The organism is Amycolatopsis sp. NPDC114484, from assembly GCF_055633755.1.
Map to the genome: position 1 here is coordinate 57,054 of NZ_JBVKDQ010000022.1, position 57,671 is coordinate 114,724.

45 protein-coding genes (2 of these 45 cut by a window edge) are annotated in these 57,671 nt (G+C 67.8%); 22 read left to right on the top strand and 23 right to left on the bottom strand.

The window, feature by feature from the left end:
• Positions 1-715: the start of a thioredoxin domain-containing protein gene (locus ACZ7SW_RS37015; RefSeq protein WP_470235016.1), read on the bottom strand. Its footprint begins 1,274 nt before the window's first position; only the first 715 of its 1,989 coding nucleotides appear in the window; the start codon lies at positions 713-715; the stop codon falls past the left edge of the window.
• Positions 716-883: 168 nt separating this feature from the next.
• Here ACZ7SW_RS37015 and ACZ7SW_RS37020 point away from each other — a divergent pair, with 168 nt between their 5' ends.
• Positions 884-2,194: a DNA cytosine methyltransferase gene (locus tag ACZ7SW_RS37020; RefSeq protein WP_470235017.1), complete on the top strand. Its 1,311-nt coding sequence runs from the start codon at positions 884-886 to the stop codon at positions 2,192-2,194.
• Here ACZ7SW_RS37020 and ACZ7SW_RS37025 read toward each other — a convergent pair.
• From ACZ7SW_RS37025 to ACZ7SW_RS37035, 3 genes are all read right to left on the bottom strand, one after another.
• Entirely contained in the window at positions 2,172-3,050 is an 879-nt protein-coding gene (locus tag ACZ7SW_RS37025; RefSeq protein ID WP_470235018.1) for a DUF6339 family protein, read from the bottom strand. The genes ACZ7SW_RS37020 and ACZ7SW_RS37025 overlap by 23 nt on opposite strands.
• Complete coding sequence (locus ACZ7SW_RS37030) at positions 3,047-3,898, bottom strand: hypothetical protein (protein ID WP_470235019.1); 852 nt, start codon at positions 3,896-3,898, stop codon at positions 3,047-3,049. Before ACZ7SW_RS37030 ends, ACZ7SW_RS37025 begins: the two co-directional genes overlap by 4 nt.
• 137 nt (positions 3,899-4,035) lie before the next feature.
• Positions 4,036-7,308: a sigma-70 family RNA polymerase sigma factor gene (locus tag ACZ7SW_RS37035; RefSeq protein ID WP_470235020.1), complete on the bottom strand. Its 3,273-nt coding sequence runs from the start codon at positions 7,306-7,308 to the stop codon at positions 4,036-4,038.
• 259 nt (positions 7,309-7,567) lie between these two features.
• On the opposite strand from ACZ7SW_RS37035, the gene ACZ7SW_RS37040 reads away from it, so the two are divergent.
• Genes ACZ7SW_RS37040 through ACZ7SW_RS37055 form a run of 4 tightly spaced genes read left to right on the top strand, consistent with a single transcriptional unit; the run spans position 7,568 to position 15,325 of the window.
• Positions 7,568-9,184: an NERD domain-containing protein gene (locus tag ACZ7SW_RS37040; RefSeq protein WP_470235021.1), complete on the top strand. Its 1,617-nt coding sequence runs from the start codon at positions 7,568-7,570 to the stop codon at positions 9,182-9,184.
• Positions 9,181-12,339, top strand: a complete 3,159-nt coding sequence (locus ACZ7SW_RS37045; RefSeq protein WP_470235022.1) for a helicase-related protein — start codon at positions 9,181-9,183, stop codon at positions 12,337-12,339. The genes ACZ7SW_RS37040 and ACZ7SW_RS37045 overlap by 4 nt, the downstream gene beginning before the upstream one ends.
• A 5-nt stretch (positions 12,340-12,344) precedes the next feature.
• Positions 12,345-14,228 (top strand): DrmB family protein, encoded by a 1,884-nt coding sequence (gene drmB, locus ACZ7SW_RS37050; RefSeq protein WP_470235023.1) that lies wholly within the window; start codon positions 12,345-12,347, stop codon positions 14,226-14,228.
• Entirely contained in the window at positions 14,225-15,325 is a 1,101-nt protein-coding gene (locus ACZ7SW_RS37055; RefSeq protein ID WP_470235024.1) for a DEAD/DEAH box helicase, read from the top strand. Before drmB ends, ACZ7SW_RS37055 begins: the two co-directional genes overlap by 4 nt.
• A 1,047-nt stretch (positions 15,326-16,372) precedes the next feature.
• On the opposite strand, the gene ACZ7SW_RS37060 is transcribed toward ACZ7SW_RS37055, so the two are convergent.
• The gene (locus ACZ7SW_RS37060) at positions 16,373-16,714 is read right to left on the bottom strand and encodes a hypothetical protein (RefSeq protein ID WP_470235025.1); all 342 of its coding nucleotides are present in this window, start codon (positions 16,712-16,714) and stop codon (positions 16,373-16,375) included.
• Positions 16,711-17,625, bottom strand: a complete 915-nt coding sequence (gene mca / locus ACZ7SW_RS37065) for a mycothiol conjugate amidase Mca (protein ID WP_470235026.1) — start codon at positions 17,623-17,625, stop codon at positions 16,711-16,713. The genes ACZ7SW_RS37060 and mca overlap by 4 nt, the downstream gene beginning before the upstream one ends.
• Positions 17,626-17,820: 195 nt before the next feature.
• Here mca and ACZ7SW_RS37070 point away from each other — a divergent pair, with 195 nt between their 5' ends.
• From ACZ7SW_RS37070 to ACZ7SW_RS37080, 3 genes are all read left to right on the top strand, one after another.
• Positions 17,821-18,261, top strand: coding sequence for a DUF4307 domain-containing protein (locus ACZ7SW_RS37070; RefSeq protein ID WP_470235027.1), 441 nt, complete (start codon positions 17,821-17,823; stop codon positions 18,259-18,261).
• 187 nt (positions 18,262-18,448) lie between these two features.
• Entirely contained in the window at positions 18,449-18,949 is a 501-nt protein-coding gene (gene greA / locus ACZ7SW_RS37075) for a transcription elongation factor GreA (RefSeq protein WP_037816721.1), read from the top strand.
• A gap of 98 nt (positions 18,950-19,047) precedes the next feature.
• Positions 19,048-19,851, top strand: coding sequence for an MBL fold metallo-hydrolase (locus ACZ7SW_RS37080; protein WP_470235028.1), 804 nt, complete (start codon positions 19,048-19,050; stop codon positions 19,849-19,851).
• On the opposite strand, the gene ACZ7SW_RS37085 is transcribed toward ACZ7SW_RS37080, so the two are convergent.
• A complete protein-coding gene (locus tag ACZ7SW_RS37085; protein ID WP_009083170.1) occupies positions 19,835-20,305 on the bottom strand; it encodes an Lrp/AsnC family transcriptional regulator in 471 nt (156 codons plus the stop codon). The two genes, ACZ7SW_RS37080 and ACZ7SW_RS37085, sit on opposite strands and share 17 nt — an antisense overlap.
• Positions 20,306-20,426: 121 nt before the next feature.
• Between ACZ7SW_RS37085 and hppD the strand changes: the two genes are divergently transcribed.
• From hppD to ACZ7SW_RS37115, 6 genes are all read left to right on the top strand, one after another.
• Positions 20,427-21,626, top strand: coding sequence for a 4-hydroxyphenylpyruvate dioxygenase (gene hppD, locus ACZ7SW_RS37090; protein ID WP_470235029.1), 1,200 nt, complete (start codon positions 20,427-20,429; stop codon positions 21,624-21,626).
• Between the two features lie 200 nt (positions 21,627-21,826).
• Positions 21,827-22,393, top strand: a complete 567-nt coding sequence (locus ACZ7SW_RS37095) for a YbaB/EbfC family nucleoid-associated protein (protein ID WP_470235030.1) — start codon at positions 21,827-21,829, stop codon at positions 22,391-22,393.
• A 30-nt stretch (positions 22,394-22,423) separates the two neighbouring features.
• Positions 22,424-22,729, top strand: coding sequence for a type VII secretion target (locus tag ACZ7SW_RS37100; protein ID WP_116206174.1), 306 nt, complete (start codon positions 22,424-22,426; stop codon positions 22,727-22,729).
• Positions 22,729-27,009: a hypothetical protein gene (locus tag ACZ7SW_RS37105; protein WP_470235031.1), complete on the top strand. Its 4,281-nt coding sequence runs from the start codon at positions 22,729-22,731 to the stop codon at positions 27,007-27,009. Before ACZ7SW_RS37100 ends, ACZ7SW_RS37105 begins: the two co-directional genes overlap by 1 nt.
• 5 nt (positions 27,010-27,014) lie before the next feature.
• On the top strand, positions 27,015-27,866 hold the full coding sequence (locus ACZ7SW_RS37110; protein ID WP_470235032.1) for an immunity 49 family protein: 852 nt from the start codon (positions 27,015-27,017) through the stop codon (positions 27,864-27,866).
• A 49-nt stretch (positions 27,867-27,915) separates the two neighbouring features.
• The gene (locus tag ACZ7SW_RS37115) at positions 27,916-29,850 is read left to right on the top strand and encodes a hypothetical protein (RefSeq protein WP_470235033.1); all 1,935 of its coding nucleotides are present in this window, start codon (positions 27,916-27,918) and stop codon (positions 29,848-29,850) included.
• A 4-nt stretch (positions 29,851-29,854) separates the two neighbouring features.
• Here ACZ7SW_RS37115 and ilvA read toward each other — a convergent pair whose 3' ends face one another.
• Complete coding sequence (gene ilvA, locus ACZ7SW_RS37120) at positions 29,855-31,060, bottom strand: threonine ammonia-lyase (protein WP_470235034.1); 1,206 nt, start codon at positions 31,058-31,060, stop codon at positions 29,855-29,857.
• Positions 31,061-31,156: 96 nt separating this feature from the next.
• Here ilvA and ACZ7SW_RS37125 point away from each other — a divergent pair, with 96 nt between their 5' ends.
• Positions 31,157-31,420, top strand: coding sequence for a hypothetical protein (locus tag ACZ7SW_RS37125; protein WP_470235035.1), 264 nt, complete (start codon positions 31,157-31,159; stop codon positions 31,418-31,420).
• A gap of 921 nt (positions 31,421-32,341) precedes the next feature.
• Here ACZ7SW_RS37125 and ACZ7SW_RS37130 read toward each other — a convergent pair.
• The 6 genes from ACZ7SW_RS37130 to ACZ7SW_RS37155 form a co-directional block, all read right to left on the bottom strand.
• Positions 32,342-33,499 carry a cystathionine gamma-synthase gene (locus ACZ7SW_RS37130; RefSeq protein WP_470235036.1) on the bottom strand — a complete coding sequence of 386 codons (1,158 nt, stop codon included), beginning with the start codon at positions 33,497-33,499 and terminating at the stop codon, positions 32,342-32,344.
• Between the two features lie 103 nt (positions 33,500-33,602).
• Positions 33,603-34,268 (bottom strand): hypothetical protein, encoded by a 666-nt coding sequence (locus ACZ7SW_RS37135; protein WP_470235037.1) that lies wholly within the window; start codon positions 34,266-34,268, stop codon positions 33,603-33,605.
• A gap of 85 nt (positions 34,269-34,353) precedes the next feature.
• Positions 34,354-34,899 (bottom strand): hypothetical protein, encoded by a 546-nt coding sequence (locus ACZ7SW_RS37140; RefSeq protein WP_470235038.1) that lies wholly within the window; start codon positions 34,897-34,899, stop codon positions 34,354-34,356.
• A 227-nt stretch (positions 34,900-35,126) separates the two neighbouring features.
• Complete coding sequence (locus ACZ7SW_RS37145; protein WP_470235075.1) at positions 35,127-36,449, bottom strand: hypothetical protein; 1,323 nt, start codon at positions 36,447-36,449, stop codon at positions 35,127-35,129.
• Between the two features lie 235 nt (positions 36,450-36,684).
• The gene (locus ACZ7SW_RS37150; protein WP_470235039.1) at positions 36,685-38,055 is read right to left on the bottom strand and encodes a cystathionine beta-synthase; all 1,371 of its coding nucleotides are present in this window, start codon (positions 38,053-38,055) and stop codon (positions 36,685-36,687) included.
• A gap of 33 nt (positions 38,056-38,088) precedes the next feature.
• Complete coding sequence (locus ACZ7SW_RS37155; protein WP_470235040.1) at positions 38,089-38,991, bottom strand: pentapeptide repeat-containing protein; 903 nt, start codon at positions 38,989-38,991, stop codon at positions 38,089-38,091.
• A gap of 120 nt (positions 38,992-39,111) precedes the next feature.
• Here ACZ7SW_RS37155 and ACZ7SW_RS37160 point away from each other — a divergent pair, with 120 nt between their 5' ends.
• Entirely contained in the window at positions 39,112-40,332 is a 1,221-nt protein-coding gene (locus ACZ7SW_RS37160; protein ID WP_043828073.1) for an acetyl-CoA C-acetyltransferase, read from the top strand.
• A 58-nt stretch (positions 40,333-40,390) separates the two neighbouring features.
• On the opposite strand, the gene ACZ7SW_RS37165 is transcribed toward ACZ7SW_RS37160, so the two are convergent.
• Positions 40,391-40,864: a MarR family winged helix-turn-helix transcriptional regulator gene (locus ACZ7SW_RS37165; protein WP_470235041.1), complete on the bottom strand. Its 474-nt coding sequence runs from the start codon at positions 40,862-40,864 to the stop codon at positions 40,391-40,393.
• Positions 40,865-40,915: 51 nt separating this feature from the next.
• On the opposite strand from ACZ7SW_RS37165, the gene ACZ7SW_RS37170 reads away from it, so the two are divergent.
• Positions 40,916-42,289 carry an MFS transporter gene (locus ACZ7SW_RS37170; RefSeq protein WP_470235042.1) on the top strand — a complete coding sequence of 458 codons (1,374 nt, stop codon included), beginning with the start codon at positions 40,916-40,918 and terminating at the stop codon, positions 42,287-42,289.
• Positions 42,290-42,340: 51 nt separating this feature from the next.
• Here the strand turns inward: ACZ7SW_RS37170 and ACZ7SW_RS37175 are convergent, their stop codons facing one another.
• The 4 genes from ACZ7SW_RS37175 to ACZ7SW_RS37190 all read right to left on the bottom strand — a co-directional run bounded on the left by ACZ7SW_RS37175 (position 42,341) and on the right by ACZ7SW_RS37190 (position 47,112).
• Complete coding sequence (locus ACZ7SW_RS37175) at positions 42,341-43,873, bottom strand: DHA2 family efflux MFS transporter permease subunit (protein ID WP_470235043.1); 1,533 nt, start codon at positions 43,871-43,873, stop codon at positions 42,341-42,343.
• Positions 43,874-44,057: 184 nt separating this feature from the next.
• Positions 44,058-45,335, bottom strand: a complete 1,278-nt coding sequence (locus ACZ7SW_RS37180; protein WP_470235044.1) for a YeeE/YedE family protein — start codon at positions 45,333-45,335, stop codon at positions 44,058-44,060.
• Between the two features lie 151 nt (positions 45,336-45,486).
• Positions 45,487-46,104 carry an LppU/SCO3897 family protein gene (locus tag ACZ7SW_RS37185; protein WP_470235045.1) on the bottom strand — a complete coding sequence of 206 codons (618 nt, stop codon included), beginning with the start codon at positions 46,102-46,104 and terminating at the stop codon, positions 45,487-45,489.
• A 147-nt stretch (positions 46,105-46,251) separates the two neighbouring features.
• Positions 46,252-47,112 (bottom strand): Bax inhibitor-1/YccA family protein, encoded by an 861-nt coding sequence (locus ACZ7SW_RS37190; RefSeq protein WP_182889914.1) that lies wholly within the window; start codon positions 47,110-47,112, stop codon positions 46,252-46,254.
• Positions 47,113-47,432: 320 nt separating this feature from the next.
• On the opposite strand from ACZ7SW_RS37190, the gene ACZ7SW_RS37195 reads away from it, so the two are divergent.
• The 4 genes from ACZ7SW_RS37195 (at position 47,433) to ACZ7SW_RS37210 (ending at position 53,167) form a co-directional block, all read left to right on the top strand.
• A complete protein-coding gene (locus ACZ7SW_RS37195) occupies positions 47,433-48,932 on the top strand; it encodes a SpaA isopeptide-forming pilin-related protein (protein ID WP_470235046.1) in 1,500 nt (499 codons plus the stop codon).
• Positions 48,933-48,950: 18 nt separating this feature from the next.
• On the top strand, positions 48,951-49,670 hold the full coding sequence (locus ACZ7SW_RS37200; RefSeq protein WP_470235047.1) for a class F sortase: 720 nt from the start codon (positions 48,951-48,953) through the stop codon (positions 49,668-49,670).
• Positions 49,671-49,909: 239 nt separating this feature from the next.
• The gene (locus ACZ7SW_RS37205; protein WP_470235048.1) at positions 49,910-51,901 is read left to right on the top strand and encodes an SDR family oxidoreductase; all 1,992 of its coding nucleotides are present in this window, start codon (positions 49,910-49,912) and stop codon (positions 51,899-51,901) included.
• A 120-nt stretch (positions 51,902-52,021) separates the two neighbouring features.
• Positions 52,022-53,167 carry a cell division protein DivIVA gene (locus ACZ7SW_RS37210; RefSeq protein WP_470235049.1) on the top strand — a complete coding sequence of 382 codons (1,146 nt, stop codon included), beginning with the start codon at positions 52,022-52,024 and terminating at the stop codon, positions 53,165-53,167.
• A 415-nt stretch (positions 53,168-53,582) separates the two neighbouring features.
• On the opposite strand, the gene ACZ7SW_RS37215 is transcribed toward ACZ7SW_RS37210, so the two are convergent.
• The 4 genes from ACZ7SW_RS37215 to ACZ7SW_RS37230 form a co-directional block, all read right to left on the bottom strand.
• Positions 53,583-54,842, bottom strand: a complete 1,260-nt coding sequence (locus ACZ7SW_RS37215) for an amidase family protein (RefSeq protein ID WP_470235050.1) — start codon at positions 54,840-54,842, stop codon at positions 53,583-53,585.
• Positions 54,843-54,914: 72 nt separating this feature from the next.
• On the bottom strand, positions 54,915-55,550 hold the full coding sequence (locus ACZ7SW_RS37220; RefSeq protein WP_470235051.1) for a response regulator transcription factor: 636 nt from the start codon (positions 55,548-55,550) through the stop codon (positions 54,915-54,917).
• Between the two features lie 102 nt (positions 55,551-55,652).
• Entirely contained in the window at positions 55,653-55,916 is a 264-nt protein-coding gene (locus ACZ7SW_RS37225; RefSeq protein ID WP_470235052.1) for a hypothetical protein, read from the bottom strand.
• Entirely contained in the window at positions 55,913-56,200 is a 288-nt protein-coding gene (locus ACZ7SW_RS37230; protein WP_470235053.1) for a WXG100 family type VII secretion target, read from the bottom strand. The genes ACZ7SW_RS37225 and ACZ7SW_RS37230 overlap by 4 nt, the downstream gene beginning before the upstream one ends.
• A gap of 319 nt (positions 56,201-56,519) precedes the next feature.
• Between ACZ7SW_RS37230 and ACZ7SW_RS37235 the strand changes: the two genes are divergently transcribed.
• Positions 56,520-57,671: the 5' end (the start) of a BTAD domain-containing putative transcriptional regulator gene (locus ACZ7SW_RS37235; RefSeq protein WP_470235054.1), read on the top strand. Its footprint extends 2,088 nt past the window's final position; 1,152 of the gene's 3,240 nt are visible here — the first part of the coding sequence; it begins with the start codon at positions 56,520-56,522; its stop codon lies off the right edge, out of view.

The window sequence follows — 57,671 nt, forward strand, 5'->3', positions numbered from 1 at the left end:
CGCCGCGAGCCATCGCGTCCGCCGCGGACTCGGCGAGTTCGCGAGCCTGCTCCGAACCCGTGCGCTCGTGGTGGCGCACTAGGAACTCCAGCACCATCGACGGCGGAAACTTCGGCGCGCCACCGAAACCGCCGTGCACGGAGTCTGCCTCCTGCGCAAGTTTCGCCACCGCCTGAGCCAACGCGTCGGCGTCGACAGCCGATTCCTTCAACGGACCGCTCTGCTCGGCGAGATGCCCGACGATCTGTTTCGCGCCCTCGCGCAGGTCGTCCGGCCGTTCCTCCCACGCCTCCGCGACCGCGACCAGCAGCTGCGTGAACGACGGAATCCCGGGCCGCGGTGCAGGCGGATAGTAAGTGCCGCAATGGAATGGCTCGCCCTCGGGCGTGAGGAAGCAGGTCATCGGCCAGCCGCCCTGCCCAGTCATGGCCTGCGTGGCGGCCATGTAGACGGCGTCGATGTCCGGCCGCTCCTCGCGGTCGACCTTGATGTTGACGAAATGCGCGTTCATCAGCGTCGCGGTGCCTTCGTGTTCGAAGGATTCGTGCGCCATGACGTGACACCAGTGGCAGGCGGCGTACCCGACGGACAACAGAATCGGCACTCCGCGACGGCGCGCCTCGGCCAGCGCTTCCGGACCCCATTCCCACCAATCGACCGGGTTACCGGCGTGTTGCAGGAGGTAGGGGGACGTCGCGTCGGCGAGGCGGTTCACTCCGTCAGCGTCTCACATCCTGCGCCGGTGCACCGGCACCAAATAAGCCGGCTGACACTCAACCAGGGTGCCTATCGCACAGTCCTATGCCATGCTGCGGCAGACTCGGACACTACGATTCGGTCCGTACTGACAACGCCCTTAGATGGCCGGCTAGACTTCCGCTCCATGAGCAGCCTGGGAGCACCGAGACACCCCTTCGACGGGGTTCGCATCCTGGACCTCTTCGCAGGCCCTGGCGGGCTTGATGTCGCCGCGCACTTCCTAGGTTTCAAGAGCATCGGCATCGAGTGGGACCAGAGCGCGTGCGAAACGCGCTACTCGGCTGGCCTGCCGACCTTCCATGCCGATGTCAGTGTCATGCGCGAGACTCGTTTCGACGAGATCCCCACCTCGGTCGACGTGCTGGCAGGCGGGCCTCCTTGCCAATCCTTTTCCGTCGCGGGGCGCGGCGCGGGCCGAGCAGCGCTCGACACCGTGAAAGAGTTCATGCACCGCCTGGTGCATGAGGAGGACGAAACCGAGGTCGACAAAGACCTGCATGCACGTGGAGTGGACCCGCGAACAGCCTTGGTGCTCGAACCTCTCCGCTGGCTTCTCAAGGCGATCGAGACGGAAGGTCGCGAACCGTACAAAGCCATCATTCTGGAGCAGGTTCCTACTGTCCTGCCTCTGTGGGACGTTTACGCACACCTTCTGCGCGGCGGTGAGGGACGTCTCAAGGGCATCAAGTACGAGGCGGATTGCTGGGCACTGAAGACTGAGCAGTTCGGGGTTCCCCAGACGCGCACCCGCGCCGTACTCGTCGCGAGGCTCGTAGGCTCCGGAGCCGTCGAGCGACCCGCTGCGACTCACCTGCCCTTCAGGGTGCATCGCCAAGCAAACAGCCCTGGACAGGCTCAATTGCTCCCGACCGGCGTCGAGCATGAGATCCGTTGGCAGTCGATGGCGGAAGCACTCGACGCGGCAAGCACACTGAAGGGGTCGTCGATCGACATCTCTCGGCTTCGCAGCAGGGGCAAAACGAAGTTCTTCGTCATCTCGAACTACGGATCGAACGGCGACCCTAAGCGGCGAGGCGAACGTCAGTCCGACGAGCCTGCTTTTACGGTCACCGGCAAAGTCTCCAGGAACAAGGTGTACAAGACCAAAGCAGACTACGAGGCGGGGAAGTCAGATCGCTTCACCATCGCCGAATCCGGAGTGCTCCAAACATTCCCCCACAACTTCCCCTGGTCCGGCAAGGACCAGGCTCAGCAAGTGGGCAATGCAGTGCCGCCCCGCCTCGGAATGCACGTGCTCAGCAGGGCGCTACGCGACAAGGCCCCCACGAAAAAAGAACTGGCCCGCTCAGCGACCTGGCCCGCGGTCCCCGCAACGACAGTCGAGGAGCTGCGAAAGATCGGATGCGGTGATCAGAGCCAGTGCCCTCCGGCCGAGTCCAAGACTGCTCACTCTACTCGGAAGCCCTCCCCCTGACCGGCGCGTCGGCGAACAACTCCTCGAAGTGTGCTGCCAAAACCCGCACTGCGTCCTCCGGAACCCGTTCTTCCTCCGGCCCTTCCGGAAGCTCGTTCCGCGACGAGGGAAGCGCCGATGCGGCACCTGCGATCCAGTCGCGCAAGGCATCGCCGTCACGCTCCACATCCGGGGCGACGAGGTCGTACATCAGAGTCGCTGCGGCCGCGTTGACTGCGGGCGTCAAGGCATTGATCTCCCTGCCGGTGCGCACGGTCCCTCGCTCTAGCAATCGAACGAGTGCCTGAGCAGTCGGCCGATGATCGATGACGTCCAGTCGAAGCGCGGAGTTGAGCATGTCCTGATTGCCACAGGCCACGACGACGGGGCCGTAGTCGGAACCGTCCCGAAAGAGTTCCGCCGCCCACCAGAGCCGGGCGAACGACTGCTTGTAATGCGGACCGACGAACCTGTCACGAGCCACGCGCACGCGCGAACCATCCTCTTTCGGCTCAGGTAGATGCCGCCAAACGACATAGTCCGGCGCAACTCCGAGAGCCAAGTACGTCCACAACCCCTTTTCAGCGGCTTCCCGGCGCGTCAACCGGAGGGTTTCGTGCAGTCGCGGCGCCAACCAGGCGTCCGCGGCGGTAGGGCGGTCCGCTCGGAACTTGCTCAGCGCGTCGTCGATCAGATCCCGTACTCGAACCAGATCCAGTCGCGCGTCGTCACCCGTCAGCGGCTCGGCCACCTTGTTCAGCGCGATGGACGGAACGTCCTCGCGCCCTTCGAGCACTCCCGCCGAGAGGAAGTCGGCGGCTTGCACATCGGAGAGCAGCACCAGCCGCTCCGGCAGATGCTCGGGTCGGGAAGTCACGCGTGAGCCTCCTGCTCGAATCGTTCGATCTCGCGGACGGTGGAGGCCAATGTTTTGGGAATCCCGGCACGTCGCGCGGCAGCGTACTGGATGCGCGGTTGCAGATCCATCCAGCTCCCCTCGCCGGTGCGTCGCGTGTGCACTTCGAGGAGAGCTTCTTCCTCTGATCGTCCGGGGATGACGTCCGGGAGCATTTCCCGAAGGACCGCACCCCGCCAATCCGGTGGGAAGAGCGGCACTCCGTCCTCCTCGATCTCCAGGCTGCCGATCGCCGTGTGAAACACCGCTGTCCAGACATCGGCACACATCTGGACCAGCAGCATCTCGCCCACCATGTTCTCCATTTTCGATCCAGGGTCCTGCACCAACGCTGCGAAGCCCTCGAAGTCCGAGTTCAGGCGCACAGCGGGCATTCGTCCCGAGGTATCCACTGCCCAAGGCGCGTCCCGGAAGCTCCGCAGCCACTCCGCTCCGCGGGCGAAGCTCACTGTGGTCACGTCCAGCTGGCGATCCCTCAGCGGGACGTCGGACGTCACATCGATCAACCACTCCTGGTCGGTGGAACCGATGACCCGCCCCGCCACGCCCCCCACTGTTGCCACCACGTGCACGACGAGGGACGCTCGATCCACATGGTTGTCCCGGTCTATCTCGATCTCCCCGGTCCATTCCCGATCGCCATCCGAGCAGGGCTCCAGCCGAGACACCGTGCGGGTGTTGGTCGCCCCTTCGGTCAGGACAGCGACGACCGCGACATCTGACCAGCTGCCCTTCGCCTCGATCTCTCGAGCCGGCACGGTCGCGGTCACCGCAAGCTTGGCCGTCTGCCAGTCGTCGCGTTCCGCCATTCCGAGTGCTGCCACCTGCTCGACTACCGAGCAGCTTCGCGAGTCCAGCTGCTCGCGGCTTTCCCCCGGGCCGCGCAGCCGGACGGCCGTGATCCGGGCCGTCACCGCACCGGTCAGCCGAGGATACGAGTAGACCTTCACGCGACGGCCCCCTTGTTCTCCTGAAGCTCGACGATGAGGCCGGTCAGCGTTGCCCGTACCGGGTGGGTCGACACATCGGTGACGCCTCGGAAGACAGCACGACGCGTTCCAGAAGCAAAATGCAACACACCGTCGACTGCTTCGCAGCCGCTGACGGCGATCAGCTCTGCCCATTTGACTAGCGGGCGCGGGCCCGAGCGCACTTCCAGCTTGGCAACAGGGTTCATTGCCCAGGCCTCGCTCCCAGGCACCATCTTTACGACTGCGGTGATCTGCCACGCACCGGAAGCGTCGACCTCGGCGTCCAGCTCATCCAGTTTCGGAGGCGTAGCAGTTCCCCTTGTCTTGGCGGCTGGTTTGCCCGAGATCTTGAGTCGTTTGCTTACCTTGCTCGTACCGCTGGTCTTCTCTTTCTTGGAAATCGCCACCAATCGGTGCACCGCCTGATTTGTCTCCCAGGTCATCTCCGCGATCCGACGATGGGCCGACGGCGAGTAGCGCATTCTCAGCTCTTCGGTCTGGGCCCACTTGTTGTGCTCTGGCGGCTCGGAAGCACGAAGGAACTCCTCGGCTTCAGCTGAAAAGGGCGCGTCCGCGCCTGCTGCCAGACCAGCCAGCAGGACGGCTTGGAAAGGGTTGGTACCCACGGGTAGACCCGGTACCCGGCTGGTCTTGACAGTCATGCGATTGCCACGCATCGCCGTCACGTGATTGATCCGGCCGTCGGCGTCGGTGGCTTCGGTGACGAGGAGGATGGCCTTATGGTCGCCTGCCGTACCGGCGGCCCCCCGCGCGGGGAGTTTCAGGCGCACGGTGGCAAGAGCTACTTGGCCGGCCTCGGTGAGACGATCCACCGTGGTCCCTGCCAGGAAGGCTTGAAGAGCCCGCGAACGAGCAGGCTGATGCACCTGCGGGTCGACCCGTTCCTCCTCGATGTGTTCCACACCGTTGCGAAGCGTTCGCACGGACGCCTCCAGCAATGGCCGATGCTCACCCCCAGATGTCATCGCTGCCCAAAAGTTGCGTCCCAGTGCGCGGACCAGTCGCTGGTGCATCCGCTCGAGAGTGTCCTCGTCCTCGCTCGCGCTGCCGTCGTAGTCCTGCCCAGTTTCAGCGAGGCTGGCCACATCATGGGCTCCCACGATCAGGAAGGAGGTGCCTGGCTCATCGTCCTCTCTGGCTAGATGCAAGCGCTCGACCACGCCTTCGTCCGCCCACCAGGAGCGGACGACTTCGGTGTTCTCTGCTCTGGGATCAGGTTGCCCTAGCCAAGCAGGACCGGCGAATCTCCTGCCGTCCACTTCCCGCCACGGCAAGTCGAGCCGACCGATCACCCGACGCCGGGTGCGCCCCTCGTGCGGTTCGGAAAGCGTCGAATTCATGAGAACGAGACCCAGCCTGCTGGTAGCCCACAACGTGGCCTTGCCCAGTCCGTACGACCCGCCGGCCGACACATCGGACTTATGGCTGTCCAGTTGGCGTCGGACCACCGCCGCGAACCGACCGTCCTCGTAGTCGTCGCCAGTGAGGCCGTTGGCGTTGTAATCATCGATCCGGAGAAGGACCAGCCGGTCCCGCTCGATCATCTCGCGCAGTCCGGAGCTGATGACGCGTCCGACTTTCTGGTCCTGCGCCGCGGCGGCCGTATAGTGCGGCCGGAGGTCGTTCCAGCGGATCGCGTCGCAGAACCGGGCAACGGTCTCGCCAGTCAGTTCATGCAGGGTGTAACGAACCCGGACCGGACGGCCGTTCCGCCGGTCGCGCTCGTCCAGGCTGTTCTGGGTCGCCTCGCGCGCCAGTACTTCCAAGTCGGCTTCGAACGCGAAGGCCGCCGCGTTCCCGAACTCTCGCCCGCCGTCATCGTGCCCGGGACGGTGGTACCACCTGACCGATGCCTCCAGCTCAGTCGTTCCTCGGCCGAATTCGGGCTCCGTCGAGGTCACCGATTCCTCCCCTCTATCGAAACTGCTCTCCGCCTCCTGCATGTCTGCCCCGGACGTGGGCGCGACAGCAGCGGAACCTGATTCCACTCGTTTCGCAGGAGTTCCGCGGCGCGTCGTTCTCTCAACCGTATCCCGCTCAACGCTTCGGGCCGCCCTCGCACGCCGGCGTTCGGCAGCGGCATTATCCGGCTCAAGGCCCAGGCCTATCCTGATGCTCACCAGCGCCTGACCTTCGATTTGCCGAATGCGCTCGCGCGTGACGCCGAACTTTTTACCGATTTCCTCCAGATTCCAGGTCTGCCCGTCAACTAATCCGTTTCGCAGTAACAGAATCTCACGCTCCCTCGAGGAGAGGCCGCATGCGTCGAACCACTGGAAGATCTCCTGACGCTCGAATGTCGACCGCAATACCTCCTCCGGGCCCGGAATTAGCGCCAGGTTGTCGACGCACAGCTCGCCAAGCGTCACGTTCCCGCCCGCAGGCTGATCGAGCGACACAACTCGGCGGGCCAGACGGAGATAATCGACCACCTTCTCCGGACGCAAGCAACACGCCAGAGCAAGATCTTCCACATTGGGCTTCTTGCCGAATTTGAGAAAGTACTCTCGCTCCCGCTTCCGAATTTTCTCGACATCCTCCCAGACGTGCACTGGAAGACGAATAATCAGCCCCTCGTCGGCGATCGCGCGAGACACGCTCTGGCGAACCCACCAGGTGGCGTAGGTTGAAAACTTGTACCCCCGGGAGGTGTCGAACTTCTCGACCGCGCGGATCAGGCCGAGCACGCCGTGCTGCACGAGGTCGTCCTGACCGGGATAGTCTCGATGCCCCCATGCCTTCACTGTCTTGTAGACCAGCCCCTGGTTGTGGGCGATCATTGCCGAAAATGCCTGATACGCCTCGCCTTCTCGCGCCAGATCTGCCACGTACCTGTCGGGCAAATCCTCCGTCGAAGTATGTTTTCCACGGAACAACAGGACTAGTCCCACTTCTTCCTCTGCGCTTAGCACCTTCTTGCCCGGATTTCGTAGCCGTCGATCGACTCTGAGCACCCGGCGCGCCGCGACGCGTGCGACCTCCAGATCACCGATCCGCACCGGGCCGCGGACCTCGGCCAGGACTGGACCGGCCGAGTTGTCTTCGCCCTCAGAGAAGTCCAGAGCGTCGAAGTCTTCGCCGGAGGGAGCCTCGCGGTCGACTGTCGCCTCCGGACCGGAGAGCGGTTCCGCAGCAACGTAAACCTGCCTAGCGGCTACCTCCTCCCACAGGGTCTGAGCCCTGCCGTCGTCAAGTCGCGCGGCCTGCACCACCTGCGCATGCGCCAACCCGCGGTCGACTCCTTCGGCCGCGAATCGGCTGACCAAACGAACGAGCAAGCCCCAGCCGGCGTCGTCGATCCGTTCACCGGATCCACTGGCCCGCCCCATAGTCCCTCCCCCGCACAGTCCCATCCCGACTGCGCCCGCTCATAGTTCATCATCCATCATCCCGACCAGACCAGCGGCACTTTTATCCAGCCGCGTGAGGACAAGCCCGAGGACTCGGTATGTTGAAGGCGTTTCGACGCGACGACGGGGAGAGTTGATGCGGATCATCCCGAGCGAGGTCTCGAGCATTACCAAGAGCCAGGGCGAGCGCAGCGTGTTCGCCGCGCTCAAGGAAATCCCCAACCAGGAAAGCGTCGCGTTGCACTCTGTCCATCTCGGCCGGCATCGTTGGAAGCGCGTCGGCGAGATCGACTTCGTCGTCATCACTCCCGACATCCTTCTCTTCATCGAAGTCAAGGGCGGCCGTATCGTACAGAAGAACGGGCAGTGGTACTACGGACCAGTCGGCCGGGAGGCGGGACCAAAAGAAAGCCCGTTCTCCCAGGCCAGCGGCGGAATGCACGAGCTCGAACGGAAACTCGGCACCATGGTCGGCGACCTCAGGGACCTGGGGGTCCCCAGCGGGTATCTCGTGATCACCACCGACATCGATCTGGACCGCACAACCGAATTCGAGCCGGAACAGTATCTGGGCAGCACCGCCTACGCCGGCGGCCGTGGTCTTGAACAGGCCATCAAACGAGCCGCCCGCTTCTGGCAGGGCCGCAACAGCTGGGCGCGAACCCCGGTCCCGGGCGGCGTTCGTCGAAAGATACTGGACGCGATCCGCCCGGAATTCGATCTTGTACCCAATCTGCAGTCCCGGCTGGCGGATCTCGACGTCGTGTTCGAACGGCTGACGAACGAACAGATGGACCGGCTCGACGAGCTGGAGTCCAATCCACGCCTGATCTGGACAGGAGGTGCGGGCACCGGCAAAACGTTCCTCGCCGCAGAAGCGGCTCGTCGGAAGTCCGCCGTCGGCAGTGTCCTGTTCACCTGTGCGAGCAGCACACTGGCTGCATACCTGACTCGAATCCTCGCCGACGACGCGATCACCGTACTGCCTTTCGACCGGCTGGACGAGGTCAAGCACCGCACCTTCGACCACCTGATCCTGGACGAGGCACAGGATCTGATGACTTTTGACAGCCTCGAAGTTCTAGAAGAGCTCGTTGCGGATGGCCTCGAAAAAGGCCACTGGATCTTCATGCTGGATCAGAACAACCAAGTGTTGGCTCCGGACTCCTACGACCCCGATGCCTGGGCCTACTTGCGTACGTTGGGCTCTGTATACGGGCCGATGAAGCGCAACTGTCGCAACACCGTGCAGATTGTCAAGCAGGTACAGCAATTCACCGGAGCCGACTTGGGCATCGCCTCTGCCGGTGAGGGAAGCCCAGCCCAGTTCGTCGACTCAAGAGACCCTCAACACGAAGCCGAGCTTTTGGACAACTATGTGAACGAACTCGTCCAGCAGGATGTCTCGTTACAGGACGTCACCCTGCTGTCCGCGTCGGGCAACTGGGAGACGAGCTCAGCCCGGCTTTCTCGACGCGCGTCCAAGATCCAGCGCTTCATCGACATCGTCGGCTCCGAAACCGCCAAGCATCGGCTCACCTGGTCGTCAATCGCCGACTTCAAAGGCCACGAGAGTCATATCATCTGCCTGATCGACCTCGAGCCCGAGCACTTGGACGGCAGGCTCGATGCCATTTACGTCGCCTGGACCAGGGCACGCGCACAGCTCTGGATCTCTTGCCGCCCGAACGTCCGGAAGAAGCTGGCGACTCTGGGCGCGACCGTACTGGAGCGAAACGGCGGACTGAAATGAACGAATTTGCCGCGCGCATCACCAGCCATCGCGACGAGTACGTGGCCTATCTGCACCGGCAGCTGGTCGGCCCCCAACCGAACGAGACGGAGACGCTCGTCGACCCGCCCGACCGGCGTTACCTGATGGGCACGTTGTACCCGCGCGGAGCTTCCATGCTGGAACACACCCAGGAAGAAGGGGAAGAGGGGTTCCACGAGGCCGCGGCGGGCAGCAGTGAGGAGGACAGCTTCGCTGAAGATCCGGTGGCTGAAGCGAACGCTTGGCTTCCGTCTTCGCTCGGCTTCTCCTTCTTCACCGACGCCCGTCGGATCGAGGTGTCTTGCGCGGCCTCCCGCTATCTGACGCTCCGCGATGGCGGACGCCGCAGTTGGCAGCGGCAACCGCGCCTGTCGACGACGAAGTCCATCGACCTCGACACGTTGAGCCCGGTTCCTTGTCTGGACGGGCATGGTCGTCTCCATGTGCGGTGGCGGCCCTTCGGCAATGGCCATCTGGTTACCTGCGTGCTGGCCAACGAACATCAGGAGGACGAGAGCCGCCACAAAGACCGGGATCTGATGCTCTTTCAGGTCGAGCTTCAGGCGACGACGGAAGACGGCACCGTCCTGGAGTACCCGAGCACGCGTCTGAACAGTCGCGACGAGGAAGAGCAGGAACTTCGCGTCCAGTATCGGCACATCGTCACCAGGGCTGTGGGGCACGGTTGCGCTGTCGAGTGGAACGACCGTTCCGACCAGGTGACCACCGTACAGGCGCAGGTCATGCCTCAGCAGGTGGTCGAGCACATCAAGCCCGACGGACCTCGCGATCTGCCCGTACTCAACCTGGCCCACCTCTCACAGGCCGAGCTGACGCCGGATGACCTGCGCGCCGAGCTGAAATCCTTCGTCCTCGGATACCGCACCTGGTTCGAGGGCCAGCAATCAAAGGCGAAGACTCTGCGACCGTGGGCCGCCGAGCCAGCCAGGCGACTCCTCGATCGAATCGGCACTGCGCTCGACCGCATGACCTCCGGTGTGGAAGCACTTACCGCATCGACACCCGCGGCGGGCAAAGCGCGCGAGGCGTTCCGCTTGGCAAACCGAGCGATGGCACTTCAAATGCTGCACAGCCGCCCGGAACTGGCGGGAAGCCGTCGTCGCAGGGATAGCGAGGTGCTCGAGCTTAACGAGCCTCCCACCGACTACGCATGGCATCCGTTCCAGCTCGCTTATTTCTTGCTCGTCGTCGAGAGCCTGATGAACCCTGGACACGAGGACCGACGCACGGTCGACCTCATCTGGTTCCCGACAGGCGGTGGAAAGACCGAGGCTTACCTGCTCACCGCCTGTTTCGAGATCCTCTTGCGCCGGCTCCGATTCGGCGCGAAGGGGGGCGGCACCGCGGTGCTGAGCCGATACACCCTCAGCCTGCTGACTACTCAGCAGTTCCAACGTACCGCGACCGCAATCTGCGCCCTCGAGTACATCAGGGCAGGAAAGGACGGTCCGCTGCCGGACGATCTAGGAGAGGAGCCCATTTCCATCGGGCTCTGGGTCGGTCAAGAGACGACGCCGAACAAGATCTCCGCCGCGGAGGTGGAACTTGACGAATTGAAGCAGATGAGCACCCCGGATGATCGGTTCCTGCTGGAACGATGCCCGTGGTGCGGCACTGAGATCGTTCCAGCGCGAGGCGGCCGGGCGAAGGACTTCGGCATCCGGGCCGATGGGATCAACACCTCGTTCTTCTGCCCGCGCAACACCTGCGATTTCCACGAGCAGCTCCCGGTGGCGGTTGTGGACCAGCAGATTTACCGTGACCCGCCGACCTTCGTGCTCGGCACCGTCGACAAATTCGCGAGATTGGCGTGGGAGCCGGAGGCGGGTCGCCTCTTCGGCGCTGACGGCAGACACGCACCCTCGCTAGTCATCCAGGATGAGCTGCACCTGTTGGCAGGGCCGCTGGGGACTACAGTCGGCCTCTACGAATCGGCCGTCCTCGAACTGTGCGCCTGGGGAGGCACACCTCCGAAGGTAATCGCTTCGACAGCGACGATCCGACGCTCACAGGAGCAGATCCGAGGTCTTTACGGCCGTCCCGCACAGCTCTTTCCTCCGGCAGGGCTGACAGCTGGGCGCTCGTACTTTGCTTCGCCTGACGAGGACAAGCCCGGACGACTCTACGTCGGTGTCATGGCACAGGGACACACCGCTTCGACAGCAACTGTCCACGTGGGAGCAGCCGGACTGCAGGCACCTGTGGCGCTCAGCGACGACGAAGCTCTGCGCGATGCTTACTGGACCATAGTTGCCTATCACAACAGTCTGCGGGAGCTCGGTCGAACCGTCACCATCGCGCGGGACGATATTCCGGCGCGGCTAGAACACTTGACGAAGGACAGTTCCGAGCAACGCAAGCTGGAGGACAGCGACGTCGTCGAACTGACCAGCAACGTTCCACGAGCCGAACAACCACGGCTTCTCGAACGCTTGGGGAAGCCCTTCAAGGAACGAGACAGTGTCTCTTTCCTCGCCACGACCAACATGCTCTCGGTGGGCGTCGACGTCCCGCGGCTCGGCCTCATGATCATGAACGGACAGCCCAAGACGACGTCTGAGTACATCCAGGCCACCAGTCGCGTCGGCCGACGCAAAGTCCCTGGGTTGATCATCACGTTGTTCCGCTCGTCCAAACCGCGTGACCGCTCCCATTACGAGTCGTTCGGCGTCTATCACCGTTCGCTCTACCGGCATGTTGAGCCCACCAGCGTCACGCCATGGTCCCTGCCGTCTCGAGACCGGGCGCTCCACGCAGTACTCACTATCCTCATGCGGCACGGCGCGGGCCTCAACGCGGAGAACAAGGCAGGAGACATCTTGCAGCACGCGGACGACCTCGCGCGTGTGCGCGAGCTCGTAGTTTCCCATGTGCAGCGCGCCGATCCGAACGAAGCCGACGCCGCGGCCGCGCAGCTGGATTCCCTGATCGAGGAATGGAAGCAAGAGGCGGAAAATGCCCGGGGCGAAGGCAGGCGCCTCTACTACAAGCCGCAGGGAAGAACACAGACCGCGCTGCTCACCGACTTTGGCAAGCAGGAAGGAATGTGGGAGACGCCGCAGTCCATGCGAAACGTCGACCGTGAATGCCTCATCGCCGTCAGGGGAGCGTGAAACTAATGAAAGATATTCGCCGAAAGGTTCGCAGGACGCAGACCATTGCCCCCTTCGGAGTCGGCGGGATCATTGATCTGCGCGGCGAGTCGTTCGTGGCTGCCGACATCCGCAGCTGGGCCAGTAGCGGAGACCCAGTGGATTCACCTCGACTCGCGAAAAAACTCCAGGTGGAAAGATTTCGCTCCGCCCCCGTCATCCCGTCCGGAAAAGCTGCCTACGTATCTCGAAATGGACCTTCGTACATCCGATTCCCCACCTGGTTGTTCTGTCCTCGGTGCAGGGTCATGAAAAAATGGCACGCCGGGCTCGAAATCAAAGACAAACATCCCGCATGCGACCGCTGCCCAGGGAAGCCACAGTTGGCACCCATGCGTTTTATCCAGGTATGCCGCGCCGGCCACCTAGCGGACATCGACTGGCGACGGTGGGCGCATTCACAAAGCGAGACCCCCGATCAACGCCAATGCCAAGTCTACCAGCTTCGATTTATCGCCACCTCCGAATCATCCGGCCTCGACGCCCTACTAGTCGAATGCAGCTCCTGCAGGGCCAGCCGCAGTCTGGCCGGAATCAGCCAGAAAAACGTCCTCAAACAATTGCAAAGCAGATGCCGCGGAACTCATCCATGGAATAACGAAGACGACGAAGAAGACAACTGCGAGGAAACACCTCAAGCAGTACAGCGCGGTGCCTCAAATGCGTACTTCCCAGTCACTCACTCAGCCATTGACATTCCCGAAACATCAAGGCTTCCGGACGGCGAAGAGCTCACTCAAAAGGTCGTTGACCACAAATTCTGGCCAGATTTTACCAGCACGCTCGACGGCCCCCTCGCCGACAATTTTAAAAGCATTATAGCCATCCAGTGCAGCGTTTCAGAAGAATTTGTCGAATCAGTGCGACGACACACGGCTAACAATTCATCACTGAAGCCTTCGACAAATTCGGATGACGACCTCAGCATTGCCGAATGGGAAGCTTTCTCCACTCCGGAATCGGTCACCAATTCAAAAACTTTCTCTGTGCGCCGAACTCTTCTCGGTGTCAACCACGCCGACCCCCGCTCAATGCATGAGCTCGACGCGGCAATCTCCACCGTGGTGGTAGCGGATCGAGTACGCGAAGTCCGCGCTCTGGAGGGTTTCTCGCGGTACGAACCAACCCCGGGCGAGGATGAAGAGGGCGGCCGTCTCGTTTCGGTCAACACCGCGCGTCGAACCAGGTGGCTGCCTGCCGTGGAAACTTACGGCGAGGGGATTTTTATCTCAGTAGACGAAGATCGCCTCGCCTTCTGGGAGAAAATCCCGTCGGTCCGAAATTGGACGCGAAGGATCGAGCGCGACCTGGACGCCTCTTTTAAGGTCGACCGGTTGCGGGCAAAGTCAGGACCAGTGTTGCTCCCGAGGTTTGCAATGCTGCACACCCTGGCCCACCATTTTATCCGCCAGCTCTCCTACGACAGCGGATACAACGCGGCTTCGCTACGGGAGCGCGTCTACGCCAGGAGCCATTCGCCGGGCAGCGGGCATCCACCGCAAGCAGGCGTGTTCGTCTACACCGCTGCAGGCGACGCGGAAGGAACGCTCGGCGGCCTCGTCCGACAGGGCCAACCCCCCTATCTTGCCGAGACCTTGATCCGCCTGCTCGAATCAGCGCAGTGGTGTTCACAGGACCCGCTATGCGCCGATTCGACCGGTCGCTCGCTTGCCAACCTCAACCGAGCCGCGTGCCATGCCTGTACGCTCCTTCCGGAGACCTGTTGCGAGATCGACAATTCCATCCTGGACAGGACGCTGTTAGTCGGTGGCAACGACGTTCCAGGATTTTTCCAGGAAACTCTCCGCGCTGCACTGGAAGAGTCGGCGGAGACCGTGAATCGGTCATGAGAATCCCCTCTCTCTTGGAACTCGGGATCGAGCAGCAGAAAGTCATTGACCTTCCGTTCCAAGGTTGTCACGTCATCACGGGTTCGCCCGGCGGCGGAAAGACCGTTACAGCCGTATACCGCGCCTGGACCCTGGCAGTCACCGGCCGCGACGTCGTCCTCATCACTCGGTTCGATCTGCTCCGTCAGTATCTTGCCCAGCTGGCTCCCGATCTCACCGAGGCAGTCGACATCACCACCTACGAATGGTGGGTCAGGGACTTTTGGCGGGAACGCTTCGAGACAGATCCGCCACGAGACGACCAGGACGAGCTGGGCTACGACTGGATCGAGATGCAGCGCAGTTGCATCCTCCGGAACGTGGCGACAACCACACACCTGGTGATTGACGAAGGGCAGAACCTTCCACTCGGATTCTACCAATTGTGCCAAGTCCTCGGCGTCGACGTCACGGCATTCGCAGACGAGAACCAGTGCATCAGCGCTGAGCACAGCACGTTATCTGAGATTCGACGAGCGCTCGCCGCAGAGATCGAACCCCTTGTGCTGCCGAACAACCACCGGAATAGCCGAGAGATCGCACTGCTGGCGAGCGAGTTCCGCGCAGAGCCTCACACCGAGACCGCATTGCCAGCGCGGGGCGGGCCGACCCCGGTCGTCATCAAAGTTCCCTCTCTCGACGCTCTCGCCACCGGCGTTTTCCAATACTTCAATGCCTATCAGTGTCGGACCATCGGGATCATTTGCAGAACGACATTTCTGGTGCGGAGCATCCAGAGCAAGCTGACCAAAGTGGGTCTAGCGGCTCAGACCCAGGCCTACGTTCACGATGATCATTTGCGGCACGCCGTCGATTTCTCGAAGGGTCGCATCAAGATCGTCAGCGCAGCCAGCATCAAGGGCTTAGAATTCGATAGCGTCTTCGTGCCGGACTTGGATTCATACGACGAAGACCCCACCAGCATCGATGCCCGCCTGCGATTCTTAACGATCTGCACTCGCGCCCGCGAGGATCTTTACTTGGCCCATCGCGCTCCGCGGGAACCTGCAATCTTGTCAACTGTTCCAGCTTCTTTGTTGACCCGAAGAGAAGCATGACTCGGCCACTCAAACAAGTAGTCCAGGACCGCTTCGTGCGGCGAGAAGAAGGTCATTGTGCTGGCCAGGCCGTAGCCGCACAGGGCGTTGAGCTGCCTCAATCATGCCGTCCACGATGCTAGGCAAGCCACTGACTACCGCAGAGAGCCAGTGGCGCTGTCATTGGCCGCGCCTGCTGCCAGCCGGCTGCCTCGGCGGCGCGAGTCGCGCTGCCCGCGCCAGAGCTTGGCAAGACTTTCTTATTCATCGCATGCAGAGCCGCGCATCCGCGGGCCCAGCCGTCGCAGCTCCTGCGCCATCCGCTCGTCGGCGCGAACCATACCGACCGCATTTCGCAGGCAAACCGGTCGAGCGAACCTGCGCCAGGACTGGTCGCCACGGATAAAATGCCATTCGACGCTGCACGTCGGCGGCCACGTCGTGCCGAGTCCGAGGGAAGCCGTGAATGCGCACCATCGGCATCGACAAGATCCCCGCCGATGGGTGCGCTCCAGCGGGCAGCAGACGCCGAGTTGCGGACTGCAAGTCGGCCGGACGATCACCGCGATCAGCGGGAAGAGTCCTGTTCACATGCCACTTACAACGTGTTAAAAGCCACTACAAGCTGGCGGTTCCACCTCCGCAGCCGGGTCCCGGATGATCAACAATTGCACGGCGAGCAGCATCGACTCCCACACCATCGCCGACGGGCCACGCCAGCGCTGAGCCAGCAGCACCCTCTACGGCACCGTCACGATGCGCCCGCTGCCGGCACCACAACTGTCCCGATTGGTAGGGGCGAGCAACGGCTGAAGCTAACTCGGACTGCTGAGAACTGGGATCCAGCTCGGCGCTGTCGGAGAACCTGCCGACGACGTTGAACCAGACGTTCGCCTGCACCGTCAGCCAGGATCTAGCGGCCGTCAAAGGACAGTGCGTACCCTCACACCTGGTAAGTCCCCTGCAACATATGTGCCGACCATCTGGCCGAACAGCAGGCTTGGGCACGGACCAGTCGGGCCGAATCTCGTCACGATCGACGTGGCTCGGCCCGCTGCACCACACTGGTCAGTCGCTTTTTTTAGCAGCCGCCGCGTCCGACTTCTTCTCCGCAGCGGCCGTCTCCGTTGCCTCTTCTGCCGGTTCCGGCTCAGCCCCAGCGTCCGCCGAAGCCGACCCGGCCTCTTCCTTGTCGAACGTCGCCGGCACCTTCTTCAGGTGCTTGCTCATCGACCGGACCAGGAAGACGACCGCGATCAGGAACAGGATCAGCACCAGCAGGCCGACCGGCGAGGACTTGCCGAAGTCCTCGCCCTGGCCGCCGTTGTCCCCGCTGTCCGGCTGCTGGGCCAGTACCAGCGCCGACGCGGTGAGCGGGACGACCGCGACGGCCGGCACACCGAAACTCATGGGCTCACCTTCTCCTTGATGCCTGCGAACAGATCGTCCTCCGGCAGCGTGCTGTCCACCAGGGAGCGGTTCAGCTCGTACTCCTCAGTGGGCCACACCTCGCGCTGGATCTCCAGCGGAACGGCGAACCAGCGGCTGGTCGGGTCGATCTGCGTGGCGTGCGCCTTCAGCGCCTCGTCGCGCACCTCGAAGTATTCCCCGCACTCGATCCGGGTCGTCACCCGCTCCATGATGTCGGCGCGGTCCGGGTCCCAGGACTTGAGCCACTCCTCGTACGGCGACTCCAGCCCGGCCTCCTTGAGCGCGGTGTCGAACGCCACCATCCTGGCCTTGGAGAACCCGTGCATGTAGTACAGCTTGAGCGGCTGCCACGGCTCGCCTGCCTGAGGAAACCGCTCCGGGTCGCCCGCCGCGTCGAAGGCCGCCATCGACACCTCGTGCGTGCGGATGTGGTCCGGGTGCGGGTAGCCGCCGTTCTCGTCGTACGTCGTGATGACGTGCGGGCGGAACTCGCGGATCACGCGCACCAGGGCCTCGGTCGACTCCTCCAGCGGGATCACCGCGAACGAGCCCTCCGGCACCGGCGGCATCGGGTCGCCCTCGGGCAGCCCGGAGTCGATGAACCCCAGCCAGCGGTGGCTCACGCCGAGGATCTTCGCCGCGCGCGCCATCTCCTCGCGGCGGATCTCGGTCATGTTCGCCAGCACGTCCGGCCGGTCCATCGCCGGGTTGAGAATGCTGCCCGCTTCGCCGCCGGTACAGGTCACGACCATGACCTCGTGCCCGTCGGCGACGTATTTGGCCATCGTGGCGGCGCCCTTGCTCGACTCGTCGTCGGGATGGGCGTGCACCGCCATCAGGCGCAGTCGCTGCTTGCGGTCTTCTGTTGTCAGCTCGTCGGCTCCCACCATGGTCCGAACGGCCCTTTCCTGTCCTGTTATTCCGTGACACCTGGTTGCGCCGCGGTAAACCGCCCCGGCTCCGCGCCGCCGGAACGGGTCGCGGATACTCGACCAGGGTGGTGCCCCGGACCGGCCGCACTGCCTATTGTCCCCAGGGGTACGACAAGTTTGACCGGAGGCCCGGATTTGCAGAGCGGGGAGACCGTGACCGCCGAGGGCGACGCCGTGCCGGCGCGGCCCGCGGACCGGTACGGCACCGCGGGCAAGGGCAAGCCGTCGAAGCGCTGGCGGAGGTGGCTTTTCCTGGCCGTCGCGCTGGTCGTGAGCGGCGCGATCGGCTGGATCTACTACCTCAATCTCGGCAAGACCCCGATCGAGGCGGAGCGCGTCGGCTTCGAGGAGCGGCCGGGCGACGCGATGCAGGTCACGCTCAACGTCACCCGGGACGACGACAGCAAGCCCGGCGTGTGCGTCGTCCGGGTGCGCGACAAGTCCGGCGCGGAAAGCGGCCGCCGGGAGGTGCTGGTTCCCGCCGGGGCCGGCCACAGCAGGGTGAACACAGTGGTGAAGAGCATCGGAGCCCCGGTGACCGCCGACGTGTTCGGCTGCTCGTATTCCATACCACGCTATCTGTCAACCCCGTAGCGGCCAACGGAGTGAAATGCGCGGCGAGCGTCCGCGCGGCGTGAAATGGACCGGCGTCGACCTGTCCTGCCGTGATACGCTCGTACACCAGCACGGCCCCCGACGGGCCGTGTTTTTCCTTTATCTCAGCCGCGTGCGTACGCGGTGGCCGGCTTGTACACCCAAGCCTGGCAGGCCCTACGAGGAGATGGTGACCGTGAGCGACACCAAGGTGACCTGGCTGACCCAGGATGCCTACGACAGGCTCAAGCACGAGCTCGACGAAATGATCGAGAATCGTCCGGTCATCGCCGCCCGCATCAACGACAGCCGCGAAGAGGGCGACCTCAAGGAGAACGGCGGCTACCACGCGGCCCGCGAGGAGCAGGGCCAGGCCGAAGCCCGGATCCGGCACCTGCAGGAACTCCTGCGCAACGCGAAGGTCGGCGAGGCTCCGGACGACGACGGCACGGCAGGCCCGGGCAAGGTGCTCACCGTCAAGTACGACGGGGACGACGAGGAGGAGAAGTTCCTGCTCGCCACCCGTGAGGAAGGCGCCGAGGGCGCGCTCGACGTGTACTCCCCCGAGTCGCCGCTCGGCAAGGCGCTGCTCGGCGCCAAGGAGGGCGAGTCCCGCGAGTACGAGCTGCCGAACGGCAAGACCATGAAGGTCACCCTGGTCAAGGCGGTGCCCTACAGCGAGTCCTGACTCGTCTTCCGCCGAACGCGCGCCCGCCCGGTTTCCCGTGGCCCGGCGCGCGTTCGGCGGTCTAGCGTGTCTTTCAGCAAAACCACTGGAGGACACCGATGAGTACCCGACCGCTCTGCCTGGCCTGCGGGACGCAGTACGCCGCCCCGCGCGCGGACTGCCCGATCTGCACCGACGAACGCCAATACGTCCCGCCGGGCGGGCAGCAGTGGACTGACCTGGAGACGCTCCGCACGAACGGCGAGCTCAAACCGCGGGTCGAGGAGCAGGGGCCGGGTCTCATCGGCGTCGGCTCGGATCCCAGGTTCGCGATCGGCCAGCGCGCACTGCTGGTCCGCGCGGCGAGCGGCAACTTCCTCTGGGACTGCTCCGCCTATCTCGACGACGAGCTGATCGGCAAGATCACCGAACTCGGCGGCATCACCGGCATCGCGATCAGCCACCCGCACTACTACACGACGATGGTCGAATGGGCGCACGCCTTCGACGTCCCGGTCTACTTGCACGAGAACGACCAGCAGTGGATCGGCCGCCCGGACCCGTCGATCCAGCTGTGGACCGGCACGACGCTCGACGTCTCGCCGGACCTGCAGCTGATCAACCTCGGCGTGCACTTCCCCGGCGGCACCGTCATGCATTGGCCGGACGGCGAGGAAGGCCGCGGCGCGCTGCTGACCGGCGACATCGTGCAGGTCGTCCCGGACCGTACGCACGTCGCTTTCATGTACAGCTACCCGAACCTCATCCCGGAACGGCCGAGCGTCGTACGGCACGCTGCGGAACTGTTGGAGCCGTACGCGTTCGACGCCCTCTACGGCGCGTGGTGGGACGCCATTGTGCGCACGGACGCCCATAACGTCGTACAGCGCTCCGCGAAGCGCTACCTCACGTACGTGTCCTAGCCGTTCGTTCGAGCAACGGCCGCACTCGCGGCGGCACTGGTGTCGACAACGCGATCGAAGTCGACGTACGCAAGACATCGGGCACGCCAACCACTTCGTCGATGACTCGTTGCAGATCGTCGTTATCGCGCGCGACAAGGCGTACGAAGAGGTCGCCTTGTCCGGTGGTGGCGTGCACTTCGCACACTTCGTCGATCGCAGCCAGTGCCTCCGCGACACCGGCGCGTTTGCCCTGCGCGATTTCCAGCACGGCGAACGCGGTGAGGCTGTAGCCCATCGCGGCCAGATCGAGTTCGGGCGGGAAGCCCCCGAGGATGCCGCGTTCGGTCAGCCGGTCCAGCCGCGCCTGCACGGTGCCGCGCGCGACGCCGAGCCGGCGCGCGCATTCGAGCACGCCGAGCCGCGGCGAGTCGGTGAGCAACAGCAGCAGCCGCGCGTCGAGCGAGTCAAGCACCGGTTTTCTCCCTGCACAGGTTGTCCAAGATGACCGAGCTTCTCCAGGATAAGCTGAACACATTGTCCATCCGAAACGGAAACCGTTGCGCAGCTTGCCAGGCGCAACTCATGCTCAGTGCATGACCTCCACGATGGATCCGCACGGCGCACTCGACGACGTCAGCTATGACCAGCTCCGCCAGCTCGTCGGACTGGTGGACCACGACGCCTCGACCGACCCGTTCCCGGTCAAGGCCCTCGACGCGGTGGTGTTCATCGCGGGCAACGCGACCCAGACCGCGTGGTTCTACCAGGTCGCGTTCGGCATGCAGCTGGTCGCGTACTCCGGTCCCGAAACGGGACAGCTCGACCACAAGGCCTTCGTGCTCAAGTCCGGTTCCGGCCGCTTCGTGATCACCGGCGGCGTGAAGCCGGACTCCCCGCTGCTCGACCACCACCGCCGCCACGGCGACGGCGTGATCGACCTCGCACTGGAGACCACCGACGTCGACAAGTGCATCGAGCACGCCCGTAAGGAGGGCGCGACGATCCTCGAGGAGCCGCACGACGTCACCGACGAGCACGGCACGATCCGCCGCGCGGCCATCGCGACCTACGGCGAGACCCGGCACACGCTCATCGACCGGTCCCGCTACAACGGTATTTACCTGCCCGGCTTCGAGCCGCGCGAGGGCACCGTCAAGCGGCCCGAGGGCGCGCCGAAGCGGCTGTTCCAGGCGGTCGACCACTGCGTCGGCAACGTCGAACTCGGCAAGATGGACTACTGGGTCGACTGGTACCACCGCGTCATGGGCTTCGTGAACATGGCGGAGTTCGTCGGCGACGACATCGCCACCGACTACTCGGCGCTGATGAGCAAGGTGGTGTCGAACGGCAACCACCGGGTCAAGTTCCCGCTCAACGAGCCGGCGATCGCGAAGAAGAAGTCGCAGATCGACGAGTACCTCGAGTTCTACGAGGGCGCGGGCTGCCAGCACATCGCGTTGGCCACCAACGACATCATCGCCACCATCACCGCGATGCGCGAGGCGGGCGTCGAGTTCCTCGACACCCCGGACTCCTACTACGACGACCCCGAGCTGCGCGCCCGGATCGGCAAGGTGCGCGTGCCGATCGAAACGCTGAAGGAGCACCGGATCCTGGTCGACCGCGACGAGGACGGCTACCTGCTGCAGGTCTTCACCAAGCCGATCGGCGACCGGCCCACGGTGTTCTACGAGCTCATCGAGCGGCACGGTTCGCTCGGCTTCGGCAAGGGCAACTTCAAGGCCCTGTTCGAGGCCATCGAACGGGAGCAGGAGCGCCGCGGCAATCTCTGACCCGCTCTCTCCCTTTCCCCCGGCCCGTCCGCGAATCTCGCGGGCGGGCCGGTTTTTATTACGGCGCGCTACCGAAAGTTCGCGTACAGTAGTCATCAACACATGGGGAACCGCGCCGCGCGGACAATTCGGAACCGCGCGGAACCGACGGGGTCGCGCGTCCGTCATTCTGGAGAAGTCACCGTGGAGAAGGGGGCCCGATGCCCGACAGCATCGACGCCAGCGAGCAGATGGTCGAGGGCTGGACGAAGCAGCTCCAGCAGACCGCTGCCCGCTATCAGGCGATGGCCGAGCGTATGCAGGGCCAAACCGTCACAGAGCGGTCGAAGGACGGTTCGGTCGAGGTCACCGTGGACGCCAAGGGGCTGCTGAAGAACCTGGTGCTCGCGGACTCCGCGGCAGGCAAGAAGATGGCCGACGTCTCCGCCGAGGTGCTGCGGCTCGTCCAGCGCGCGCAGGCCCGGATCCCCGAGCTGCTGCAACAGGCCGCGGCCGAGACCGTCGGCGGCGACCAGACCACGGAAACGCTGGTGGCCGACGCGCAGAAGACGTTCCCCGCGCCGCCGGCCGAGGACCCGGGCCAGCCCGAACCCGACCGGGTGCGCCGGTTCCTGCCGGAGGACGCCGAAGAACCGGGCACCGCCGCGCCGCCGCCACCGCCGCGCTCGGCAGCCCCGCCGCCACCGCCCCAACCACCTCAGCAGCAACGCCGCCGCCGGAGCTCGTCGGACGATGACGACGACTTCGGCGGGTCGATCCTGTCCTGACCGGAAGCCGTTCCAGGGGGAAGAAAAACCATGGCACCCAGGGGTTATGAGATCGGCGGCGATCTCGAGGCGCACGCCCGTCAGCTCGACGGGATCGCGGACGGGCTGAAGCAGGCTGTCGACGCCGCGAACCAGGTCAGCATGCCCACCGACGCGTACGGCATTCTCTGCCAGCCGTTCCGGATGATGCTCGACCCGGTCGAGAACTACGGGATCAACGCGCTGGAGAACACCGTCACCGCGATGGACGCGCAGGCGCAGAAGGTCCGCGACGCGGCGAAGGCGTACGACAGCTACGAAGGCGAAGCCGCCGGTTCGATGAAGGCGAGCGACTGATGCCCGACGCCAATCCGCTGGTCGCACAGTCCAAAAAGGACGGCGACGGGCCGGGGCCGTTCACCGAGGGCAACGGCGACTACGGCTACGCCACCGGCATCAACATCGCCGAATCGGCGACGGACGCGTTCAAGGGAATCGCGGACGGCGACTGGGTTTCCGGCGGTCTCGGCGTGGCGAGCCTCGCCGGCGAGATCGCGGGCGCGGCGATCGACCCGTTCGGCTATCTGATGTCGTCGGTGGCGTCGTTCCTGATGGAGCACGTGCAGCCGCTGAAGGACATGCTGGACTCGGTCGCGGGCGACCCGCCGGTGATCCAGTCGTACGCCGACACCTGGGGCAACGTCGCGAAGTCGTTGCAGGAACGGCAGAAAGACCTCGAGAACGCGGTCAAGACCGGCACCGCGGAGTGGAAGGGCGACGGCGCGGACGCCTACCGGAAGTCCGCGGCGGAGGCGGCCGACGCGATCGGCGGCGCGGCGACGGTCGCGAGCGCGATCGGCACCGTCACGATGATCATGGGCCAGGTCGTCGCCTTCGTGCGGGGCCTGGTGCGGCAGCTCATCGCGGATCTGGTCGGCAAGCTGATCTCCTGGGTCATGGAGGAGGTCTTCTCGCTCGGGTTCGGGACGCCGCTGGTGGTCGCGCAGGCCGTCACGGCGATCTCCAAATGGGGCGAGAAGATCAGCGAACTGCTGACGAAGCTGTGCGAGACGATGCGCCGCGTTTCGCCGCTGCTCGGCAAGCTCGCCGAGGTTTTCACGAAGATCATCAAGGTGCTGGGCAAGCTGGCCGGCAAGGTCACCGGCCTCGACGTGATCAGTACGAAGAACATCAAGGCGGGTGGCTTCTTCCACCGCGGCGGCTCCGGCGGGGGCGGTGCGGGCGGCTCCGGCGGCGGTCACCACGGCGGCTCCGGCGAGGGCGACGCGGACCCCGGTTCACCGTCCGGATCGCGCCGCTCCAACGGCTCGGACAGCTCCGATGGCGGCGACGGTCCGCACAGCAGTCACAACAGTTCGGACGGTTCCGACGCGCCCGGCGACCACTCGGGCGATTCCGGCAGCCACAACGGATCCGACAGTCCGAGCAGCGACAGTCCGTCGTCGCCGGGCAGCTCGCATTCCTCGTCTTCCTCGTCGCCGGACGGCAGCGGACCGTCCACAATCGACACTGCGACGTCGTCGTCCCGGCGTGGCTCCGACAGCCCCGGCGGGAGCCACCCCGACTCCAGCCCGTCGACGTTCGCCGGTGATTCGAGCCCGGCTTCGCGCGGTGGAGACGGTCCCGCGGACAGCTCTTACTCGCCGCAAAGCTCTTCGCACAGCGACGGGCCGTCCTCGGTCAGCGCTCCGTCCAGTACTCCGCACTCCGGCGGGGCCCCGCATTCCGGCGGGTCGCCGTCGTCGGGCGGCGGCACGCATTCCGGCGGCAACGAGCCGAGCCCGCATCACCCGAGCAGCAGCGACTCGACGTCGGCGAGCGGATACGCCCCGCCTCGCGCGGACGCGCCTTCTCCGCAATCCGCTCCCCCGCAGCACCTCCGCTCGAACGACGGGGGCGGTTCGGCACCGAACCAGAGTCCGGCGGGCGGCGGGATTCCGCAGCAGGGCGGTGGCGGCAGCCCGACCAGCGCCCCGGCCGGCGGCGGCAGCCCGGCTCCTCGGCCCAGCGGCAGCGGCTGGACCGGGACGCCGGGAACGCGCGCTCCCGAGGTGTCGCCGAACCGGGTCCCGGACAGCGGTCCTTCGGGTCGGCGGCCGAGCGGCGGTCCGAGCCCGGCCGAGGGCGGCGGGCCGAGCCGCACTCCGGATCGTTCCGGGCCGGGTTCGCAACGGCCTGGTGACGGCGGTTCTTCGCCGCAACGCCCCGCGGAGGGCGGTTCGTCTCCGCAGCGCACTGGCGACTCCGCTCCGCAGCGGCCCGCGGAGGGCGGCGGTGGCTCTTCGCCGCAGCGTCCGGCGGATTCGTCGAGCAGCGGCCCGCAGCGCCCCGGCGACGGCGGCGAAGCCGGGCAGCCCAAACGCACTGGCACAGAGCCAGGTCTCGGCCGTTCAGAGCCCGCACCGTCGGGCGGCGGATCGCCCGCATCGGCGAACCGCGGGTCCGGCGACGGCTCCGCACCTCCGGCCGCGGCCGCGGTCGCGACCGGTCCGGGAGGAGGCCAGCGCGGCCCGGAGGCAGGCGGCGGCGCGCGGCGTCCCGACGGCTCCCCCGAACCCGTCGCACGGGGCGGCGCGCGCACCGACGCGCCGCCCGCCAAACCCGGTGACGCCAACAGTCCACAACGGACTGGAAAAGAATCCCCGGCGCAGAACGGCAAACCGAACGTCGACGAGTCCGGGAAGCCGAAGGACGGCGACAAGCCGGGCAAGCCCGAGAACACCGAGCCGAACAAGAAGCCAGGGCAGCACGAGGACGCGGAAAGCAAGCCGGGCAACGACAAGTCCGAGCCCAAGCCGGAGCACGCCGACCCGGAGCCCAAACCGCAACAGCACGATCCGAAGCACCCCGATTCGGACGGGTCGAACCACCACGACAACCCCGACCACGATGGCGTCCCGCCGCACCACGACGAGCCGCTGTCGCCGGACGAGGTCAACCACCGGCACGCCGAGAACACCCCGGCAGGCAGCTCGTACCACCGCGACGACCCGGAACTCGGCGATCTGCCGCACCGCGTCCAGCCGGACCCGGACGGGCGCTACACGGTGGACGTGCACGTCACGGCGGACGGCCACGCCCGCATCGGCGACCGGCTGTACACGCCGGAAGAGTTCGCCGACATTCTGCGGCGCAACGGAAACTACGACGGCGGGCCGATCCGGCTGATCGGCTGCGACGCGGGGTCGAACGATTTCGCGCACCGGCTCTCGCGCGACCTCGACACCGAGGTGATGGCACCGAGCAAGCCGGCGTGGACCGACTCCAATGGCCGCGTCTTCTCCTCCGACTACGAAATCGGCCCCGACGGACGGATGCGGCCGCGGATCCCGCCGGACGGCGAATGGTCGGTGCACCGTCCCGACGGCACGGCGCACCGCGTCGGCGACGACGGTTTCGCTCCGGACGGCAAGCACCACGACCCGCACGATGTCGACGCCGAAAGCTCCCGTCACCGCGGCGAGGACGGGGACGGCGACGACCTCGACTGGCGCGACCGGCCCGGACCGGACGGCCGCACGCCGCGGGAGAACCTCGCCGACCCGGAGTACATGAAGAAGCACTACTACGAGTGGACCGACCAGACGACGGGGCGCAAGGAGCTGCGGATCAAGCACTCCGCGGCCGATCCGGCGAACCCGCCGCACCCGGTCGACCTCGTGGACGGCAAACCGGTGTTCAAGAACGACCGGCCCGCCGCGGAGTTCCTCGGGTACAACGAAGGGCGGTCGACCACCCACGCGCCGCACCGCGACTACGACGGGAACGGCGGGCACGACACCGGAAACGGCCAGCACCACGGCAGCGACGACACCGGGGCCGGGCAGCACAACGGTCACGACTCCGGCGACGGTCAGCACCACGACGCCGGCGAGCAGCACGTTCCCGGAACGCATTCGGACACGTCGAACTGGCGGGACAAGGACTACGACGCGATCGACGAGAAGGTCCGCGATCGCGAAACCAAGTACAACGACCTCAAGGACACCCCCACCGACTCTCCCGACTGGACAGACGCGCACAACGCGAAGAACCGGGCGTCCGAGGACCTCGGCGAGGAAGCCTCCGGCCACGCGGTGCGCGACCGCGTGCACCGCGAGTTCTCCGAGGCCCATCCGGACCAGAACTTCGACGTCCGCGAGCATCCGGACGCGCCGGAGGGCAGTCACCGCTACCAGATCGTCGACGGCGACGGGAACGTTCGCGCGGACATCACCCCGCGCCACGCGACCGACGGCGGCGTGCGGGGCAACAGCAAGTTCGACCACATCTGGGAAGTCGACTACCACAACGGCAGCGAACCGCACTACCTCGTGCACGAAGCCAAGGGGCCGGGCGGCAAGCCCAGCAGCCGCTACGTGCACGCAGACAACCGGACGTACCGCCAAGGCCACCCGAAGTACTTCGACGACACGGTGAAGGCGATCGCACGCACCGACCCCGACCTCGCGGACGCGCTCGAACGTGCGAAGCTCCAGAACAGGCTCGACTATGTGGAGGTGCGGGCGTTGGTCGACCAGTCCGGGCCGAGGCACACGAACAGCGGCTACGACTACAAGCCGTTCAACGGTTACGACTACGAGTCGCCGATGACTCCGGCATCCGGTGAGGAATGAGATCGATGACCACCGTCCCCAGGCATTCCGTCGACGTCACCGTCGCGTGGAAACAGATCGAGAAGCTGTCGCCGCAGGTGGCCTTCTACTTCGACTACATCACGCAGGACACCAGCGCGCTGGCGAACGTCCTGCGCCGGGAACTCATGCTCGGGCAGTACCGCAGCGTGGTCGACCCGGACGCCGAGGACCCGGACACGTGGGGCGACCTCGCCCTCGCCGCACAGGCCGCGGCCGCCGCGTTCGCCGCGGCGAACGCGGCGGAAGGCCAGGAGGTCGACGCGGTGATCGGCCGTCCGCGGCGCTTCGCGGCCACCGGCCCCACCGAACGCACGGACCCGGGCGCGTGGCTGACCGCGGCGTGGCTCGCCGTGATCCAGCGGGACGACGTGCTGATCCAGCAGCTGGCCGCGGTGCCGCTCGACGTGCTGCGCGCCTCGGGCGTCGAGCACGACGCCTACATGTACCCGTGGGTCGAGACGCTGCAGACGTTCCTCGCTCACCGCGAGGTCACCCCGGAGATGTTCCTGCCCGCGATGGACGGCACCGACCCGGACACCGCGCAGTACACCCCGCCGGCGGCGATGCTGCAGCTCGTGTACCCGCCGATCCGGATGTTCTACTACGTGCTGCGCCGGGACGCCGAGAAGTTCGCCGACGCGTTCGTCGCCGCGCTGGAACGGCACCGCGAGTACTGGACCGCCGAGGACCGCGCCGACGATCCCGACGGGTTCCTCGCGCTGGCCCCGCTCGCGGTGGCGGTGCTCGCCCGCTCGGTGGGGATGACGTTCGACGTGCAGTCCGGTTACACGCCGGCCAACCTGCTCGCGGGGATCCGCCCGCCGCGGAACGGCTGATCGGAAATTCGGAAATGAAGCGTTCGCCCGGCGAGGAGCCGCTGAAATCATGACCCGGCCACCGGTGCCGCTCACTCCGGCCCAGCAGCAGGAGCTCGTCCAGCAGATCGGCCAGGCGGCCGCGTCCGCGCTGCCCGCGAGCTGGCAGCAGCTGCAGGTCGTCTGCCGCGCCGCGGGACGGCACGTGGAAGTCGACGTCGCCGTGCTCGCCCCGGACAACCGGACCTACCCGGTCCAGCCGCATCCGGAGTTGCCGCGGCTGTTCGGCGTGCTACGCACCGGGATGTACCAGCCGGGCCGGGGCACGTGGCTGAGCGCGACACTGGTCTACTCGCCGCAGCGGCCGCCGTTCGCGGACTACCAACCGGACGTCGAACCGCGGTGGCGCCAGGTCCCGCCGCCGATCGGCTTCCAGGACGAACTGCGCTTCTTCCCGCGCGAGGACCGGTTCGTGCCGCCGTGGCTGCGGCAACGAGCCGGTGCGGCGGCGCCTCCGCCGCCGGTGCCGGGTGCTCCCTTGCCGCCTGCTGGCGCTGGCCAGCCGGTTCCGCCGCAGGTCCCCGGCTCGGGCCCTGCGGTACCTCCGCCGCTGTCGGGTGCGGGGCAGGTTTCTCCGCCGTTGCCGGGCGCGGAAAGTCCGGTGCCCTCGGCGGGACCCAGCACGCCTCCGCCGCTGCCTGGGGGCGAGCAGAACGCGGAGTCTGTTCCCTCGCTTCCGGTGGACGAACCCACCCCGCCTCCGCCACTGCCCGGAGGCGGGCAGGCCCCGGATGCTGCGCAATCTCTTGCCGCGCTCCCGGTGGACGAGCCCAACACTCCCGCACCGCTGCCCGGCGCAGGACAGCCCGCAGACACTGCGGATTCTGCTCCCGCGCTCCCCGCCGACGAGCCCCACTCGCTTCCGCCGCTGCCCGAGCCCGAGCAGGCCGCAGGCATTGCGCAGCCTGTTCCCGAACTCCCCATCGACGAACCCACCACGCCCCCGCCGCTGTCCGACGCGGAGCAGCCCGTCTCCCCGTCCCTCGCGGAAACAGCAGCAACTGTCCCGGCGTCGGATGGCGACGAGGCGCAATCCGAGCCCAGTGAAGTCGCGGCAGCCGGGATCGCTGCCGAAACTTCCGAGCCGGAAGCCGTTGCCTCCCAAGGAAAATCAACGAACAGCGGGAGCCCGGCAGGCGAGCTGCGCACTCCGCGTGTCTACGACGGGTTCGACGAGGCAGGGAATCCGGTCGTCGAGCGGGAAGCGTTGTCGCAGGAGGAGCGCGAGCGCGTGCTCGCTTATCTCGATAGCGCGCCGGTCATCCTGGCGTCCCGCAGCAACGACACCGACGCCTTCGATCCGTCCCGCACGGACGCCGTTCCGCTGAATTTCCGGACCGACGGCAGCTGGGTGTGGCCCGGCGCGGTCGGCTATTACCTGCGTGAGCACGGGATTTCGCCGGATCCGGAGCTGGTCGAGCACATCCGGGCGGCCGGATACACCGTGCCGGAGGTGGACGAAGCGACTCAGGAACGGATGCTGGCGGCGATGACCAGCCCGCCCGCTGAGGAGAGGCGACCGGAGCCGCAGGATCCCGGCGAGCTGCTGAGCGAGATCGCGACAGCACTCGTCGCGGCGGCTCCGCAGGGGTGGCAACAGATCGTGTTCGACTTCATGGCGCTGGGCAGGCACGCGAACCTCGCGTGCGGCGCGCGGATGGCTGATGGCGGCACGCAGCAGGTGCCTGTCGCGCGGGAGTTGTCGAAGCCGTTGGCTCAGCTGCGGCGCAGCAAATACGTCCAACGCCGCGGTACCTGGTACACGCTCTCGCTGGTCATCGATCCGCCGTCGAGCTACCAGGCCAGCTTCAACGAAGACGACGAGCCAGCCTTCCACACGCCGCCCCGGCCCGAGGATTACGCACTGGACCAGGAGCTCTATCCGCGCGACGATGACTACCTCCCGCTGTGGTTCAGCGTCCGGCTGCCGGAGAGTCCACAGTAGACACTCAGTCGACGATCGTGAACCCGGCGTCGGCGAGTGCGGCTTCGACGTCCTTGCAGTGCTCCGGGCCGCGGGTTTCCAGGGCGAGGGCGACGTCGACCTCGCCAAGGGCCAGGCTGCCGGAGATGCGGGAGTGCTCGACGTCGAGGACGTTCGCGCCCAGCTCCTTCACGCACGACAGCACCGAAACCAGCGAGCCCGGACGGTCCGGGACGCGCAGGTGCAGCTTCAGGTAGCGGCCGCCCGCGGTCATGCCGTGCTGGATGATCTGTTGCAGCAGAACCGGATCCACGTTGCCGCCGGAGAGGATCGCCACCACCGGCGGCTCGAAAGCGCCGGGGTGCTGCAAAAGCGCGGCCACTGAAGCGGCACCGGCCGGTTCCACGACCAGCTTTCGTCGCTCCAGGCACAGCAGTACCGCGCGCGACAAGGATTCCTCGGTGACCGTCACGACATCGTCGACCAGCGACTGGACATGCGCGTAACTGACCTTGCCCGGCTCGCCGACCGCGATGCCGTCCGCCATCGTGTGCACCTCGTGCAGCCGGACCGGCGCACCGGCCTCCAGCGAAGACGGATACGCGGCGGCGTCTTCGGCCTGTACGCCGATCACCCGGATCTCCGGGTGCAGCGCCTTCACCGCCGCCCCGACACCGCCGACCAGCCCGCCGCCGCCAGTCGGGACGAGGATCGTTTTCACCCCCGGCGCCTGTTCGAGAATCTCCAGTCCCACGGTGCCCTGACCGGCGATGACGTCGACATGGTCGAACGGGTGGATGAAGACCGCGCCGGTGCGCTCCGAGAACGCGATGGCCTCGGCGAGGGTTTCGTCGACGACGGCGCCATGGAGGTGGACCTCCGCGCCGTAACCGCGGGTCGCGGCGAGTTTCGGCAGCGGAGCGCGCAGCGGCATGAAGACCGTCGAGGAAATGCCGAGCAGCGACGAGGCCAGCGCGACCCCCTGCGCGTGGTTGCCAGCACTGGCCGCGACGACGCCGCGCGCGCGTTCTTCGGCGGTCAGGCCGTGAATGCGGGTGTAGGCGCCGCGGATCTTGAAAGAGCCGGTGCGCTGCAGGTTCTCGCACTTGAGGTACACCGGGCCGCCGTGCAGCCGGCGCAGGTCGCGGGCGTGCTCCATCGGGGTGACGCGGGTGATGCCCTCGAGAAGCTTCCGAGCTTCCTGGATGCGCTCGACGCTGACCAGTTCCATGGCGCCGATGATGCCACCGACGGACGGCCGGGGTGCGCCGCCCGGCGGACCGGTACCCTGGATAACGGCAGCCACACATGATCAGGGAGTGCGACCATGGCACGCGCGCAGCACGGGACCATCGCCCGGGCGAAGTCCCGCACCGGTCTGCTGCCGCTCGCCGCGGGCATCCTCTCCGCGGTGGCCCTCACCGGAGCCGCCTTCGCGACGGTCGAGGCGGCCGCCTGCACCGGCCCCGCCCAGTACATCCGGCACGACAACCACATCGAACTGGTCGGCGGCTGCGTCAACGGCACCGAACTCCCGGCGACGACCGGGACCCGGCAGGCCAATGCGATGCGGGAGAACAGCAAACCCTGACGTTGGCTGGGGGCCTGGCTTTCGGTTGGCTGGGCTTGGGGTCGGGCGCGTTTGGCGAGATGGGAAATCGTTCGCTGGGGCGGCGGGTTTGCGGGATTCGGCTGCTGGATTGTCTGGGGGCGGGCAAGGCCGGGTGCGGCAAGTGGCTTTCGGCGAGGCAGACTTCGGCTGAAGCCGCGGATCGGACCGCTTCGGCCATGGCAAATTCCCGCATACGGGACTCGCCGGGGCGGTGAATTAGCGAGATCCGACCGCCTGGGAACGAGCAAACCGGGTGCGGCAAGCAGTTACCGGCCACGCCGATTTCAGCTGAACCCGCGCACGGGACCGCTTCAGCCACGGCAAGCTCCGCCGAAACCGCACAGCGGATTCGCCAGGGCAGCGAACCCGCGAAGTCCGACCGCCAGTTCGTCTGGGAACCAGCAAAACTGGGTGCGGCAAGCAGCTTCTGGCCACGCCGATTTCGGCTGAAGCCACGCACCGAACCGCTACAGCCACGGCAAGCTCCACCGAAACCGCACACCGGATTCGCCGCGACGGCGAACTAGCGAGGCCCGACCGCCAGATCGCCCGGGAACCAGCAAAACCGGGTCCACCAAGCAGCTACCGGCCACACAGACGTTGGCCAAGCCGCACACCGGATCCGCCGGGACGGCGAACTAGCGAGGCCCGGCCACCAGATCGCCTGGGAACGAGCAAAACCAGGGACGGCGAGCAGCTTCCGGCCAACCAACCTCAGCTGGAGCCACCCACCAGATTCCGCCCGACGCACCGCCTCAACCACGGCGAATCCGCCAAAACCCCAGCCGCGACTCGCCACAGCAACGAATTCGGCGGCCGTTCGGAACGAACTCGGTCAACCCAGCCAGGAGCGAGGCACCAGAAACCAGCCCAGTGCCCGCCCAAAGCCAGAAAGAAAGATCAGCCCAGCGCCTGCGTAAGGTCGGCCACCAGATCGCGTCCGTCCTCGATGCCCACTGACAGCCGGATCAGGTCCTCTGGGACTTCCAGTGTCGAGCCTGCCGTCGAGGCGTGCGTCATCTTGCCTGGGTGCTCGATCAGGCTTTCGATCCCGCCGAGCGACTCCGCCAGCACGAACAGCTTCGTGCGGGACGCGACCTCCAGTGCGGCTTCCTCGCCGCCCGCCACGCGGAACGACACCATTCCGCCGAAGCGGCGCATCTGCTTCGCGGCTGCCTCGTGGCCGGGGTGTTCCGGGAGGCCGGGGTAATAGACCTTGGTGACCTTCGGGTGCTTCGCCAGGGTGCGGGCGACCAAATCCGCGTTGTCGCTGTGCCGTTCCATCCGCAGGGCCAGAGTCTTGAGACCGCGCAGCGTCAGCCAGGCGTCGAACGGACCGGGGACGGCACCCGCGGCGTTGCGCAGGTAGAAGAGCTGCTCGCGCAGTTCGTCCTCGTTGGTGACGACCGCACCGCCCACGACGTCTGAGTGGCCGCCCAGGTACTTGGTGGTCGAGTGCACCACGATGTCCGCGCCGAGGGCCAGCGGGGTTTGCAGGTATGGCGTCGCGAAGGTGTTGTCCACGACCAGCCGGGCGCCGGCGTCGTGGGCGGCGCCCGCGAGCGCGGCGATGTCGGCGATGCCCAGCAGCGGGTTGGTCGGCGACTCGCACCAGATCAGCTTGGTTTCGGGGCGCATCGCGGCCCGTACGTCGTCAATACGGCTCAGGTCGGCCACCGTGTGCTCGACGCCCCACAGGCTGAGCACCTTGTCGATCAGCCGGAACGTGCCGCCATAAGCGTCATTGCCCAGGACCAGGTGGTCGCCGGGGCGCAGGACCGTGCGCAGCACCGCGTCGGACGCGGCCATGCCGGACGCGAACGCCAGCGTGTGCCGGGCCCCCTCGAGCGAGGCGAGGGCTTCCTCCAGCGCGGTCCGCGTGGGGTTCGCGGTGCGCGAGTACTCGTAGCCGCCCTCGCGGGTGCCGCCTACGCCGTCCTGCGCGTACGTGGACGTTTGGTAAATCGGCACGATGACGGCACCCGTGCGGGGATCGGGCTGCTGCCCGGCGTGGATCGCGCGTGTTTCAAAACCCAGGACGGAGTAGTCGTCGGCCATGGTTCCCAGGGTACGGGGCACCCCCGACAATCCCATCAGCTGGGAGGCAACTCACCATGCGGGAGAGGCTGCCGGTACAAAACCCGCACCGGCAGCCCTGCGGTCACCAGGTCTGCGGCGCCGGATAGCCGCCCTGGGCGGGAGCGCCCGGACGGTAGTTGACCCAATCGGCGGTCGGCTTCACGATCGCCAGCACCAGGGTCGCGATCGGCGGGATCAACCTGACCAGGGTGGCACCGATGCTCTCGCCCAGGATCTGCGCGCTGCTGCTGCTGTGGAAACCGGTCGTCGCGGCGGAGAAGACGATGACCGTCAGGATCCCGAACGCGATCGTCAGCCCGCAGCCGATGATCGTGCACAGCCGTGCGGACGGCTTGTGCAGGAACAGGCCGATCCCGCCGTAGAACAACAGGCCGGCGAGCACCGCGTCGACGACCAGCGTCAGGTAGGCCTGCCAGAGCACCGCGTGGATGCTCGAGATCACCACGACCGCGGCGACCACCCCGATGATCGCGAAAATGCCGCCGATGATCGCGAGGATCCCGGCGATGATCGCGGTCGCACCGTTCGGCTTCTGCTGGTATACGCCAGGCCCGCCCGCGTAAGCCGGGTACGGCTGACCGGCGGCGGGCGGAGCGAACGGCTGCTGCGGCGCACCGGGGTACGGCTGGGCCGGCGTCGGCTGGCTCGCCGGGTACGGCTGCCCGGGGATCGGGCCGCTCTGCGGCTCCTGGGGCTGACCCTGCGGCGGGTTCTGGGGGTAGGTCACGGGGAGTCCTCGGTGCTTCTGTTCCCGCCGGACGGCGGGGGGAATGCCTGTATCGTGCCAGGCCCACCCCATTTTCGGGACGGAATTACCACTGTCGCGAGGGTGACGAGGCGGGCACCACGGGTACGCGATAACGCAGGTAGCCGAAGGTCCGCGGCGACCCGGCCAGCACGAGCACCAACAGCACCGCTGCCACCAGTGCGACGCGGTCCAGCGCGGCGAAATTTTCGAACCGCAGCAGCGTCCGGAAGTATTCGACGTACGCCGGGGAACCGCCGAGCGCGGGCTCCAGCAGAAGCGCGCCGAGAGCGAGCAACGCGCCCGCGATAAGCAGTACCGCGCCCGCTGTGGCACGGAAAAACGTCGCGATCGCACCGATCAGCAAGACCAGCGACGCACCCAGGTACGCGCCGAGATCGGCGAGCGTCAACGGCGAGAGGTCGCCGAGGCTGAACCCGGACGGAATGTCGAGAAACAGCCTGGCCGGAAGATAGCCGGACGTCGCGGCGGCGGCGAGCCCGAACAGTCCGGCGGCGATCGCGGTGCCCCCGTTCGGCCGGTACGGCACCGGATCCGCCACCGAGGATTCCCGTTCCCGCTGCCGTGCCGGAAGTCCGTGCAGGCCGCTCACAGGAGGTCCCCCTCGGGCTGGGAAGGCGATTCGGACGGCGCTCACCCTAGCCCGGAAATGCGCGGTTGGGGACCGGCGAGAGCGCATGTGCGCCGCAATTCCCCCGGCTGCCGGAACGGTCGGGAAAAGGCCACCACCTTTCCGGGAATCCCGCGAAAAACGGACCGGAAACGACGAAGGGCGCCGCCGTCGTGAGACGGAGGCGCCCTTCGCGGAAATTCAGCGGCTCACCACTGCTGCGGCGGCTGCTGGCCCGGCTGGCCGTAACCGGGAGGAGGCTGCTGCCCGCCCGGCGGCGGGTACTGGCCCGGCTGTCCGAAACCGCCCGGCTGCTGCGGCGGCTGGCCGTAACCCGGCTGCTGGCCCGGCTGGCCGTAGCCAGGAGGCGGCTGCTGCCCGAAGCCCGGCTGCGGGAAGCCTCCGCTGCCCGGGTTCGGACCGCCCGGCTGCGGGAAGCCCCCGCTGTTCGGGTTCGGACCGCCGGGAGGCGGGAAACCGCCGGGCTGCGGCTGGCCGAAGCCCGGCTGTCCGCCGCCGAAACCGCCCGGCTGCTGCGGGCCGCCAGGACCGCCAGGTCCGGCCGGTCCGCCGGGGCCGCCCGAGGACGAACCGAGGCCGACGAACTGCGAGGTCGCCGGGATGACCGCGACCACGCCGACGATCAGGATGATGATGCCGAGGATCAGCGTCAGCATGCCGCCGCCGCTCGTCGCGCTGGAACCGGCGCCGCCGTACTTGTCGGCGAACGAGCTGCTGACCGAGGTCCCGGACTTCGCCAGGATCGAGAACAGCAGCAACAGCACGCCGCCGACCAGGACGCCGATCGGGGCGAGCTTGCGCATCACGGCCGCCCGCGAGGCGAGCGCCAGCGCGACGCCGCCGGCCAGCGCGATCAAAGCGCCGACCAGGATCATGATCACGTAGAACCACAGCGTGCCCGGCGAGGCCAGACCGGCCTCGTCGAACAGCTTCTGGTACCGGCTCGAGCTGTCGTACAGCTTCGAGTAGTCGCTGGTGTCGCTCATGTAGCTGAACGAGACGATCAGCGCGATCAGGCCGAGCAGCGCGACGACGCCGCCGGCGATGTAGCCGTACAGCGCGTTGCCGCCGCCGCTCGCGGGCGCGGCGGACGCGCCGAACGGAGCGGGCTGGCCGAAGCCCTGCTGACCGAACGCGCCCTGCTGCGGGGCGCCGAAGCCGCCCTGGTCGTAACCGCCCGGCTGGCCGAAGCCCTGCGGCGGCTGGCCAGGCTGACCCGGCTGCCCGGGCTGACCCGGCTGGCCGAAGCCCTGCGGCGCGCCGAAACCGGCGACCGCGGCCGGGTTGTCCGCGGCGCTCGGCGGCGGGGCGTACGGGATGTTCTGCGGCTGCTGGCTCGGCGGGACGAGCTGCGTCGACTCGGCGTTGCCCTCGGCGCTCACGGGGTTGACCACCTGGGTGGCGTTCGCGTCGGCCGGCTGTCCCGGCTGCACGACCTGCGTCGGTTCCGGGGTGTCGCCGAACGTGCCGCCGCCGTGGGCGGGCTGCTGCGGCTGGCCCGGCTGGACCACCTGGGTCGGCTCCGACGCGCCGAAGGGACTGTCCTGCTGCGGTGTAGGACCACTCGACGGGCCCTGCGGCGGCTGCTGTCCGCCGTCCCAGGGCTGGTTCGGTGGCTGCGGAGCACTCATGTGGGTCTTGAACCCCCTTGACGAGGACGCGAAAAAGTTCTATTCGGCCGTAACGCTATCGGATGCCCGGCCAGGACGCGCGCAGACGCCCCGGCCGGCAGCCGTGAGGTTGGACCTATCGGCCCGCGAGGAACGCGAGCAAATCGTGCCTGGTGACGACGCCCGCCGGCTTGCCGTCGATCAGCACCAGCGCTCCGTCGGCCCCTTCGAGCGCCTTCATCGCGGCGCTCACCTGCTCGCCCGCCCCGATCGTGGGCAGCGGCGGCGACATGTGCGTCTCCAGCCGGTCGGCGAGCTGGGCCTTGCCGGTGAACAGCGCGTCGAGCAGGTCGCGCTCGTTGACCGCGCCGACCACCTCGGCGGCCATCACCGGCGGTTCGGCGCTGACCACGGGCATCTGGCTCACGCCGAACTCCGACAGGATGGCCACCGCTTCGGCGACCGTCTCGTTCGGGTGCGAGTGCACGAGGCTGGGCAGCGCACCGGACTTGCGGGTGAGCACGTCGCCGACCGTCGCGCCGGAGGAGTCCGGCGGAAGGAAGCCGTAGGACGACATCCAGGCGTCGTTGAAGACCTTGGTGAGGTAGCCGCGACCGCCGTCGGGCAGCAGCACCACCACGACGTCGTCCTCGGTCAGTCCCTCGGCCAGCTTCAGCGCGGCGGCCACGGCCATCCCGCACGAGCCGCCGACCAGCAGGCCCTCCTCGGTCGCGAGCCGGCGCGTGATCTCGAAGGAATGCGCGTCGCTGATCGGGATGATCCGGTCCGCGACGTTCCGGTCGTAGGTTTCCGGCCAGAAGTCCTCGCCGACGCCCTCGACCAGGTACGGCCGCCCGCTGCCGCCGGAGTACACCGAGCCCTCGGGATCAGCCCCGACGACCTGGACGCGGCCGTCGCTGACCTCCTTCAGGAACTTGCCGGTGCCGGAGATCGTGCCGCCGGTGCCGACGCCCGCGACGAAGTGGGTGATCTTCCCGTCGGTCTGCTTCCAGATCTCCGGGCCGGTGGAGTGGTAGTGGCTGGCCGGGTTCTCCGGATTGGCGTACTGGTTGGGCTTCCAGGCGCCCTCGATCTCGCGCACGAGCCGGTCGGACACGTTGTAGTACGAGTCGGGGTGCTCGGGCGCGACCGCGGTGGGGCACACGACGACGCGGGCGCCGTACGCGCGCAGCACGTTGCGCTTGTCCTCGCTCACCTTGTCCGGGCAGACGAAAACGCACTGGTAGCCCTTGCGCTGGGCGACCATGGCGAGCCCGACCCCGGTGTTGCCCGAGGTGGGCTCCACGATCGTGCCGCCGGGGCGCAGTTCTCCGGAGGCCTCGGCGGCCTCGATCATCCGCAGCGCGATCCGGTCCTTCACGCTGCCGCCCGGGTTGACGTACTCGACCTTGGCGAGCACGAGCGGCTTGAGCCCCCGCGTAAGCGAATTCAGCTTGACCAGCGGGGTGTTGCCCACGAGGTCCACGATGTGTTCTGCGTACTCCACGCGACCAGCCTAAACAGACAGGTGCCGGACCGGCTAGCGCGGGACCAGGCGGAGCCAGCCGTCGTCGCCGGTTTCCGCCGCCCATCCGGCGGGCCAGGCGCGGCGGTAGCCGGGTTTCGCGAGGGCGCCGGCCAGCCGGACTTCCGCGTCCTCGGCGAATTCCGCGTGCTGTTCGAACTTCGCACCGCGGAATGCGTCGCGTTCGCCGCCGATGACGACGCCGCGGAAGTCCGCGCGTTTCTCGAAGGTCGCTTCGGTGAAATCGGCTTTGGTGCGGAATTCGGTGTAACAAAACTTCGATTCTTCGGTGAACGTCGTTTCGTGGCAGACGATGGAACGGATCCGGCAGTAGGTGAGGGTCAGCTCGACAAGCTGCGCGCCGGAGAAGTCGAGGTCGATGTCCGGCCAGTACGACCCGAGCGGTTCCTCGCCGCCGCCCGGGCGCAGGTGCAGCATCAGGATCCGCTGCGCGGCCTTGCGCACCTGCACCTCTTCGGCCGTGCCGTCCAACGGCATCCGCAGATACGCGCACAGGACGTTGACGATGGTCTGCCGCTGGTCCGCGTGGCCCTGGGCGAGCCGTTCGAGCGCGTACAGCCCGGCCAGCCGGACCGGGGCCTTGTCGCTGCCGAGCTGGTCGGCGGCCTTGCCGTACATGTCGGTGATCCGGCGCTGGGTGGCGTCGTGGTCCTTCTGCTCCAGATCCAGTTCCGCGGACCGCTGCCGCCGCGCGGCGAGCAGGAGAGCGGCCGCGCCGCCGGTCCCGACGACGATGCTCGAGGCCGTGCGCAACGCGTCGAGCCGCGACGAATCCGCCGGGGTGCCGCCGCCGAGCAGCCACAGCAGCAACGCCGCCGCGACGGCAGCGAGCAGCACGATGCCGGTCCCCCACCACGCGATCGTGCGCGTGGACAACACCCGGTTGCGCTCTGTCACGGCAGAAATCCTCCCACGGGCGCAAGGTGGTGCATGTCGCCTTCGGCTTTCGAACGGACGCCGGACGCGGCAAGATGGTGAGCAACCGCTTAGTGCCGCCGACCCGAGGATGTGTCTGTCATGCCCGAAGCCGTCATCGTCTCCACCGCCCGCTCCCCGATCGGCCGCGCCGGGAAGGGCTCTCTGGTCGGGATGCGCCCCGACGACCTGGCCGTGCAGATGGTGCGCGCGGCGCTGGACAAGGTGCCGCAGCTGGATCCGGCCGACATCGACGACCTGATGCTCGGCTGCGGCCTTCCCGGCGGCGAGTCCGGGTTCAACATGGGCCGCGCGGTGGCTGTCGAACTCGGCTACGACCACCTGCCCGGCTGCACGATCACCCGGTACTGCTCCTCCAGCTTGCAGACCACCCGGATGGCGCTGCACGCGATCAAGGCGGGCGAGGGCGACGTCTTCATCTCGGCGGGCGTCGAGGCCGTGTCGCGGTTCGCCAAGGGCAGCTCCGACTCCTGGCCGGACACGCACAACCCGCTGTTCGCCGACGCCGAGGCGCGCACCAAGGCGACCGCCGAGTCCGGTGCGGACAGCTGGCAGGACCCGCGCGAGAACGGGCAGCTCCCGGACGTCTACATCGCGATGGGCCAGACCGCGGAGAACCTCGCGCGGCTCAAGGGCGTCACCCGCGAGGAGATGGACGAGTTCGGCGTGCGGTCGCAGAACCTCGCCGAGAAGGCCATCGCGGACGGCTTCTGGGCCAAGGACATCACGCCGGTCACGCTGCCGGACGGCACGGTCGTGTCGAAGGACGACGGGCCGCGCGCGGGCGTCACGCTCGAGGGCGTGTCCGGGCTCAAGCCGGTCTTCCGCCCCGACGGCCGGATCACCGCGGGCAACTGCTGCCCGCTCAACGACGGCGCGGCGGCTGTCGTGATCATGTCCGACACGAAGGCGCGCGAGCTGGGCCTGACGCCGCTGGCGCGCGTCGTGTCGACCGGCGTCACCGGGCTGTCGCCGGAGATCATGGGCTACGGCCCGGTCGAGGCGTCGAAGCAGGCGCTGTCCCGCGCCGGACTGTCCATTTCGGACATCGACCTGGTCGAGATCAACGAGGCGTTCGCCGCGCAGGTCATCCCGTCCTACCGCGACCTCGGCATCGACCTGGACCGGCTGAACGTCAACGGCGGCGCGATCGCGGTCGGCCACCCGTTCGGCATGACCGGCGCGCGGATCACCTCGACGCTGATCAACTCCCTGCAGCACCACGACAAGCAGTTCGGCCTCGAGACGATGTGCGTCGGCGGCGGACAGGGCATGGCGATGGTGCTGGAGCGGCTTTCCTGAGCCCAGCAACGAAGAAGGGCCGTCCGCGAGGTTTCGCGGGCGGCCCTTTTCTTGTCCGTCAGCGGTCGAGCTGGTTTTCGAGGCGGAGCAGGTAGCCCGCGAAGCGGTGCCGGTCGGCGGGTGCCCAATCGGCGGTCAGTTCGTCGAACGTCTGGCGCTGCCATTGGTGGGATCCGGCGAGCAGTTCGCGACCGGCTTCAGTGAGCTGGAGGGAAGCGCGGCGGCGGTCCTGCCCCGAAGTGGCCCGGACTAGATACCCGGCCGCAGTGGCGTCTCGGACCATGCGGCTGGCTCCGGAGTGGTCGAGGCCGAGGTGGTCCGCGACGGTCGCGACGGTGACCTCGTCGGTGCGCGCACCGGCGGTGTCGACCGCCTCGACGGCGAGGATGTGCTGGACGTGCCGCATTTCGCCGGTGAGTTCGGTGGAAGTGCGCAGGATCCACCGCCGCGACCAGTGCCGGACCAGCCGGAACAGGGCGGGCCCGGCGTCGGAAAGGGGCGCGCTGGCGGACTTGTCGTTCGAGGCGGTCACCCCGGCACCCTACCTTGACTACATGCGATACGCACACATAACGTGTGCGATATGCATATATTCTCGCGGCTGGCCCACAGCCGCACCGCCGCGTTCGCCGCGCTCCTGATGGGCATGCTGATGGCGGCGCTGGACACCAACGTGGTCGTCGCGGCCTTGCCGTCGATCGGGGCTGACCTGGGGAATCCGGGTGCGGTGGGCGGGGTGACCGCGGCTTATCTGCTGGCGGTCGCGGTGGCCACGCCGGTGCACGGGAGTCTTGGCGACCGCTGGGGCCGGCGGAGGATGTTCGTCGGCTCGGTGGCGGTTTTCGCGGTCGCCTCGCTCGGGTGCGCGCTGGCGCCGAACCTGACCGCGCTGATCGGTTCGCGCGCGGTGCAAGGGCTTGGCGGCAGCGGGTTGATCGTGGCCGCGGTCGCCGCGATGGCCGAACTGTTCGACCGGACGGAAATGGTGCGCAGGCAAGGTTGGCTCACCGCGGTGTTCGCGGTGTCCTCGATCGGCGGCGCTCCGCTGGGCGGGCTGCTGGCGGCCGGCTCGGGGTGGCCGTCGATCTTTCTGGTCAATCTCCCGGTCAGCGTTCTGGCGCTGGCGCTGGGGATCGGATCGGTGCCGGGCAAGCGCGACCGTGCTGAGCAACGCGGGTTCGATGTCGCCGGCGCGTTTCTGGTCGCGATGGTCGGCGGCAGCATCGTCGTTCTGGGCAGCAGCGACACGCTCGCCCGCAATCCAGCGGCAGCGCCGTTGCTGATCGCGATCGCGCTTGTGGGAACGGTCGCGTTCGTCCGGGTCGAAAGGCGCGCCGCCGCTCCGCTCGTTCCGCTCCGGTTGCTCGCCGACCCGGGTACGGCCCGCGCCATCGTGGTCACCTTGCTGACCGGCGTGGCGTTGTTCGGCAGCTTCACCTACGTGCCATTGGCGATCGGCGGCGAAAACCCCGAGGCGACGGGATTTCTGTTGCTGCCCATGAGTATCGGACAGGTGGTGGTCACCAGCGGGTTCGCGTTGCTGGCTCGACGTTGGCCGCGCGTCACCGCTTGGGGCAGGCTCGGTCTCGTCCTCGGCGTCGTGGGATTGCTCTGCACAGCTTTGATTCCGCTGCTGGCACCGGGCGGGTCGCGGGTGCTGGTCGTGGTGGTCGGGCTGGCCTGCAGCGGTGCCGCGCTGGGGCTGTCCATGCAGGCCTACACCTTGCTCGCGCAGTCCATAGTGCCGAAGGACATCCTCGGGGCCGGAATGGCGACTTTGACTTTCGCCCGCCAGATCGGCGGATCGCTGGGTATCGCGGTGTTCGGGTGGCTCACGCTGGTGCTCGACAACAGCGTGGCGTCGCCCATCGTGTTCCTTCTGGCCGCCGCTGCGCTGCTGGCCGGGGTCGTCCTCGCGCCCCGAGCCGCGCACGACCCAGTTCCGGTGTCCGCATAGAGAAAGGGCCGCCCGCGAGCGCAACGCGGACGGCCCTTCCCAGGTAAAACGTCAGTGCATCAGCACCGGCGCGGCGACCTCGCCGGATTCCGTCTCCGCGGGCACGACGCGCTTCTTCGGCAGGAACAACGCGGGCACCAGGCACAGCGCCAGCAGGATCGTGCCCCACAGGAACGTCGTCGCGAACGACTCGCCCGCCAGGCCGGCCGCGGCGTCGTGCGTGGCCGGGTTCATCATCGCCGCGGTGGCGACCAGCTGGCCCTGGCTCGTCGGCACGCCGAACTTCCCGGCGAGCAGCGCCGCCAGGATGATCGACATCACCGCGGACCCGATCGCGCCCGCGGTCTGCTGCAGGATGTTCGTCGCGGTCGAGGCCTTCGCCATGTCCTTGGACTGCAACGTCTGCAGCGCGGCCGAGGTGATCGGCATCATCGTGCAGCCGAGGCCGAGCCCGACGACGAACAGCGCGGCCAGCAGCAGCGGATACGGCGTGGTCGCGGTGACCTGGGTGAACGCCACCATGCCGACCACGATCAGCACCAGGCCGGGCACCACGATCTTGCGCGGCGCGATCTTGTCCGCCAGCCGTCCGGCGACCGGCATCGACACGACCGCGCCGAGGCTCTGCGGCACCAGCAGCAGCCCGGCGTGCAGCGCGGTTTCGCCGCGCACCAGCACGAAATACGTGGGCAGCAACAGCATCGCGCCGAAGAATCCGATGCAGAACACGGCCATCGTGGCCATCGCGACCGAGAACGACCGGTTGCGGAACAGCTTCAGATCGATCAGCGGATGCTCCACCGTCCGTCCACGAAGGACGAACGCGACCAGCAGCACGAGCCCCGCCAGCGCAGGCAGCCACACCTCGAGCGCGGTGACGGTGCCGGTCGACGGGATCCGCGAGACGCCGAAGATCAGTGCCGCCAGGCCCGGCGACACCATCAGCATGCCGAGGAAGTCGAAGCGGCCGGACGGTTCCGGGTCGTCCTTCGGCAGCAGCTTCAGCGCGAGCAGGAAGGCGATCAGTCCGATCGGGACGTTGATGTAGAAGATCCAGCGCCAGCTCACCGAGTCGACCAGCCAGCCGCCCAGGATCGGGCCGCACATCGGGCCGAGCAGCATCGGCACGCCGAGCACGGACATCACCCGGCCGATCCGCTGCGGGCCCGCGGTGCGGGTCAGGATCGTCATGCCGGCCGGCATCAGCATGCCGCCGCCGAGGCCCTGCACGACGCGGAACGCGATCAGCGATTCGACGTTCCAGGCGAGCCCGGCCAGCATCGAGCCGACCAGGAAGGTGCCGATCGCGAGCAGGTACAGCCGTTTCGTGCCGAACCGGTCGGACGCCCATCCGGTGACCGGGATGACCGTCGCCAGCGCCAGCATGTAGCCGGTCGCGACCCACTGGATGGTGTCGAAGGACGTGGTGAACTGAAGGGTGAGTTTCTGAAGCGCGACGTTGACCACGGTGGTGTCGAGGATCGCCATGATGGCGCCGAGCACCACCACGGAAGCGACCTTCAGCACTCCCCGGTCGAGTTTGTCACCGGCATCCGGCGCGGCCGGAGTCGCTGGTGCGGACATGCGGAACCCCATCTGGTAGTGGTGAAGCGCAAGCCCGCGACGCGACAATACGACGGCGGTTCCCCCTTGCGCGCGCTCCAGACTAGCCGAGCGGCAAGCGGCTACGCAGCCTTTTTCGCTGGCGGGAGAAATGCGTGGGGACTTTTCGCGCAGTCGCGATGACCTGCGAAAAGTCCCCGTCCAGTCAGCAGATACTGTCCGTGCGCGAAGGGTTGCCCAAACCGAACAACGGCCGCAGTTTCAGCCCGATCCAAGTGCCGAAAAGCGCGAACGCGCCCCACAGCCAGCCGTGCAGGCTGCCGACGGAAATTCCGCCGAGATACGCGCCGATGTTGCAGCCGTTCGCCAGTCGCGCGCCGATGCCCATCAGGATTCCGCCGAGAATCGCGGCGACGGCGGTGCGCCACGGGATCGAGCTGTGGATCTTCCACGCGCCCGCGGCCGCCGCGGCGACGAACGCGCCGATCATGATGCCGATGTCGGTGAGGCTCGTCTTGTCCTGCCAGATCGGCTTGGACAGCGACGTCGCGTTCGCCTTCAGCTGCCAGAACTCCCACTGCTCCGGGTGCAGTCCGAACACCTGGAGAATTTTCGCGCCCCACAGGCTGAACGCGCTCGTGACGCCCCAGATGCCGCCGGAAACCAGGTACACCGCACCGGCCAGCACGCCGAGCACTACCGCGCCGACGAGGATCGGCCAGGAGCCGCGGAAGATCCGGGCGAAGCCGCGCGCGGTCGGCACAGTGTCGACCGGCGGCGGCACGCGGCGCTTCTGCACCAGCCGGGTCGCGAAGACGATCGCGAGGAGCACCGCGATGGTGATCGCCCACGAGCCGAACCAGCCGACGTGGTCCGACAGCAGGAATCCGGAAACCTGCGGCCACCCGGTGAAAAGCGGGTAGCCCCAGGTGTAGAGGACCGATCCGGTGATGAAACCGCCGAGGGTCAGCACGATCGTCGACTGCCCGGCCCCGACCGCGAACAGCGTCCCGGACGCGCACGCGCCGCCGAGTTGCATGCCGATCGCGAACAGCGTGGCCCCGACGAACAACGCGAGCCCGATCGGCCCGACGTTCGCCACCGGCACCGGTTTGCTGCCGAAGAGACCCGCGCCGGTGCCGCAGATGAGGGCGATGAGCGTCGCGGCCGTGCCGAGCAGGAGGGTGTGCGCGCGAAGGCCCTGGCCGTTGCCGACGGCGATCAGCTGCCGCCAGGCGGACGTGAAACCGAAGCGGGAGTGGAAAAGGGCGAGGCCGAGCAACAGCCCCAGCACGAGCAGCACGCCGAATTTCGCGCCGTGCGCGGCCCAGACGTAGGAGGTCAGCCCGACCGCGAGCACCGCGGCGACGGCGAGCGGGACGATCTTGACCGGCTCCTCCGGCTTCGGCGCTGGAGCCTCGCAGGAGGTGGGGAAATCGAGCAGTTTTCGCTCGTCGACAGGGGAATCGGTGGTCGCCACCACGTCTCCTGGGGGTTTCGGGGATCAACGGGCCCGCCCGGCGGCGGGCGGCGATCCACGTTAGGTCCGCGCGGGCACCGCACGCAGCCTGTCCCACGGAGTGCGACGAACGGCCGAAACCGGGCGTCCGGACGGCCCCTTTGTACCGCCCCGGTCAGCTCTTGATGCAGATGGCTTCCTCCGGGTCGGAGTACCAGCGGACGGTGGTCGAACCACTGCCGTCGCACGCCGAACGGTCCTTCGCGCCGGGTACCAGCTTGACGATCTCCGCGTTCTTCTGCGGATCGGTGCAGGGGACCTTCTGATACGTCGTCGTGGCGGTCTGGAGCCCGGACAGGCAATCCCCTTGCTGCACATTGGGAACGAGGCAGAGCACCCGGTGATTCTTGCCGCCGGTGGTGTAGCGGTAGTAGTCGCCGCGCGGGCAGGTCCCGCTCCGGTTCGCGCGGACGACCGCGACCTTGACGTTCGCTCCGGGGTCGGCGCAGTCGACGGTTTTCGTCGTCGTGGTCGAGCCGGCCTTCTCGATGTGCATGCAGTCGCTCGCGTGGGTGTTGCTGGTCGAGTTGCCGAACGTGAAGAACCCGATGACGACCCCCGCCGCCACGACCACCACCGCGACGGCGATCAGCACCACGGTCCGGGTCGGGAACTTGCGCTCGCGACCCGGCCGCGGCGGCATCCCGCCGGGGCCGTAGTGCTGCTGGAACGGCGACGGCCCGTTCTGGCCGTAGCCCGGCCGCGGTCCGTGCCCGGGCGGGGGGACGCTCACGTGATACCTCGCAAACCCGAAAGAAAGATTCCGAACGGGCACATCCAACACGACGGCCGCGGGCGCGCGCAGAGGTTCGAGGCAGAAAAACAGAAAAGGCGCTCCGCGTATCGCGGAGCGCCCCTTCCCGGAAACCTGCGCGAGAAGCTAGTCGCGCAGGTAAGACAGCAAACGCAGGATCTCGAGGTACAGCCACACCAGCGTGGTCATCAGGCCGAAGGCGGCGTACCAGGCCCACTTCGAGGGCATGCCGGCGCGGATCATCTTGTCGGCCTGGTCGAAGTCGAGCAGGAAGCTGAACGCGGCGATGCCGATGACCACCAGGCTGAAGACGATGGCCAGCGGGCTGCCGTCGCGCAGCGGGTTGAAGCCGAAGAACACCGCGGTGACCAGGTTGACCAGCATGAGGATGGCCACGCCCGCGACCGCGCCGACGATCCACTTGGTGAGCTTCGGCGTGACCTTCACCGCGCCGGTCTTGTAGACGACCAGCATCGCGACGAACACGCCCGCGGTGCCGATGAGCGCCTGCAGCGCGATGCCCGGCAGGAACACCTCGAACAGGCCGCTGAGCGCACCGAGGAACAGGCCCTCGGCACCGGAGTAGACGAGCGTGAGGGGACCGCTCGGCTTCTGCTTGAAGATGATCACCAGAGACACGACGAGGCCCACCACGAGCCCGCCGATCAGCGCGCCGAGGAGCGGCCCGCTCGGCGAAAGCCTGCCGAGGGAATCGCGCACGAGCTGGGACTGCGCCCAGATCGCCGTGAGCACGCCGACGACGAGCGCGACGCCGAGCGACATGCCGGTCTTGATGACGACGTCGTCGACCGTCATCGGACGGTCGGCGGAGGCGGTACCCATCTGCCCAGGGCCGTAACCCGGGACGCCGCCTTGGCCCTGCGGCTGGCCGTAGGGCTGGTCGAAGCCGACGTTCGGCCCGTACTGCCCGGTCGCGGCCGCGCCGCGCGGGAGATTGCGGAACGCCGGGTTGCTGCTGGAACGCACCTGTCCTCCTGGACTTTATGGCACCTTGCATCGGGTTCAACGACCGCGGCGGCTCGCTGGTTCCCGTTCGGGTAAAGCCGATTTTACCCATCACCCGCACGGGTGGGGCGACCCCCGTTACGGCCACCGTAGGCGATGAAGGTCACGACCGTTCACCGCAGGTCACCCGATGGTCTCTAGACAACTCCCATGGTGACCCGCGAACCTTCACATCGCGTGTCCGGGAAGTGACCGAACGCGCGTCGGGGAGTTGTTCGATCAGGTGAACTGCGAAGACGCCGTTCAGGCGTCAGCGGGCACGTCGAAGGAGCCAACACACCATGGGGTGGATCTCACGCCCGCGCGCTCGCTGGCGCGCGGCCACCGGGCTGGTCGCGACCGCACTGCTCGGCGCACTCTCCGTAACCGCATTGGGGACGACCCCGGCCGCCGCGGAGAACCCTCCTAAGCCGCCGGAACACGTCGGCCACACGATCACTCTCAAGAACGAGCATACGGACTGGCTGGGGACGTACCAGGTGAACGGCAAGGACGTGTTCTGCGTCAGCTTCCACCTGAAGGCGCCGGACAGCAAAGAGGTGTACAAGCCGGGCGACGAACTGCTGACGAAGTGGGGCACGAAGCTGCCCGCCGACGTCGCGGCCAACATCTCGTACTTGCTGCTGCGCTACGGCAACACCACGAACAACGACGAGGCCGCCGCACTGGCGCACCTCCTCCACTCGTGGACCGCGCCGTCGCGCACTCCCGGCGACACCGACCCGAGCCTGCCTAAGAAGGACGTCGCCTATCCCGAGGCCGACTACCTCAGTTTCCTCACGGCGGTTTCGCAGGCCGCGGCCGACGACGTGACCAAAATGAAGGCTGAAGCCGAAGCCAACCGCGGCCCGTGGACCGCGTCGGTCGCCGCGCCGAAGGGCGACCAGCACCTCGGCCAGCCCGCGACCTGGACGGTCACGGTGAAGAACTCCAAGGGCAAAGGCATCCCGGATGTTCCGGTGAAGCTGACCGCCGCTGACGGGACTATCGGCCAAGCGGACAAGCAGCCGGACGCGGAGAAGGCGACAGATTCTTCCTCTGGCAACTCTGCGCCGCAGGCCGCGCAGAAGGACACGACGTTGAAGACCGACGCGAACGGCACCGTGACGGTGAAGGTCACGCCGACGGGCGACCAGCCGAAGCTCGCCGCGTCCTTGTCCGCGCCCGCGGACAAGCCGACCGTGCAGAACCCGGTCAACCACAACGGCGAGGTGCAGAACGTCGTCGGCACCGGCGGTGAAAAGCAACTGACCGCGCAAGGCGTGGTCGCAGTAGCGAAGCCGGGCAAGGTGCAGGTCACCAAGACCGACGCCAAGACCGGCAAGGGCATCGGCGGCGCGACGCTGCGGATCACCGGCAAGGACCGCAAGAGCGCGGCCACCAACCAGGACGGCAAGGCGCTCAACGGGCCCGACGGCCAGCCCGCCGTCGTCACCACCAGTGGCGACAACGGGACCGCGACCGTCGAGAACCTGTTGGCCCCGCAGGAGGTTTGCGTGGTCGAGGTGAACGCGCCGCCGGGCTACACCAACGCGTTCGATCCGAACAACCCGCCCGCCGCGTGCGGATCGCTGACGCCGGGCGGCACACTTGCGCTGACTGTGGCCAACACGCCGAACGAAGTGCCGCACGCGATTCCCGCCGGCGATCTGCCGGTGACGATGGCGAAGGGCACTGTCGAGACGAGCTTCTCCACGGGCGGCATCGCGGGTCTCGCGGCGCTGGTGCTCGTCGGTTCGGCGCTGGTCGGGTTCGCCGCTCGGCGGTCGGCCCGGCGGTAATCGAAAGCAGCAAGGGCGATGAGTGGAAAAGGACGGCTGATCGGCGGGTTCGTGCTCGGCGCGGCAAGCGTGCTGGCAGTGGAACTCGCGACGGTCGTGATCAGTTCGCCGCCGACGACGGTGGTGGCCGGGAGCGCGTTCCCGGCCACCGCCGCCGTACCGGCCGCTTCCCCGCAACAAGTGGCTCCCGCGCCGCCGCCGTCGTCGAGCAGTGCGGCGCCGGCTAGCAGTTCGGCGGCAGCACCACCGCCGCCGCCCGCCGCGCCCGCGGAGCATCGGCAAGCTCCCGATCCGGGACCGCAGGCACCGGGCACGGTCCGGCTGCCCGGCGGCGGGACCGCGGCGATGGTGCGTCAGGACCTCGGGCCGGGCAACACGCTTCCGGTGCCCTCGGACATCGGCCAGGCGGCGTGGTGGGGCGCGGATCTGGAAGCGGTCAGCGGCGCGAGCGTGTTCGCGGGCCACGTGAACTGGCGCGGCGCGACCGGCCCGTTCTCGGAACTGTGGAGCGAGCGCATCGGCGGCGTCGTGACGATCGTGGACCGCGCGGGCAAGACGAGCCGGTACCGGATTTCCCAGCTGGTCACGGTGCACAAGAACGACCTGCCGAGCCGGGCCGACGATCTCTTCGGGCAGGCCGGTCCGCATCGGGTGGTCCTGGTGACCTGCGGCGGACGGTGGATCGGCGGGAGCGACGGGTACGAGGAGAACCGCGTGGTGATCGCGGACCCGGCGTAAAGGTCCGCACCACCCTCGCGAGGGGTCCCCTCGTGCCCCGGCGAACCTGCGCGAAGGGTCCCCTCGCGCAGGTTTTTCGTCGTTTCCCTCCGCGCGAAAACCGGCCGCGACCTGCTGACCCGGCTCGTCGAGCTAAGTTACTTGCGAGTAACCTCACCCTGCCGCGTTGTGGTCAGGGCGGCGTCCATGCAGCAGAATGCCCATGGGTCCAGGCGGCGGCACGGCGGAGGGTGATGGAGATGGCGAAGTTCTTGGTGACAGGCGCGACCGGGTTGATCGGGCGCCAGGTCACCCGGCAGCTGCTCACCCGGCCGGACGTGGAGCGAGTCGCGCTCGTGGTGCGCGCGTCGTCGCGGGAGAAGCTGGCCGCGCTCGTCGACGGATGGCCGCATCCGGACCGCGTGACGCTCGTGACCGGCGACCTCGGCGAACCGCTGATGGGAGTGTCCGAAGCGGACCGGGAGTCGCTGCGCGGCGTCGACCACGTCATCCACCTCGCCGCGCTCTACGACATCACCGCCGACGACGAAACCAGCGTCCGGGCCAATGTGGACGGTACGCAGAACGTCCTCGACCTCGCCGCGGACCTGAACGCCGGTTGCCTGCACCACGTCTCGTCGGTCGCCGTCGCGGGCGACCACGAGGGACTGTTCACCGAGGACATGTTCGACGTGGGCCAGCGGCTGATCACGCCGTACCACCGGACCAAATTCGAGGCCGAGAAGCTCGTCCGGGAACAGCACGAGGTGCCGTGGCGGGTGTACCGGCCCGCGGTCGTGGTCGGCGATTCGCAGACCGGCGAGATGGACAAGATCGACGGCCCGTACTACCTCTTCCCCGCGATCAGCAGGCTCGCCGGGCTGCCCGACGTCCCGTCCGCGGGCCCGGATCTGGGCGACACCAACGTGGTTCCGGTCGACTACGTCGCGAAGGCCCTGCTGGAACTGGTCACCACGCCGGGTCTCGACGGCCGCGCCTTCCACCTCGTGAACCCCGAGCCGCAGCCGGTGGTGTCGGTCTACAACGCCTTCGCCCGTGCCGCCGGGGCGCCGACGATCACCGTGCAGCTCGGCGACAAGGTGTCGAAGGGAATTGTCGGGCTGGTCAAGCTCAGCGAGCACATTCCCGGGTTCACCATCGCCCGGGACGCGGTGCTGGAGCGGCTCGGCATTCCGCCGGTGCTCCTGGAAACCATGGCTTTCCCGTCGGTGTTCGCGTCCGCGGAAACGCGCAAGGCGCTGGCCGGCAGCGGCGTCGAGGTGCCCCGGCTCGACGAATACGCCGCGACGCTGTGGCGCTACTGGCGCGAACACCTCGACCCGTTCCGCGCGCGCAAGCACGGTCCGCGCGGCGAACTGGACGGCCGCCGGGTGATCATCACCGGCGCGTCGTCGGGCATCGGGCGGGCCACCGCGCTGAAGGTCGCCGCGGCGGGCGGGGTGCCGCTGCTGGTCGCGCGGCGGCAGCACGAGCTGGAAGAAGTTCGCGACGAGATCATCGCGGCGGGCGGCACCGCGTCGGTGTACCCGGCGGACCTCACCGACGAGGATTCGGTGCGCAAGGCCGTGGACGCGATGCTTTCCGAACACGGCCGGATCGACATGCTCGTGAACAACGCCGGCCGCTCGATCCGGCGGTCGATCAAGCTGTCGTACGACCGGATGCACGACTACGAGCGCGCGATGGCGATCAACTACTTCGGCGCGGTGCGGCTGATCCTGGCGGTCCTCCCGCACATGTCGGAGCGGAAATTCGGGCACATCGTGAACGTTTCCTCGATCGGCGTGCAGGGAATCGCGCCGCGGTTCTCCGCCTATGCCGCGTCGAAGGCCGCGCTGGACTACTTCTCCCGGATCGCGGCGACCGAAACGCACGGCGACGGGATCACCTTCACCACCATCCACATGCCGCTCGTGCGCACGCCGATGATCCGGCCGACCAAGATCTACGACGCCTTCCCCACGAAATCGCCGGAGCAGGCGGCGGACATGGTGCTGAAAGCGCTGGTGCGGCGGCCGAAGCACATCGGCACCCCGGCGGGCCAGGCGATCGGGCTGACCTACACGCTCGCGCCGGGGCTGACCGACGCGATCGCGTACCAGGGTTTCCGGATCTTCCCGGACTCCGCGGCGGCGGGCGGCAGCGGGAAACTGAAGATCGGCCGGGGCGAGAAACACCTGTCCCGCGCGGCGATGGCGCTGGCCCGGCTCTCGCGCGGGTTCCACTGGTAGTGACGGCTTCGCGCGGCGGGTGAGGCCGTTCAGGCGAGATCGCCGCGAAGAATCGACCCGGGGCGGTGATTCACCACTCCTGGCGGCACGCACGCCAGGTGCGCGGGTACGGTCGTGGGCATGGTTCCCGAGCGAGACAACGGCCTCCTCCCGCTGCGGCGCGAGTACACCGAAGCCTGGCGCGGCTTCGACCGCAACGAGGTGCGGCAGTACCTCGACCACCTCGAAGGTCAGCTGCACCGGCTGATCACCGACCGCGACGCGGCGGCCTCGCAGGTCGCCACGCTGTCGCGCGAACTCGAGACGGCGCGCGGAGAGGTGTCGAAGCTGCAGTCCCGGGTCGAGGAGCTGCTGAAGCCGCCGGAGCGGCTCGAGGACCTGGACGAGCGGATGCAGCGCACCGTCACGCTCGCGCAAGCGCGGGCCGAGGAGATCACCAAGCGCGCGCAGGTGGCGGCCGAGAAGCACTGGGCGTCGTCGACCGAGGCGTCCACGAAGCTGCGCGAGCGGTACCACCGCCTGGTCGAGGAACTGGACAAGCAGGCCGAAGCGCTGCACTCGGAGCACGAGGCCGCGCTGAAGGAAACCCGCGCCGAAGTGCAGCGGCTGACGGTCGAGGCGGCGCAGCGCCGGGAACTCCTCGACAACGAAGCCGAGCGCAAGCGCCGCAAGATCGAGCGCGATTTCGACGCGAAGATCACCTCCGAGCGCACCGCGCACGAAAAGATGATCACCGACCAGCGCACGGCCAGCAAGAACCAGGCCGAACGCCGGATCGCGGAAGCCACCGCCGAGGCGGCCCGCCGCGTCGAGGAGGCGACGGCGGAGGCCAAGCGCCGTCTCGACGAGGCGACCACGCAGGCGGCCCAGCGCACCACCGCGGCGACGCGGAAGGTCGAGCGGCTCGCGGAGATCCGCGAACAGGCCCGCAAGAACCTGGCGATGGCGGACGAGGTGCTTGGCCGGAGCGAAGGTTTGCTGACGGCGCTGCCGTCGGAATCGGTGCTGCCCGCCGCCTCGAAGCTCGTCGGCGGCGACGACCCGGCCAAGCCGGACCCGTCTCCTGGGCCGGTTGAGTCGAAGGCCGCGCCGTCTCCTAAGCCGAAGGCGGAGAACGGTTCGGCTAAGGCCGCCGCGGGGAACGGTTCGGCCGCGAAGGGCGGATCGACGGAGAGCGCGGCTGGAAACGGCGCGAAGACCGGGAACGGTGCGACCGGAAACGGCGCGAAGTCCCAGCCGCAGACGGCGGGCAAGCCGAGCAGCTGACCCACGGCTCGCAGTTAGCCCGTCGGCCCGGAAACGGTTCGGCGGGCATCAGTCGCGGCCAGAAGAGCCGCCCTTCGACGCGCAGCTCGGGAAAGAGCACGCCGGAGGGCAAGCCGAACAGCGCCGTGCGCGACTAACCGCCAGCCCGGATACGGTTCGGCGGGCGCCAACCGCAGCAATCCTCCGCAGCCGGCCCGGAAAGAGCACGTTGGCGAGCAGTGCGCCCGCCAACGACAGGCGGAGCCCTCGCCCGATTCTGCGGCCAAGTCCGTGAAGGCCACCCTCACGGACGGTGGCGGGGCGTGAGGGGAACCCTGAGGGAATCAGCGTCTGTGAAGGTTCCCTTCACGGACGCTGATTCCCCACGGACTTCAGCGGTCCGCGAGAGGCTCACGGCGGATGGGCGCGGTGGGCTCTAGACCGTCCGCGGCCAGGGATTCGCCGACTCAAGCTCCGCGGCCAGCCCCAGCAGCACCGGTTCGCCGCCGGGGCGGGTTACCAGCTGGACGCACATCGCCAGGTCGTGGACGGGGTGCCGGGCCACCGGGACCGACAGCGCCGGGTACCCCGCCAGGTTCCACGGGCCGGTGAACGACGCCACCCTCGACGACGGGACCGCGTTCGCCAGCCAGGATTCTCGGTGCCAGCGGCGGGCTTTCAGCGGCAGGGTCGCCAAAGTCGGCGTCACCAGCACGTCGTGCGATTCGAAGAACCGCGCCGCGATCGCTTCCCATTCGTCGCGGGCTCGGTCGTTGACCAGGCGCGAGGTCAGGCGGCCCAGGCGGACGTGCACGCGGGTTCGGGGTTGCAGGCGGGACAGGTCGAACGAACCCGCGACCTGCTCGGCCGGGCCGGCGAACCAGCGGGCGACCAGTCCGCCCAGGGCGCGGAGCGGGTAGGCGGGGGTCGCGGAATCGACCGAGTGGCCGGATGAGCGCAGGAGATCCGCGGCTTGGTCGACGGCGGCGCGCAGGGGGCGCGGCAGCGGGGCTCGGGTGAACGGGACCTGGGTGGAGGTCGCGATTCGCTGCGAACCCGGGGTCGACGGCGCGGCCCATTCGGGGCGGTCGGCCAGCACTGACATCAGGAGAGCGGCATCGGCGGCGGTGGTGGCCAGCGGGCCGTGAGTGGAGAGGCCGAACCAGCCTGGGGCGTCCTCGCGGACCACGTCGCGGCCCGGTTTCAGGCCGACGATTCCGCACATTCCGGCGGGCAAGCGGATGGAACCCAGGCCGTCGGTGCCGTGTGCGATGGGGACCAGGCCCGCGGCGACCGCGGCGGCGCTGCCGCCCGAGGAGCCGCCTGCGGTGAAGGACGGGTTGCGGGGGTTGCGGGCGATGCCGTCCGGATCGTCGCTGGTGGGGAAGATGCACAGCTCCGGCACGCGGGTCAGGCCGACGATCACCGCGCCGGCCGCGCGCAGGCGGGTGGCGATCAGGCCGTCGGAGTCCGCCAGTGCACGCGGGCCTGCTTCCGAGCCCCAGCCCATGTATTCGCCAGCGACCTCGGTGACGTCTTTGACCGCGACGGGGACACCGGCCAGTGGCAGCGAAGCCAGGTCCGGGCGGGCCGCGAGTTCGGCGGCTTCGGCTCGCGCCTCGGCAGAGCGCACTCGGCGGAAAGCGCCGACCACGCCGTCCGCCGCCGCGATCCGGGCGAGTGCTTCTTCGGTCACCTGGACCGGGTCCAGCTCCCTGCCCGCACTCCGCGAGCGATCTCTACCGCCGTCTGCGCCATGATCAGAACATTAGATCGCGCCGGCGCGCAGGGCGTACGCCACCGCGTGCGCGCGGTTGTTCAGACCGCATCGGGTCATCAGGCCGTACAGCACGTTCTTGACCGTCCGCTCCGAATAACAGAGCTTCGTCGCGATCTCCTCGGTGCCGTAGCCCTCGGCGACCAGCCGCAGCACGTCGCATTCGCGCGAGGCCAGGCCGGACAGCGTGAGGCCGTTCGGCTCCAGCACGTCGCGGCGCATCCGCTGGACCTGCGCGAGCAGCGCGCCCTGCAGCCGCGGCGGCAGCGTCGCCGTGCCGTCCCCGGCGGCCAGCACCGCCGCGACCAGTTCGCCGCCGCCGGTTTCGCGGCGCGGCAGGATCGCGACGACGCCGCATTCGACGGCCGTCATCAGGTCGCTCTCGCGGAAGTGGTCGACCACGATCACCAGATGCGGCCCGGTCAGCTGCTCGGACTGCCTGCCGAGGTCCCGCACCTGCGACAGCACCCGGTCGGTCACGTGCTCCTCCATCACGAGGACCACGTCCGCCTGGCTCGCCGTGTCCTGGCCGAGCAGGACCAGCTCCGGGCGCGAACCCAGCAGGCTCGCGGCCCCGGCCCGGGTGATCGGGTCCGAGGCGAGCACTGCGACCTTGACGAGCTTCACGATTACCCCTCCCACATTGCCTGGACGCAGTGTGTCGGGCGAGACTTCACGTTTTCTGGCGCGCTCGTGAAGGCCGATGAAGAAAACCGGTGTTCCCGCAGTTCAGCGGCCTCTTTTCGGGTCTTCGGCGGAGATCTCGCGGAAGGCTCGCGCCGCCCGGTCGAGGCATTCGGGCATCCGGTCCAGCGCGGTGGACCACTCCCGTCTGGCCTCCCGGTAGGCCGCCCGGGCCGCCGCGGGCCAGCAGGCGACCTCGGGCTCCACAGTGGACTCCAGCTCGGCGAGCACCGCGCCCAGGTCGCCGGTCGTCCGGCGGAGCCGGGACAGCACCTCGGCGGCCTGCTCGAAGCCGGGATCGCCGCTCATCGATGATCAGCACACCGCAAGCGCTCATTTGAGCACTTTGCGGCCGAGGACGCGGCGGCACCGCGCGCGACGTCCACGAGATCTGCCAGACTGCGCAGAATGCGATCGAACTGCTGCTCCCAATCGTTCATCGCCTGGCCGAACCGGACCGACGCCTCTCCGCGCCACGACGCCTGCAATGCCGCCATTTCGCTGTTCACCGTGCCGAAACAGGCATTCGCCGCGTCGATCGCCGAAGCGAACGGCACCGCCTGTTCGGGCAGGCCCGCCGGAACCGGGTCCACGCCTCCTCCTCACCGTCCGCACGTCCAGACCGCGATCGAGCGCGCGGGTTCGTCATCGAGGCTGCCGCAGGGATTCCCGTTCGGAAACCGCGGAACGGGCCGGATGCCCCTTTGTCACGGGAGGTGTGCCTGCCGGACCGCCCGGCCGGTTTGCCCGGCGTTCACCGGCGGGCCGCCCCCGCGACGATGTCTACCAGACAATTCGCTGGACAAGACCGGCAAAAGCAACCTGGTGCGGTCCCGCCACGTCACCTTTTCGGCGTAAGCTCACCAGAGGCATCCGGCGTGTGACGATCCGTCAGCGCGTGAAGGGAGACCGATGTCGGCATCCGGCGGCGTCCCGGCGCCGGAAATCCAGCTGCTCGGACCGGTACGAGCCTGGCTCGGCGACCGGCAGCTCGACCTCGGTTCTGCTCATCGGCGCACAATCCTCGCGGTGCTCGCCCTCTCCCCGAACCGCACGGTCTCCCGCGAAGCGCTCATCGACGCGGTATGGGGCGACGCGCCCCCGGCCAGCGCGCAGGGGAGCATCTACACCTATATCTCCGGCCTGCGCCGCGTCCTCGAACCGGGCCGCCGCAAAGGAGCCGAATCGCGGCTGATCGCCTCTACCGGCTCGGGCTACTCGCTCTGTGTCGAACCGGAGCAGATCGACGTCCACCGCTTCACCGCGCTGCGCGACCTCGGGCACCGGCTGCTCGCCGAGGGACGCCGGGCCGAGGCGCGGAGCGTGCTCGACGAGGCTCTCGCGGAGTGGGACGGCACGCCGTTGCAATGTCTGTCCGGGCATTACGCCACCGCGCAGCGGGTGCGCCTGGAGGAGCTCCGGCTGGCCACTGTCGAACGCCGCGCCGAGCTGGCGATGGACTCGGGCGAGTCCGCCGGGCTCGTCAGGCAGCTCGGCGAACTCGCCGCGGACCACCCGTTCCGCGAGCCGCTGCACGGTCTGCTCATGCGAGCGCTCGACGGCGCGGGACGGCATCACGAGGCGCTCACCGTTTACACCGAGCTGCGCGAGCGGCTGGTCGAAGCGTCCGGCACCGAGCCGGGGCCGGCGCTGCGGGAGCTTTACGAAAAGCTGCTGGCCGCCGACGAGGCCGTCACGCCAGCGCCGGTCACGAAAGTCCCGCGTTTCCCGTTGCCGGTGCTGCCGCCGCGCCCGGCGACGTTCGTCGGGCGGGAGAACGAGCTTCAGCTGCTCAGCGAGGCCGTCGCCGGTCTCGGCGGCGGCCTCGGCCGTTCGGTGTGGGTCAAGGGCGAACCGGGGATCGGCCGGACCGCGCTGCTGGCCGAAACCGTCGCGCTGGCCCACGAATCCGGCTACACCGCACTGTTCGCCGCGGCCGATTCGCTCGACCAGGGCTTTGCCCTGCGTCCGCTGCTGGACGCGCTCGGCGTGCACCCGCGCGCCTCGGACCTGCGCCGCGCGGAACTGGCGGTGGCGTTCGCCGAGAACCCGGAGCTGGATCCG

What these genes read in the sequence shown, in the direction of transcription:
- ACZ7SW_RS37020 (WP_470235017.1), top strand. Translation starts at nt 884, where the DNA reads ATGAGCAGCCTGGGAGCACCGAGACACCCCTTCGACGGGGTTCGCATC.
- ACZ7SW_RS37030 (WP_470235019.1), bottom strand. Translation starts at nt 3,898, where the DNA reads ATGGCGGAACGCGACGACTGGCAGACGGCCAAGCTTGCGGTGACCGCG.
- ACZ7SW_RS37040 (WP_470235021.1), top strand. Translation starts at nt 7,568, where the DNA reads ATGCGGATCATCCCGAGCGAGGTCTCGAGCATTACCAAGAGCCAGGGC.
- ACZ7SW_RS37045 (WP_470235022.1), top strand. Translation starts at nt 9,181, where the DNA reads ATGAACGAATTTGCCGCGCGCATCACCAGCCATCGCGACGAGTACGTG.
- drmB (WP_470235023.1), top strand. Translation starts at nt 12,345, where the DNA reads ATGAAAGATATTCGCCGAAAGGTTCGCAGGACGCAGACCATTGCCCCC.
- ACZ7SW_RS37055 (WP_470235024.1), top strand. Translation starts at nt 14,225, where the DNA reads ATGAGAATCCCCTCTCTCTTGGAACTCGGGATCGAGCAGCAGAAAGTC.
- ACZ7SW_RS37060 (WP_470235025.1), bottom strand. Translation starts at nt 16,714, where the DNA reads ATGAGTTTCGGTGTGCCGGCCGTCGCGGTCGTCCCGCTCACCGCGTCG.
- mca (WP_470235026.1), bottom strand. Translation starts at nt 17,625, where the DNA reads ATGGTGGGAGCCGACGAGCTGACAACAGAAGACCGCAAGCAGCGACTG.
- greA (WP_037816721.1), top strand. Translation starts at nt 18,449, where the DNA reads ATGGTGACCGTGAGCGACACCAAGGTGACCTGGCTGACCCAGGATGCC.
- ACZ7SW_RS37080 (WP_470235028.1), top strand. Translation starts at nt 19,048, where the DNA reads ATGAGTACCCGACCGCTCTGCCTGGCCTGCGGGACGCAGTACGCCGCC.
- hppD (WP_470235029.1), top strand. Translation starts at nt 20,427, where the DNA reads ATGACCTCCACGATGGATCCGCACGGCGCACTCGACGACGTCAGCTAT.
- ACZ7SW_RS37095 (WP_470235030.1), top strand. Translation starts at nt 21,827, where the DNA reads ATGCCCGACAGCATCGACGCCAGCGAGCAGATGGTCGAGGGCTGGACG.
- ACZ7SW_RS37100 (WP_116206174.1), top strand. Translation starts at nt 22,424, where the DNA reads ATGGCACCCAGGGGTTATGAGATCGGCGGCGATCTCGAGGCGCACGCC.
- ACZ7SW_RS37105 (WP_470235031.1), top strand. Translation starts at nt 22,729, where the DNA reads ATGCCCGACGCCAATCCGCTGGTCGCACAGTCCAAAAAGGACGGCGAC.
- ACZ7SW_RS37110 (WP_470235032.1), top strand. Translation starts at nt 27,015, where the DNA reads ATGACCACCGTCCCCAGGCATTCCGTCGACGTCACCGTCGCGTGGAAA.
- ACZ7SW_RS37115 (WP_470235033.1), top strand. Translation starts at nt 27,916, where the DNA reads ATGACCCGGCCACCGGTGCCGCTCACTCCGGCCCAGCAGCAGGAGCTC.
- ilvA (WP_470235034.1), bottom strand. Translation starts at nt 31,060, where the DNA reads ATGGAACTGGTCAGCGTCGAGCGCATCCAGGAAGCTCGGAAGCTTCTC.
- ACZ7SW_RS37125 (WP_470235035.1), top strand. Translation starts at nt 31,157, where the DNA reads ATGGCACGCGCGCAGCACGGGACCATCGCCCGGGCGAAGTCCCGCACC.
- ACZ7SW_RS37130 (WP_470235036.1), bottom strand. Translation starts at nt 33,499, where the DNA reads ATGGCCGACGACTACTCCGTCCTGGGTTTTGAAACACGCGCGATCCAC.
- ACZ7SW_RS37160 (WP_043828073.1), top strand. Translation starts at nt 39,112, where the DNA reads ATGCCCGAAGCCGTCATCGTCTCCACCGCCCGCTCCCCGATCGGCCGC.
- ACZ7SW_RS37170 (WP_470235042.1), top strand. Translation starts at nt 40,916, where the DNA reads ATGCATATATTCTCGCGGCTGGCCCACAGCCGCACCGCCGCGTTCGCC.
- ACZ7SW_RS37175 (WP_470235043.1), bottom strand. Translation starts at nt 43,873, where the DNA reads ATGTCCGCACCAGCGACTCCGGCCGCGCCGGATGCCGGTGACAAACTC.
- ACZ7SW_RS37195 (WP_470235046.1), top strand. Translation starts at nt 47,433, where the DNA reads ATGGGGTGGATCTCACGCCCGCGCGCTCGCTGGCGCGCGGCCACCGGG.
- ACZ7SW_RS37200 (WP_470235047.1), top strand. Translation starts at nt 48,951, where the DNA reads ATGAGTGGAAAAGGACGGCTGATCGGCGGGTTCGTGCTCGGCGCGGCA.
- ACZ7SW_RS37205 (WP_470235048.1), top strand. Translation starts at nt 49,910, where the DNA reads ATGGCGAAGTTCTTGGTGACAGGCGCGACCGGGTTGATCGGGCGCCAG.
- ACZ7SW_RS37210 (WP_470235049.1), top strand. Translation starts at nt 52,022, where the DNA reads ATGGTTCCCGAGCGAGACAACGGCCTCCTCCCGCTGCGGCGCGAGTAC.
- ACZ7SW_RS37225 (WP_470235052.1), bottom strand. Translation starts at nt 55,916, where the DNA reads ATGAGCGGCGATCCCGGCTTCGAGCAGGCCGCCGAGGTGCTGTCCCGG.